General features: G+C 67.1%; 38 protein-coding genes and 1 pseudogene (2 of these 39 running past the window's edge). 8 read left to right on the top strand and 31 right to left on the bottom strand.

Features of this window, described 5'->3' with window-relative positions:
• From leuS to ACIBTX_RS01510, 19 genes are all read right to left on the bottom strand, one after another.
• A protein-coding gene (gene leuS / locus ACIBTX_RS01600; RefSeq protein WP_396832126.1) for a leucine--tRNA ligase crosses the window boundary here: on the bottom strand, positions 1-841 show its start. The gene continues 2036 nt to the left of window position 1, outside the view; the window shows 841 of its 2877 coding nt (coding positions 1-841); the start codon lies at positions 839-841; its stop codon lies off the left edge, out of view.
• Positions 842-1172: 331 nt separating this feature from the next.
• The gene (locus tag ACIBTX_RS01595; RefSeq protein ID WP_357124263.1) at positions 1173-2330 is read right to left on the bottom strand and encodes a hypothetical protein; all 1158 of its coding nucleotides are present in this window, start codon (positions 2328-2330) and stop codon (positions 1173-1175) included.
• On the bottom strand, positions 2327-2776 hold the full coding sequence (locus tag ACIBTX_RS01590) for a hypothetical protein (protein WP_396831897.1): 450 nt from the start codon (positions 2774-2776) through the stop codon (positions 2327-2329). Before ACIBTX_RS01590 ends, ACIBTX_RS01595 begins: the two co-directional genes overlap by 4 nt.
• Positions 2777-2856: 80 nt before the next feature.
• On the bottom strand, positions 2857-3771 hold the full coding sequence (locus tag ACIBTX_RS01585; protein WP_357124269.1) for a phosphotransferase: 915 nt from the start codon (positions 3769-3771) through the stop codon (positions 2857-2859).
• A gap of 24 nt (positions 3772-3795) precedes the next feature.
• On the bottom strand, positions 3796-4833 hold the full coding sequence (locus ACIBTX_RS01580) for a phytanoyl-CoA dioxygenase family protein (protein ID WP_396831895.1): 1038 nt from the start codon (positions 4831-4833) through the stop codon (positions 3796-3798).
• Positions 4834-4921: 88 nt separating this feature from the next.
• Entirely contained in the window at positions 4922-5599 is a 678-nt protein-coding gene (locus ACIBTX_RS01575; protein WP_357394183.1) for an SDR family oxidoreductase, read from the bottom strand.
• Complete coding sequence (locus ACIBTX_RS01570; protein ID WP_396831893.1) at positions 5596-6600, bottom strand: LD-carboxypeptidase; 1005 nt, start codon at positions 6598-6600, stop codon at positions 5596-5598. Before ACIBTX_RS01570 ends, ACIBTX_RS01575 begins: the two co-directional genes overlap by 4 nt.
• Positions 6597-7325 carry a class I SAM-dependent DNA methyltransferase gene (locus ACIBTX_RS01565; RefSeq protein ID WP_396831892.1) on the bottom strand — a complete coding sequence of 243 codons (729 nt, stop codon included), beginning with the start codon at positions 7323-7325 and terminating at the stop codon, positions 6597-6599. Before ACIBTX_RS01565 ends, ACIBTX_RS01570 begins: the two co-directional genes overlap by 4 nt.
• A gap of 19 nt (positions 7326-7344) precedes the next feature.
• Positions 7345-8187, bottom strand: a complete 843-nt coding sequence (locus ACIBTX_RS01560; RefSeq protein WP_396831890.1) for a class I SAM-dependent methyltransferase — start codon at positions 8185-8187, stop codon at positions 7345-7347.
• Between the two features lie 473 nt (positions 8188-8660).
• On the bottom strand, positions 8661-9929 hold the full coding sequence (locus ACIBTX_RS01555) for an ATP-grasp domain-containing protein (protein ID WP_357124287.1): 1269 nt from the start codon (positions 9927-9929) through the stop codon (positions 8661-8663).
• An 8-nt stretch (positions 9930-9937) separates the two neighbouring features.
• On the bottom strand, positions 9938-11851 hold the full coding sequence (locus ACIBTX_RS01550; RefSeq protein WP_396831889.1) for a hypothetical protein: 1914 nt from the start codon (positions 11849-11851) through the stop codon (positions 9938-9940).
• A complete protein-coding gene (locus ACIBTX_RS01545; RefSeq protein ID WP_357171920.1) occupies positions 11848-13143 on the bottom strand; it encodes an MFS transporter in 1296 nt (431 codons plus the stop codon). The genes ACIBTX_RS01550 and ACIBTX_RS01545 overlap by 4 nt, the downstream gene beginning before the upstream one ends.
• Positions 13140-14354: a cytochrome P450 gene (locus tag ACIBTX_RS01540; RefSeq protein WP_357124297.1), complete on the bottom strand. Its 1215-nt coding sequence runs from the start codon at positions 14352-14354 to the stop codon at positions 13140-13142. Before ACIBTX_RS01540 ends, ACIBTX_RS01545 begins: the two co-directional genes overlap by 4 nt.
• The gene (locus ACIBTX_RS01535; RefSeq protein WP_357124300.1) at positions 14351-16078 is read right to left on the bottom strand and encodes a non-ribosomal peptide synthetase; all 1728 of its coding nucleotides are present in this window, start codon (positions 16076-16078) and stop codon (positions 14351-14353) included. The genes ACIBTX_RS01540 and ACIBTX_RS01535 overlap by 4 nt, the downstream gene beginning before the upstream one ends.
• 284 nt (positions 16079-16362) lie before the next feature.
• Positions 16363-17601, bottom strand: a complete 1239-nt coding sequence (locus ACIBTX_RS01530; protein ID WP_396831888.1) for an ATP-grasp domain-containing protein — start codon at positions 17599-17601, stop codon at positions 16363-16365.
• 119 nt (positions 17602-17720) lie between these two features.
• Complete coding sequence (locus ACIBTX_RS01525; protein WP_357124306.1) at positions 17721-18740, bottom strand: asparagine synthetase A; 1020 nt, start codon at positions 18738-18740, stop codon at positions 17721-17723.
• 494 nt (positions 18741-19234) lie between these two features.
• Positions 19235-20215, bottom strand: a complete 981-nt coding sequence (locus ACIBTX_RS01520) for a TauD/TfdA family dioxygenase (RefSeq protein ID WP_396831887.1) — start codon at positions 20213-20215, stop codon at positions 19235-19237.
• A 1139-nt stretch (positions 20216-21354) separates the two neighbouring features.
• Positions 21355-23571: a S8 family peptidase gene (locus tag ACIBTX_RS01515; protein WP_396831886.1), complete on the bottom strand. Its 2217-nt coding sequence runs from the start codon at positions 23569-23571 to the stop codon at positions 21355-21357.
• Positions 23572-23915: 344 nt separating this feature from the next.
• Positions 23916-24593: an AAA family ATPase gene (locus tag ACIBTX_RS01510; RefSeq protein ID WP_281579131.1), complete on the bottom strand. Its 678-nt coding sequence runs from the start codon at positions 24591-24593 to the stop codon at positions 23916-23918.
• Between the two features lie 557 nt (positions 24594-25150).
• Between ACIBTX_RS01510 and ACIBTX_RS01505 the strand changes: the two genes are divergently transcribed.
• Positions 25151-25540, top strand: coding sequence for a hypothetical protein (locus tag ACIBTX_RS01505; RefSeq protein ID WP_396831884.1), 390 nt, complete (start codon positions 25151-25153; stop codon positions 25538-25540).
• A 363-nt stretch (positions 25541-25903) separates the two neighbouring features.
• Here ACIBTX_RS01505 and ACIBTX_RS01500 read toward each other — a convergent pair whose 3' ends face one another.
• The 3 genes from ACIBTX_RS01500 to ACIBTX_RS01490 form a co-directional block, all read right to left on the bottom strand.
• On the bottom strand, positions 25904-26632 hold the full coding sequence (locus ACIBTX_RS01500; protein WP_396831883.1) for a hypothetical protein: 729 nt from the start codon (positions 26630-26632) through the stop codon (positions 25904-25906).
• A 296-nt stretch (positions 26633-26928) separates the two neighbouring features.
• On the bottom strand, positions 26929-32265 hold the full coding sequence (locus ACIBTX_RS01495) for a sacsin N-terminal ATP-binding-like domain-containing protein (protein ID WP_396831882.1): 5337 nt from the start codon (positions 32263-32265) through the stop codon (positions 26929-26931).
• A 23-nt stretch (positions 32266-32288) separates the two neighbouring features.
• Entirely contained in the window at positions 32289-32951 is a 663-nt protein-coding gene (locus tag ACIBTX_RS01490; protein ID WP_396831881.1) for a hypothetical protein, read from the bottom strand.
• 152 nt (positions 32952-33103) lie between these two features.
• On the opposite strand from ACIBTX_RS01490, the gene ACIBTX_RS01485 reads away from it, so the two are divergent.
• Both ACIBTX_RS01485 and ACIBTX_RS01480 read left to right on the top strand, forming a co-directional pair.
• Complete coding sequence (locus tag ACIBTX_RS01485; RefSeq protein WP_396831880.1) at positions 33104-34798, top strand: hypothetical protein; 1695 nt, start codon at positions 33104-33106, stop codon at positions 34796-34798.
• A gap of 140 nt (positions 34799-34938) precedes the next feature.
• Positions 34939-35871, top strand: coding sequence for a hypothetical protein (locus tag ACIBTX_RS01480; RefSeq protein WP_396831879.1), 933 nt, complete (start codon positions 34939-34941; stop codon positions 35869-35871).
• 169 nt (positions 35872-36040) lie between these two features.
• Here the strand turns inward: ACIBTX_RS01480 and ACIBTX_RS01475 are convergent, their stop codons facing one another.
• Positions 36041-36529, bottom strand: coding sequence for a GNAT family N-acetyltransferase (locus ACIBTX_RS01475; protein ID WP_396831878.1), 489 nt, complete (start codon positions 36527-36529; stop codon positions 36041-36043).
• Between the two features lie 441 nt (positions 36530-36970).
• Between ACIBTX_RS01475 and ACIBTX_RS01470 the strand changes: the two genes are divergently transcribed.
• The 3 genes from ACIBTX_RS01470 to ACIBTX_RS01460 are packed head-to-tail and all read left to right on the top strand — an operon-like array spanning position 36971 to position 44027.
• Positions 36971-38011, top strand: coding sequence for a hypothetical protein (locus ACIBTX_RS01470; protein WP_396831877.1), 1041 nt, complete (start codon positions 36971-36973; stop codon positions 38009-38011).
• Complete coding sequence (locus ACIBTX_RS01465; RefSeq protein WP_396831876.1) at positions 38008-41343, top strand: hypothetical protein; 3336 nt, start codon at positions 38008-38010, stop codon at positions 41341-41343. The genes ACIBTX_RS01470 and ACIBTX_RS01465 overlap by 4 nt, the downstream gene beginning before the upstream one ends.
• Complete coding sequence (locus ACIBTX_RS01460) at positions 41340-44027, top strand: RNaseH domain-containing protein (protein WP_396831874.1); 2688 nt, start codon at positions 41340-41342, stop codon at positions 44025-44027. The genes ACIBTX_RS01465 and ACIBTX_RS01460 overlap by 4 nt, the downstream gene beginning before the upstream one ends.
• A 241-nt stretch (positions 44028-44268) precedes the next feature.
• On the opposite strand, the gene ACIBTX_RS01455 is transcribed toward ACIBTX_RS01460, so the two are convergent.
• Positions 44269-45675, bottom strand: coding sequence for a hypothetical protein (locus ACIBTX_RS01455; protein ID WP_396831873.1), 1407 nt, complete (start codon positions 45673-45675; stop codon positions 44269-44271).
• A gap of 400 nt (positions 45676-46075) precedes the next feature.
• Between ACIBTX_RS01455 and ACIBTX_RS01450 the strand changes: the two genes are divergently transcribed.
• A complete protein-coding gene (locus ACIBTX_RS01450) occupies positions 46076-46888 on the top strand; it encodes a ThiF family adenylyltransferase (RefSeq protein ID WP_396831872.1) in 813 nt (270 codons plus the stop codon).
• Positions 46821-47012, top strand: a pseudogene (locus ACIBTX_RS01445) (ThiF family adenylyltransferase); the annotation flags it as partial. The gene ACIBTX_RS01450 and the pseudogene ACIBTX_RS01445, both read left to right, overlap by 68 nt.
• 168 nt (positions 47013-47180) lie before the next feature.
• Here ACIBTX_RS01445 and ACIBTX_RS01440 read toward each other — a convergent pair.
• From ACIBTX_RS01440 to ACIBTX_RS01410, 7 genes are all read right to left on the bottom strand, one after another.
• On the bottom strand, positions 47181-47381 hold the full coding sequence (locus ACIBTX_RS01440; RefSeq protein WP_396831871.1) for a helix-turn-helix transcriptional regulator: 201 nt from the start codon (positions 47379-47381) through the stop codon (positions 47181-47183).
• A gap of 5 nt (positions 47382-47386) precedes the next feature.
• The gene (locus tag ACIBTX_RS01435) at positions 47387-50500 is read right to left on the bottom strand and encodes a type I restriction endonuclease subunit R (RefSeq protein ID WP_396831870.1); all 3114 of its coding nucleotides are present in this window, start codon (positions 50498-50500) and stop codon (positions 47387-47389) included.
• Positions 50497-51693: a restriction endonuclease subunit S gene (locus tag ACIBTX_RS01430; RefSeq protein WP_396831869.1), complete on the bottom strand. Its 1197-nt coding sequence runs from the start codon at positions 51691-51693 to the stop codon at positions 50497-50499. Before ACIBTX_RS01430 ends, ACIBTX_RS01435 begins: the two co-directional genes overlap by 4 nt.
• Positions 51690-53633, bottom strand: coding sequence for an N-6 DNA methylase (locus ACIBTX_RS01425; protein ID WP_396831867.1), 1944 nt, complete (start codon positions 53631-53633; stop codon positions 51690-51692). The genes ACIBTX_RS01430 and ACIBTX_RS01425 overlap by 4 nt, the downstream gene beginning before the upstream one ends.
• Before the next feature lie 375 nt (positions 53634-54008).
• The gene (locus tag ACIBTX_RS01420) at positions 54009-54944 is read right to left on the bottom strand and encodes a replication-relaxation family protein (RefSeq protein ID WP_396831865.1); all 936 of its coding nucleotides are present in this window, start codon (positions 54942-54944) and stop codon (positions 54009-54011) included.
• A gap of 626 nt (positions 54945-55570) precedes the next feature.
• On the bottom strand, positions 55571-56425 hold the full coding sequence (locus ACIBTX_RS01415) for a replication-relaxation family protein (RefSeq protein WP_396831863.1): 855 nt from the start codon (positions 56423-56425) through the stop codon (positions 55571-55573).
• A gap of 513 nt (positions 56426-56938) precedes the next feature.
• Positions 56939-57671, bottom strand: partial view of a hypothetical protein gene (locus ACIBTX_RS01410; RefSeq protein ID WP_396831862.1) — the 3' portion only. 134 nt of this gene lie beyond the right edge of the window; 733 of the gene's 867 nt are visible here — the last part of the coding sequence; its start codon lies off the right edge, out of view; its stop codon occupies positions 56939-56941.

Raw genomic sequence — 57671 nt, 5'->3', positions numbered from 1 at the left:
CCTCCAGGTCGTCCAGGAGGCGATTACCGTACGCGGTGATGCGCATCATCCACTGACGCAGCCGGGTGCGGAAGACCGGGAAGTTGCCACGCTCGGAACGCCCGTCGGCGGTGACCTCCTCGTTCGACAGCACGGTGCCCAGCCCCGGACACCAGTTGACGGGCGCTTCCTTGGAGTAGGCGAGCCGGTACTCGCTGAGCACCTCATCCTTGTCGAGCGGGGACAGCTCCGCCCACGCCTGACCGCCCGGAACCGCGCGCTCACCGCGCTCGAACTGCTCCACCAGGGTGTCGATGGGCCTCGCCCGATCGAGCTCAGGGTCGTACCACGAATTGAAGATCTGCAGGAAGAGCCACTGCGTCCAGCGGTAGTAATCCGGTTCGATCGTCGTGATCGAGCGTCGGTAGTCGTAGGACATGCCCAGCGATCGAAGCTGGTCGCGGTAGCGCTCGATATTGGCTTCGGTCGTCACCCGCGGATGGGTGCCCGTCTGAATGGCATGCTGTTCGGCGGGCAGCCCGAAGGCGTCGTACCCCATGGTGTACAGGACGTTGTGGCCGTTCATCCGCATGAAGCGCGCGTAGATGTCGGTCGCGATGAACCCGAGAGGGTGCCCGACATGCAGCCCCGAACCGGACGGGTACGGGAACATGTCCATGACGAAGCTGCGCTTGGGACCGGCAAGACCTGCCAGGTTCCCGGTGGGGTTGGCGGCGTAAAAGGTGCCTTCCTTCTCCCAGCGCTGCTGCCATTCCAGCTCGATACGGCCGGCCAATGCGGCCGAATAGCGGAACGGCGGCGTACCGTCGTTCTCCGGGTGCTCATGACTGTTCGAAGTCATGTCGCTCATCGTCCTGTATCTCCATCTGGTCCGGTCGGGCCTGGCCCCGACTCGCGTGGACGCGGAAACGCGTGCGGGCTGCGCTCGGAAAAGGAGAAGAGCAAGCCCCGGTGCCCGGAGGCCTAGCCGCACCTGCTCCGGGGGCTGTCATTCAATTGCTCCGGGACTGCTCGGCGCTGCTCGGGAAGACGCAGTCGCGACGTATCCATCTGGAGAGACTAGCCTAGTACCTCAGCCCGAGTCGTCGACGTTGGCTGATCTGCCGGCCCGATGCGTTGCGCGGACCAGGACGCCGACTGTCGAGCATGGATGGTCCCGAGGCCACGGCGAGTCACGCAGGTTGGTAGGACCGTCGTACGAGGTGCTGGCCGACGAGATCCGGGGCGGGGGCGCGCAGGACCCGCAGCGACCCGCGAGTCGGGCGACCATGTACGGCGTGCGCGCCGTGGATGATGTCGGTCAGCCGTCGCGTCGCGCCGTCGGCGAGCAACCTGTCGGCTCGGCCGAGCAGCTCAGGCAGGTCCTGGTGAGGGTCGTCGACCGGGTACCAGCGGGAGTAGTCCTCCACGAGAAGCGCCGCCCTGGCCTGCCCCGGCACCCAGAGCACCGGTGCCAACGCGCCGGCGGGGACCGGCCTGCGTTCCACCCGGCAGCGCAGCCCGGTGTCCATGCTCTCCGCGCGGGGGTCTTCGCCACGAACATGGACGTGAAGGGGCGCGACCGTACTTCCGAAGGCCGCGGCGAGACCGGTCTGAAGCTGGGCCAGGAAGGCCAGCAGACGTCCCGAAATCCCAATCTCGAGGACTGCGGTGTCCGGGGCGTCGAGGTGAGCGAGGAACTCCGGCCCGAGCTCGTAGGCCAGCGACCACGGCTCGAGCGAGTCCCGCGGATCGGGCATGAGGGCCGCGAGGCACCGGTCGGCGTAGTGAGGCGGCGGAGGCTGCTCGACGAGCAGCAGGGGAGCGCCGACCGCGGCAGCGATGCCCGCCAGGATGTCCTCGACGGCCGCCCAGCCCTCGGCCAACTGGCCGCGAGGCACGACGACGTGCATTGCCATGAACGGCGCGATGTACTCGTCGCGGATCAGGGGCTCGGTGCGCGCGACCGGTCGGTAGATCCCACTCGCGGACACGACGGCACGGGCGGTCCGATCCAGCGCTGCCGCCCGAAGCCAGCGCAGGTGCGCGAGGTTGAGATCGAAGAGTACGGGTCGGCCGTCCTCCAGCAGGTAACAGTCGAAGTTCTCGGACATTGCACGGGCGGTGTCGAGTCTCGTCCGGTCGCTCATCACCGCGTCGTGCGCCACCCAGTCCACGGACCAGTGCGCGGCGACGAGGTCATGGAAGGTCGCCATCAGGCGCTCGGCCAGGTCGAGACCGTCGCCGGTGAGATTGGTGTAGCCGGCGCCGATGTGATGGCGGCTGAGATAACCGGCCGCGATCAGTCGTCGCCGGTAGGCGGGGATCTTCCGGCTCACGTCGGGGATCATCGGGCAATCCTCACTGCGCATGTCCGGACCCGCCGCAACACCGACGTCAGGTCGGTGGTCTCGTGCGCGACCTGCCATCCGGAGGAGGCGAGAACGGTCATAAGGTCATCGCTCGCCGAGTGCTCGGGCCGCGACCATTCCTCGGCGAGCAGCACGTCGTGCTCGATGCTCCCGTCGGTCCCGAGAGCATCGCCCACGGAGTACACCGCCAGGGGGAGCCGCTGTCGGCGCAGGCGCTCCCCGGGCACGAGCTGGAAGTCGAGACCCACGGTGCGCACCGAGAAGGCACCGGTGGCGCCGGCCGCGGTCGTGAAGTGTTGACGGGGCCCCAGGCGTGAGCCCGCCGAGACCGGGATGCCGACGAAGATGCACCGGTTGTCGGACCATGGCGCGATCAGCGGAGCCGACAGGCGGTCCCAGTTCGCCGACCTGAGCGTCTCGTGCAAACCCCGCAGGCTCGCCCACTCCCGCGGATCGACCCGTCGCAGGCCCATCGCACGGGCTTCGGCGTACGGAGCGGGCCGGTTCACGGCTGCCTCGGGTCGGCCGTGCCGTCCGGTGCGTCGAGCCCGAGTTCCCGCGCGGCCCAGTCGAGTGAGATCTTCCCGAGATCGCGCTGGAGCAGCCGACGACCCGAGGGCGGGCCCGTGTCGGGAAGGCCCATCTGGGAGCACCAGTAGCCGGCGAGCACGGCCGCGAACTCGCCCTGCCCGGCCAGCACCTGGTCCGGCAACGGGCCGCCTTCCCTTCGCAGGCTCGGCAGCCAGGCGCAGATGTCGAAGACCGGATTGCCGATCGCGGCCCAGTTCCAGTCGACGATCCGGACACCCGCCGACGTGAAGCACAGGTTGTCGCTGCGGATGTCGAGGTGCAGCAGAGAGGTTCCGTCGACCGACGCCGCGGCCGACGCCTTGCTCAGTGCAGGTAGGGCCCGGTCCAGCCAGCCGGCCGACACCAGCCCGGTCGCGAGGAACGGGTTCCTGTCCTCAGCCACCACGTCCCAACCACCAAGCAGCTCGACGTCGTCCCGCAGGAGCGGAAGCGGGAAGTCAGGTTCGATGGCATGGACCGCGTCGAGCGTTTCCAGTACCAGGCTGATCATGGTGGCGTCCCAGGGTGGGGGCCACTGCGCGTCGTGCAGTCCTTCGAGAACGAGGACCGGGTGACGGCTTCCGCCCGCGTCCCAGGCGATCGCCTCCGGCAACCACGGCGCATCGACGCGTTCGTAGATCACCGCCTCGTCCCGGAGCCATCGGGCCGTGAGCTCGTCCGTGGCCGCCTTGACGAACCGGGGGCCGCCGTCGTCGCCGACCACCAGCCATCGTTCGGCCCCGGTGAAGCCGCGCACCACCTTCTGCCAGTCCCGGACGGGACCGAGGAGCAGCTCCACCCGGCGTACCAGATCAGCCGGTGGGCGGTCCTGGGCCAGTTCACTTCTCATGTCGATCCTTGTCGGTCTCCGGCACTACACGACCGCGTTCAACGACGCGAGCAGCTCACCGGCGAGCTGGCGACGAGCGGGGTCCGGGTCGTGCACAGCCATCCGTTGGAGGGAAGAGATCGCTCGCGTGTCGCCGCGCCTCGCGTACTCGATCGCCTGTCGGTTGCGCTCTTCCTCGTAGCGGAAGTCGAACGAAACGGTCCGTAGCTCCGGCCGATCCCAGTGGTACTTCAACGACTCGTTCTTCCAGGCGGAGTAGAGCGCGTCCCAGGCGAGCGCGGAGGTCGACGGTGCGAGGCTACGGTCGCAGATGGGCTCCGTGAGCGGCTGGAACCTGAAGTCGGTCGATATCCGGAACCGGTCGGAGCGATTCGGCAAGCCGCGGTGGACCGTCAGCGAATTGAAGATGACGACGTCGCCGCGGGTGAACTCGCCGCTGCGCCAGTCCTCGTCCGGGACATCCTCGATCACTGTGCCGCCGGTGCCGCGGGCAGGGACACTCGGTCGTACGCCGCAAAGGTGCGAGCCCTCGGCGACGGCCAACGGCCCGTCCTCCCAGGAGACGTCGTGCAGGGGCACCCAACAGGTGTACGCGTTGGTCGTGCCCTGCACGGACACGAAGTCCTGATGCGCCGGCGTGGTGAAGTCCATGTTGCGAGGAGCGCTGGAGGCCGGAAAGACGATGCGGCCGATGGGGCGAGGATGAATGAGCGCGGCCTCGCCCAGGAGCGGCTCCAGGAGACTGTCCCGTATCGAGTGGCCCACGCTGTGGAACGCCTCCGACCGGTACGCCTGGTGGTAGACGCGTCGGTAGTTCTCCTGCGGCTCGACGGTGAACTTGGCCGGATCGGCTCGCCGGTCGGCCGGATCACCGAGGAACCAGCCGTTCTCGCCGATCGGTCGGGTGAAGTCGGCGAGTACGCGTTCGAGCAGCTCGGGATCCACGACCTGACGGAGGAAGAGGTAGCCGTCCCTGCGCAGTCTGCCGAGCAGCGCCCCAGGATCGTCGAGATCCGGGGTGGAGTCATGGAAAGCGGTGATCTGGTGCCTGTCTTCTGTCACCGGCCCTACCCCCTCGGGAGGATGTGATTTCCGGACTGGAATTCGTGCGGCTCAAGGATCAGCCCGCGGGCGACGTCGACCCATCTCGTCATCGAGGTCTGGGGAGCTCGATGACCGCGCCCGACAGATGGTGAAACTCCGGCGTTGTCAGCGCGACGATCGTCCGGGCGACATCCCCCACGTCCAGGGCGGTCGCGGGATCTCGGCCAGGGAATGCGGTGCGGAACATGTCGGTGTCCATCGCCCCAGGACTGACGTAGTTCAATCGGATCCCGTCTGGTTCCAGCTCCATGGCCAGGCATTGCGTGAGGAACCCCGTTGCGGCCTTCGCCGTTCCGTACCCGTAGCCGTGCGGCCGTGGGCGGCTGCCCATCCGTGACAGGACCACAATCACGTGGCCGCGAGCGGCGGCCAGCTGCGGACGGAACTGCCGGACCAGTCGATAGGTCCCGACCACGTGCTCGTCGAGCATCGTGAGAAACGTGGTTGGCTCCAGCTCGGTCATGCCACCCAGCGACGCGCTCCCGGCACTGATCACGAGGAGATCCAACGTCCTGCCACGCGACGCCTGGGCGTGGGCGAGACGCGCCACCGAGCTGTCGTCACGGAGATCGAGCGGCTCGTAGTCGCGAGCACGACCGTCCGCGGATTCGAGGTCCGCCCGTGAACGGCCGGTGCGCAGAACGGACCAACCTGCCTGCTCCAGCTGCTCGGCCACCTCCCGGCCGAGTCCGCGCCGGCCGCCCACGACGAGCGCGGAACTCATCGCAGCTCCTCGCCGGGTCGGGGTGCCAGCACGAGTTCCCGCGCGTCCGCGTCCAGCGATGCCTGATGGCCGATCGGCAGGGTCAGCATCGGATCGGTGTGCCCGATGTCGACGTTGAGGACGACCGGCATCCCGCTGCCGCCGTGTCGGCGGACCATCGCCTTCTCGATCTCGGCGGAGAGCTCGGGCGGTGCACGGAAGGTGCGGCCGACGACCACGCCGGCGAGGTCGTCGAGCGCGCCGGCCTGTTCCAGATGATCCAGCGAGCGCTCGATGGGGCCGAGCGACGTGTTACAGGTCTCCCAGAACAGGATCGCACCGTTCAGACTCGGGAAATAGGCGGTGCCGAGCAGTGCCTCGAGGGTCTCGAGGTTGCCGCCGATCAGCGGCCCGGAGACGCTCCCGGCGCCAAGCCAACGCTGCTCCGGCCCGGACGTCTTCGTGCGGGGCCGGACATCGTCCTGATCCCACTGGAGGAATTCATCCGTCCACGCGGGCACGTGCGGAAGAGGGCCCGCCCAGGCCCCGGAGAAGAACCGCAGCAGTTCCTGTTCCGAAACGGGTTGCGGCGCCGGGAATTCCGCCAACTCCGGCAGCAGGGTCGGCCCATGCAACGAGACAACTCCGGCCCGGCTGAGGATCCCCAGGTGAAGAGCCGTTATGTCGCTGTAGCCGACGAGGAACTTCGGGTCTCGACGCAGCGCGTCGAAATCCAGCATCGGTAGGAGGGCGTTGCTGTTGTAGCCACCGATGCTGGCGATGATCGCGCGCACGGAGGAATCAATGAGCAGAGCGTTGAGCTCTTCCGCGCGTTGCGCCGGGGATCGAGGCTCTGACCTGGCTGCTCCTTCAGGCACACGAACCTCGAACCCCGACGCACGGAGAAAGGCGACACCACGACGAAACCGCGCAGGGGTTGGTGGCGGTTGGCTCGACGGAGAAGCGATGGCAACCGTGTCACCGGGCCGCAGTGGCGAAGGGTAGAGCAGCTTCTGGGTCATTCCTTGACCAGAACGAGGCAGCGTCGCATGGTGTCCGGCGTCACGGCGTTGTCGGTGTAGTCGTCGAGATCCTCCAGAACCCGAAATCCCGACTCCGCACAGGCTGTCTCGAGTTCGTCCTCGGTGAACCACCGTTGCCGGTGATACTCGGTCGCCCGGCTGAAGCTCGCGCCATCGCCGCGCGTGAACAAGGTGATCAGGAACTCGATGCTCCGGGTCGCCGCGTCGTAACGATTGCGCCAGACATAGGCGAAATCATCGAGATCGTCGCCGAAGTGCGAGGAGCCGAAAACCTGTTCGATCTTCCGCTGGGTGTTCACGTCGAAGATGAAGACACCCCCGGGCCGCAGGGCGGTAGCCACGCCGCGAAGCAGCTCGGCGAGCGCGCCGTCCGCAGCCATGTAGTTGACGCTGTCGAACGTGCACAACCCGGCGTCGTACGTGCCGCCGAGATCGGCGGACGGGAGGGTCCGCAGTAGGTAGTCCGCCCCCTCGCCGTCGATCGCACGGGCCTGCGCGAGCATCTCCTCGGACCCGTCGATCCCCGTGACGTCGAAGCCTCGCCCGCGAAGCAGCCGCGTCAGGCGTCCGGTGCCGCAGCACAGGTCCACGACGCGCCGGGCGTCGTGCTGCTTCAGCCGTCGCTCCACGAAGTCGGCCCACCGGTCGTACGGGTTCTCGGCCGTCCACCGGTCGTAGATGGGAGCCAGTTGCGCGTACGGCATCTCGACGCCGGCCCCTACGTCAGGCATCGGCGGGCTTCCGGACGTGGACCATCAGGTTGACCCCGCGGTCGGCCCACTCCGGGCGTTCCGACGCCTTCAGCTCCGCCGCCAGCGCCGCGTTGAAGAACTCCTGGTCCTGAAGCGCGTTCGACACGAAGCCGAGCTTCTCGTACGGGTAGCCGAAGTCCTCGGGGCCCGGGTAGGTGAGCAGCGGGACACCGTACACGCGGGGAACCTCGAAGCCGGCCCTTTCGCCGAGCTCCCGCAGGTCGGACGCGGAGTACACGCGCAGCGGCGGAACGTGCTCGGCCCAGCGCACGATCTGGTCGTTCAGGAGGGTGTCGAGTTCCTCCGGGGTGACGCCGTCCCGGCTCAGCTTGGAGTGCAGCGCGTTGGAGAGCGAGTGGGACATGAACATGCCCTGGGCGCCCGGCTTGAGCACGCGTGCCAGGGTGTCGAAGGCCGCCGCCGGCTGGTCCAGGAAGCTGAGTACCCCGTAGGTCGAGATGGCGGCGTCGAACGACTCGTCCGCCAGCATGGGAGCGTCCTCGAGGTCGCACAGCACCACGGTGACGCGTTCGCCGAAGGGCGACTTGGCGACGTTCTGGAGCGCTTCCTCGACCATCTTCTCCGACTTGTCGGCGACGGTGACGTCCACGTCGAAGTGCTCGGCGGCCCAGAGCGCCCAACGGGCGGTGCCACCTCCGGCGTCGAGGATGTGCTGACCGGCCTGGATGCCCAGATGTTTGTCCATGAGCGCACGCACCAGCGCGTCGGAGAAGGCCCAGAAAGGTGCCTCGTAGAATCCTTGCACATTGGGGGCGTAGGGCTCGAAGAACTTTTCGAACTGCTCAGTACTCATGAGTGACATAGCTACGCGGCCTCACTGGTCGAGAGTAAAAGGGCATTGATCAACGAAGAATGCGCATAGTCGCGGATGCTTGAGACAAATGTTTGGTTCGGTCATTACCGGGCATCTCGGCGCGTAGGAACTCGTTGCGTCACCTCGGTGGGGTTGGAGCGGCTGTTCTCGATATCTAGGAAACCTACCGGACGACAGTGACGTGCGACAAGGGGCTTCTGATCAATTGATCGACGGTTTCTTCAGGGTCTTGGGCAGCCAAGTGCACGCCCGCTGAACTCGGTGTTTCGCACCCGGTTCGGTGGCTGATCATTGGCTGGTATGCCTTTTGTGCGTGGGGTAGGAGTGCGGTCGTGGCATGAAGTGCGGAGTGCGTCAGAAAGCGGATTCAACCCCGTCTGACAGCCCGTGCCGACACGTTGTTCGGGATCACCGTCACCTTGCTGGGCATTGGCGGAAAAATCGGCAGACGGTCATCCGGCGGCGGTGTGCTCCGGAAGCGGACTGACCGTGTAGACCAGGGCGTCGCGCACTGCGGCAGCGCGAGCCCGCAGGGTCGCCACGTCCGGTGCGGCCAGGAGAAAGTGAGCGAAGAAGTTCTCCTGGTCGATCGACTCGGCCCGGTAGGGGGAGAGGACGAGACCGTCGACGACGCCCGGCAGGCCCAGCAGGTCGGCCACCGCACTGTGGCACGTGACGATTCCTGCCTCGTCCGCCTGGATCGGAAGCGCGCCCCACAGCTGGGCCTCGACCGGATGAGGTTGTCGAGCGGGCTCCCTCGGCTTGCGCTCGTCGGGGTGGAAGAGCGCCATGTCGATCAGGGTGTCGATCGGGTTCAGCCCGGTGAGTTGCGTGACGGCGTGCAGGTTCACGCCGCCGCCCACGCGCGGGTTGATCTCGATCAGCTCCGCGACGCCGCCGGCGGCCCGGCCCTCGACGTGGAACCAGGCCTCGTCGACACCGATGGCCGCGCAGAGCTGCGACACCCGGTCGGCCAGGCGCCGGGCGGCCTCGTCGACCCCGTCGGACGTGGGCGGGGAGACGAGTAGCCCGGTGTCGTGAAAGCGCTGCCCGACGTGCGCGTCCTTCTCGAAGATGACCACCGGGGTGAACCGGGAACCGGTCACCGGACCGTCCATCGAGAACTCGGTGCCGGGGACGAACTCCTCAAGGATCATCTCGCAGTCCGCGCCGAAATCGTGGGCCGCTTCGAGCAGGAAGGCAGTCGCCTCCGCACGGTCGTGCAGCAGCCGTACGCTCCGGGACGCGCCGCTGCGTTGCGACGGCTTGCCGATTACCGGGAAGCCCGGCACGTCGTCCAGTGGGAACGACGCGGCCGGCCCGGCCGTGAACCGCAGGTCGGAGAGGCCGTGCTCGCGCATCGCCGACCTGACCTTCGCCTTGCTGAGAAGTGTGGCCAGACCGGGCGAAGCCCCATGCACGCCGAAGTGCTCCACGAGGTGGATCTGCCACGGGATCAGGGCTTCGACGAGATTGATGAGGGCAACCGGCGCCGGCGCCAGGGCAGCCACCTTGGCGGCAAGCTGAGACTCCGAGTCGTGCGCCCAATCGACCAGGACGTGGCCGTCGCACAGTCCTCGATTGAGGTCGTCGGGCTCGTTGGACACGAGTACGGGCGAGTACGCCCGCTCCCGGAGGGCGTGCACGATGTAGCGCACTCCGCCGGCGTTCAGCTCGGAAAGGATCAGGACCTGCGGTTGGACTTGGCGGGGGACACTCATCTTCGGTCTCACCGTTCCTCGGGAACGATCGCGAACGCTCGCCCGCCGAGGTGGACGGCGCCGGACGCGATCACGATTACGCGACAGAAATGCTGGTGATAGGGGAAGGCGTCGTTGTTGACGTGCATCTGCGCCGACAGCAGGACATCGTCGGTGCTCCCGGGCGTCACCCGTACCTCACCGGGGTCCGGAACGTCGACGCCCTGGAAGTACTGCCCGTGCAGGAACCAGCCGACGGTGAGTCGGTCGGTCCTCCAGCCGTCGGCGCCCGGACGCAGTCGAACCGTCCCGCGAACGTCCTCCCCGCGATGCCAGACCTCGGGTATGTCGATCAGCGGCACCTGTAGCTGAGGATCGGCGGGGGCGTCCCACACGTGGCTGCATCGATGGCAGAACGCGGCCGTGCGGGAGGTCCAGGGTCGGTCCGGGCTGGTGCCGACCAACTCCTCGACGGTGGCGTCGCAGTAGGGGCACGGCGTCCGCGACGCGTGGGTCCGGGTGGCCAACACGGGCTCCCAGATGCTGTCGAACCCGGAGTAGGTGGCCGATGTGTAGTCGATGAGTTCGGCGGCCGCCGCCATCTGTGCCCGGGCCAGAAGGTCCGGGTCGGGTACGGACCGGGCTTCCAACTCGGCCACGCAGGTTTCGAGGGCCGTCGAGTTCAGGCCGAGATCGAGCAGGCTCCGCAGCAGCTGTTGCGGGGTCGCTGCCGTGCCGTAACCGGATGTCGGGGCTGTCGCAGCGGGCGCGACGTCGGGATCGGCCGAGCGTGCGGCGTCGGCCGCCCAACGCCTCAAGGTGGCCTCGTCGGCCGGTGCGACTCCACCGGCCACCAACCACGGGAACCCGAGCAGGGCGAAGTAGGGCAGTTCCGTCCCGGTCTCCCTCGCCCTGCCGTTGAGGGCTGCGACCACCTCACCCAGCGGGACTCCCGCGTCGCACAGACGGTGGAACGTCTCGGTGGCCCAGTCCGTCGTGTGGGAGGGGAACATGGGGCCGATGGCCGCCGCGGCGTAGCCGGAGCTGAGCGCGTTGGTCAGGAGGAACTGACGGGGCGCCCGGCCGCTGTGCGGGCGCCAGCTGAGGCAGGAGTTGGTGAAGACGACCTCGGCTCGGACCGATCTCGCCTCGATCACGTCGTCCAGGCTCACTCCGGGCAGGAAGCACGTGCCCTCGAACGCGCAGTGCGGAGCCCCACCACCCGTACCGAGCTCGAGCCACTGTCGGCGGGACTCGTGATCGCTGCCGCACAGGACGGTGTCGTTGAGCAGTACCGCGTGCTCCCGCCCGGACGACGTGATCGACAGGAAGGTCGCGCTGCCGGCGACGACTGCCTGGTGGACCGATTCGCGGGTGACCTGCGCCCCGCTGAGGACCAAGGCGCCGGCGCTCAGCAGCGGACCATTGGGGAAGGGGCTCAGGAACACGTGTTTGCGAGAGGCCGGTTCACGATGCCCCGACGCCAGGTTCTTCAGGATCAGCCAGGAAAGCTGGTCCAGGTCGCCCGCCGTCAGGAACCCGAGCCGGGGTACCCGCCCGCCCGGCCGGTCCCGATACGCGTTGACCCGATCGACGACGGCGAGGGCGTCATCGACGGACACCTCGTCGGCGAGGGCGATGACGAGTACGTGGGCGGCCTGATCGTCGAGGACGAGATGCTCGCCGAGGCCGCCGGCCGGCAGCGTGATGACCGTTCCACCGAAGCGGGCCGCCAGCGCCTCGGCGACGCGGGCGACAGGCGAAGCTGAGACGCACACGACGCGAAGGTCGGCGACCGGTCGGGACCTGTCCGGCGTTCCCAGCGACGTGACGTCGACCGGTGCACTCCGGCTCCGCAGCACCGGGAACGAGTCGGGGTCCGCGAGCTCGCGCACGTACGTGTCAAGGTCGTGGTGTTGCGAGAGCATGCTGGTCTGTGTCATCGGGCGACCGGCCTTTCATGCTGCGGGGCGGCCGGGTCACTCACGTCGGGCCGTTCGCGGAGACGTCGCGAGGCTTCCTCTCCTCGGAACACCGGCACGGCACAGACGGTCGCGGCGAGCAGCGCCACCGCGACGGCGGATATGACCACGACGAGGAGCGGGCTCGTGGCGGCAGCCACCGGAACGGCCAGCAGCAGGCCGAGAGGCCGGCACCCGTACGAGACGAACCCGTCGAGCGCCGACACCCGCCCCAGCATCTTGCCGGGCACGCGCTGCTGAACGGTGGTGCCCCAGAGGGTGTTGAAGATCGCGAGAGCTACGCCGTAGACGAACATGCCGGCCAGGGTGATCGGCAGGGGGGCACCCGTCGCGAGCAGGATCAGGCCGGGCGCGACCCCGAGCGCGGTCGCCGTGTACGCGGCCAGCAGCGGGCGCTTCGGAACAAAGCGGGTGGAGGCGAATCCGCCGGCCAACATCCCGAGCGAGCTCGCGAGTAGCAGCGCGGACCAGCCGGCGACGCCGTCGTAGTGCTTGATCGCCAGGAGCGGGCCCAGCACCGGCAGCATGCCGAGCACGAGCATCTGGAACATTCCGGCGTTGGCGAGCCCGGCGGTCAGCCATGGCGTCCGTGCCACCTCTCTGACCCCGGTCACAAAGTCGGCGGCCCAGGAGCTGTCCGACTGGGCGACAGTTGCCGGGATCCCACGGATGCGCGTCAGGAGCAGGGCACTGGTGAGGAACGTCAGGGCATCGGCCAGCAACGCGACACCGGGCGAGGTCACGGACACCAGGAGGCCCGCCAGTGGGAACCCGAGGATGCCGACCGACGTGAAGGTCATGGACAGACCGGCGTTGGCGGTCTGCAGGTCGCGGCCGGTGGCGAGTCCGGCCAGGATCTTGCTCGTCGCCGGTATGTAGAGCGCCGCGGCTGCCCCGTTGACCGCGAACAACGCCACGAGCTGCCACGCCGAGGGGTTGCCGAAGACGATCAACATGCCGATCGAGGCCTGGGTTCCGAAGGCCACGAGATCCGCGGCGATCATGAGCGGCCGAGGCGGGAAGCGGTCGACCGCGACGCTGCCGAGCAGCAGCACCGCCACCTGGGCGATCGTGCGCGCGGCGAGGACGAGCCCGGTGAGGAATCCACTCTTGTCCAGCGCGAGCATCGCGAACGGAATTGCCACGAGGGCGAGGACATCGCCGAAGCCGCTGACGCCCTGGGAGGTCAGCAGGAGGCGGAACTCGCGCTTCAGCCCCGGACGGCTCGGGGTCTGCTCCATCTCGTCGGTCACTTGACCCGCACCGGGAGGGAGGTGAAGCCGCGGATGAAGTTGGACTGCAGTCGCACGGGCTCACCGTCCGGGATCAGTCGCACGTCCTTCAGCGCTGCGACCGCGTGAAGGAGCGTTTCGAGCTCGACCAGCGCCGGCGTCGCCCCTACGCAGCGGTGAATGCCGACGCCGAAGGCCAGGTGGTTCGTTGCCTTTCGGTCGAGGCGTAGTTCCAAGGGATTCTCGAATTCTGAAGGATCACGGTTGGCGGAGTAGATCCAGAGCAGCACGGTCTGCCCGGCCTTGATCGTCGTGCCGTGCATCGTCCTGTCACTGGTGGCCACCCGCTTGACGTAGGCGGCGACGGAGGTGAGCCGCAGCATCTCCGTGAGTGCGTTGGGCACCAGATCGGGGTTCTCGACCAGCGCGGTGTACGACCACGGCTCCTGCATCATGAGCAGCAACGACCCGGACGCCGTGTGGGCGGACGTCTCATTGCCACCGAAGACGAGATTGACGAGGTTGTAGATCACCTCGTCGCGGGTGAGCGTGCCGGTGCGTTCGGCGGCGAGGAAGTGGCTGAGGGCGTCGTCACGGGGCTGCGTGGCGTGTCGTTCCTCGAGAATTTCGTCGAGGAACCCGAGCAGCTCTATCTGTGCCACGGCCCGTCGGGTCTCCTCGGGCACGGAGAGGTCGGACAGCGTCTCGTCCCGGTAGCCGACCACGGCGTCGGTGAGGTCGACGACGTGATTGGCGGCGGACTCGTCGATGCCGAGCAGCGTCATCAGCGCGGCGACCGGAAGTTGACGCGAGATGGAACGCGCGAAGTCGCCACCGCCGTCGGCCAGGAGGATGCCGAGTTCGCGATCGAGCAGGGCCTGGAGCTGCTGGCGGATTCGCTGCGCCATCGCGGGGCCGAGAGCTCCGAGGAACACCCGGCGGAAGTTCCGATGCTCAGGCAGGTCGCTCGCGACGAGCATCTTGCTCCTGGCGGAGTCCTGGTCCGAGTGGAAGGAGCTGCCCATGATGGCCCCGCTCAGCGAGCTCAGCCAGTCATGGTCGCGGTAGCAGGCGGAGACGTCCGCGTAGCGGGAGAGGTTCCAGAAACCCTCTTCCGACCCACCGTCATTCCAGTAGACAGGCTGCTCTTTCCGCAGCTGCGCGAACATCGCTTCGGGGGCGTTGGTGCGAAAGAGATTTGCGTCGCGCAGGTCGGGAAAGGACTGCGTCATCGCGTGGCCCGCTCATCGATCAGTTCGGACAGCGCGGTGAGCGTCTTCTCCTGGAGTAGATCCTTGAAGCCGAGGTCGACCGAGAGCTCCGCTTTGATCATCTTGTTCAGGCGGAACAGCAGGATCGAGTTGCCGCCGAGCCGGAAGAAGTCGTCATCGAGACCCACGGGGGAGACCCGCAGGAGCGTGCTCCACATGGCCCCGACCCGCTTCTGCGTCTCGGTCACAGGGGGAGTGAAGGCCGACAGGCGTGCGCTCTCGGCGAGAGCGAGCATGCGCATCTCACTCACGTCGCGCTTGCCGTGGTCGGTGGAAGGGAGTCGATCCACGGTGACCAACGAGTGCGGAACCAGGTGCGCGGGGAGCCGCGACTCGGCGAACTCCCGCAGTTCGGCGACGCTCGCCCCCGAGCGCAGTACGACGATGGCGACCAGGGACGGCTCCACCGACTGCCGTTCCACGATCAGCACAGCGTCGTCGACGGACTCGTGATCGAGCAGAACACGCTCGATCTCGATCGGGTCCACCCGGTGCCCGCTGACCTTGACCATCCGATCGCGCCGGCCCACGAACTCGAGCCAGTCATCGTGCTGCACGAGGATGTCTCCGGAGCGGTACGTCGCCACCTCGGCGTCCCCGATCACGGCCGTCCCGAAGACGGCAGCGTTCTCAACCGGGCTGTCCTGGTAGCCCAGGCTCACGCCGGGCCCGGCGATGACTGCCTCGCCGGGCGTGCCGGGAGGCACGGGGCGACCCGCCTCGTCCACCAGTTCGATGGAGCAGCCGTCCAGGGTGCGACCCAGGGGGATGCTCGGCTCGTCCGCATCAGCCGGGCGGACGGCGTGGATCGTGCACGCGGTGGTGATCTCGGCGGGGCCGTACAGGTTGTACAACGCCCCAGCGAAGCCTCCGTCGTACAGCTTGCGCACCGCGGAGACGGCGAGCACGTCCCCACCGACACCCAGCACCCGCACTCCGCTGAACGCCCGGGGATCCGCCTCGATGATGTGGTTGAACGCCATCGTCGGCACCAGAAGAGCGGTGATCCTTCGCGAGGTCAGCTGCCGCTCGATGCCGGTGGCGAGCATCTGGGGAATGTGCGGCAGCGTAACCAGCGTCGCGCCCGTCGCCAGGGCACGCCAGATCTCGTAGTGAAAGGCGTCGAAGGACAGGCTGGAGATCTGGCCCATGCAGTCGTCGGTGCCCAGGTCGGGCAGCGCGTCGTTCAGGGCGAACCAGGTCAGGCCCGAATGCCCGAGCACGATGGCCTTGGGCTGACCTGTCGATCCGGAGGTGAAGACCAGGCCGGCCGCATCCGACGGCGACGGCGGGGTGAGGTCGTCGACCGCCCCGGACGCCGCCGGAAGGTCGCCGGCATCGAGTACGAGAAGTTTCGCGTCGCCGTCGACGCGGTGGACGAACGAACTCGACACCATGACAAGGGCCACCCCGGCCCGGGAGAACATCTCCTTGCGACGTTGGTCGGGGTCCCGTGGGTCTGCGCACACGTAGACGCCTCGGGCCTTGAGGACGGCGAGGAGTGCGACCGGAACGATGGCCGAACGCTCGAGAAGCAGACCGATACGATCGCCCGGCTCGGCGCCGGCCTCCACGAGGGCCAGCGCGAGGTCGGTCGAGAGCCGGTCGAGCTCGCGGTAGGTGAAATCCATCTGGTCGTCGCGGCACGCGCTGTGGTCGGGATAGGCAGCGGCGGTCGCGGACACGAGCTCGACAAGGGTCTGCGGTGACGGCGGTGGCACTGTGTCAACGGCCGGGCGTGTCGATCTGTGGTCTACCACGGGCGCTCCCTCGTTTCGATCTCAGAAATGTCTGGTTGAAAGGCGATGTGATCGGTGCTGTTGGGCTGCCAGTCCGGGGGAATCCAGCCGGAGTCCCGCGGCGCCTCGGTCGCCTCGCCGAAATCCGTCAAGGTCGGATTGGCGTCGGCCTGCAGCCTCCGAGATCTCCTTGGCGACGTCGGCCTCTTTTGGTCTTCGCTCCGGGCCGGTCATGCCGTCGCGATCCGGATCGTCGTGCGCGACGCCTGAAGGATCCGCAGTACGTCGTCGTGGGTTGCCGCAGCGCCGAGCAGGAGGACGGTCTCGCCAAAGGTCCCCATACCGATCGACACGACATCTCCCGGATGTTTGAGCACCCGGATCGATTCGACTCCGGGGTGCCGCGCCATCTCCTCGATCCCCCGGATGCCGGCGATGGTCCCCTCCAACTCGGGATAGAGGGAGATGTGATAGCTGACGGAGTCGGAGCCGATCGATGCCAGTTCGTTCCGCGCCTCGTCGGAGCGGCCCAGCGCGATGGCATACCCGGCCCGGACGAGCGCTCCGGGACTGCGCTGACAGAGCAGGCTGTCGACGAGCCCGCCCAGCCGGCCGTTGACCTCGATGATGACGGGGCCATCGGGCGTGAGCTTGAGTTCGGTGTGGCAGAGACCGTTCTCCACACCGAGGGCTTCGATCGCCTTCGTCGCCTCGGCGTACGCGTCGGCCCTGACGGTGTCGGGGAGATTGTCGGGGAAGACCATGCCCGTCTCCCGGAACGGGGACGTGATGGGGAACCGCCCGGAGACGCCCACGTGCGTCGGCGAGCCGTCGATCACGGCCGACTCGACGGAGATGTAGTCGCCCCACTCCGCTCCGGCGGCCGTGGTGTCACCCTGGAGGATCGACTCCAGGATGAAGGCCTCACCGGGCAGCCCCTGGGCGGCCAGACTGTCGAGGAGCGGACGCAGTGAGCCCGGGTCCGCGACCCGATAGGTGTGCCGGCTGCCGTAGCCGGCCCTCGGCTTGATGATGGCCGGGAACCCGATGCTGTCGAGTCCTGGCGACGAGACGCCGTCGACCGGGACAAGAAAATCGGGACCACGCGCGCCCTTTGCGCGCAGGCGTGAGCGCTGCAGGAACTTGTCCCGCAGGAGCCGCGCGGCCGACGTCCCGACCGAAGGGAGCGACAGCGCCTCGGCCAACTGGGCCGCCGGAGCGATGCCGGGGTCGGCGAACGACACGACGCCGTCCGGCTGGCCGATCACATCCAGCAGGGCGAGCGGGTCACCCGGGGTGAACTCGTGAACCAGAGCGATCTCGTGTAGCAGGTCGAGATGAGCCGCGACCTCGTCGGAGCCCTTCGGCACCGCGAACGACAGCTCCGCCGTACCCTCGGCGTTCGACAGGAGCTCGAGAGGCGATGCGGATCCGCCGTCGAAGACGACCACCAGATGAGGAAGCTTCACTGCGCCATCCACTCTGGAGTCCGTGCGCGTGCTCGATCGCCGGCCGACCCGGAAGTGTTCAGCGTGGCCACGGCGGCACCTCGATTCATCCTCGATGGTGGTTGGTCGGCTGGGGACAGTCAGGGGAGGATGGCAACGCCGTTCTCACGGACGAATACCTGGAAGTCGCGGATGTCCGTCTGCTGGGTGACCCACATGAGCAGTCGTTCGACCCCGAGGCCGAAGCCGCTGGTCAGCATCGGCGCGGTGTCCTTCATCGCGACATACCACCCGTACTCGGTCTCAGGTACCTCGTGCAGGCGCAGCGCCGCCCGTACCGATTCGCCGTCGACGTGGCGCTCACCGGCACCGACGACTTCGCCGGGGCCGAAGAGCAGATCGCCGTTGAGCGCGTGTCCCTCGCCGTCGTTCGCCTGGTAGAACGGCACGGAGCGCTCGTCGAAATGGGTGATCCAGACGAACTCGCCACACAGTTCCATGAGCTTGCGCTCGCCGGCGCGGGTGAGCCCCCGGAAGCCAAGGTCCGGATCGGTTTTGACCAGTTCCGGGTCGCCGTCGAGCATGTCGATCGCCTGATCGAGGGTGAGACTGCGGAAAGGCGTTGGATCATCGAGACGGGCGAAGTGGTCCAGAGATCCGCTGGCCCTAGCGATATCCGGGCCGCACTCGCTGCGAAGGCGCAGGAGGATGTGCCGAATGTATTCCTCGACGAGAACCTGAGTGTCGGCGAGGGTTCCGGGAATCTCCGCCTCGCTGTGGAAGAACTGGCACAGGTGGGTCGAGTCGGAGGCCTCCCCCCGGAAGGACGGCATCATGTAATAGGCACCCGCCTCGCTGAGGCGGCAGAGGTATTCGAGCCCGAACTGCATGGAATCGGCGAGGTACGTACGCACATCGAACATCGACACCGACACGGGGGTCGAATCACTACCCAGGCCCATCGGTGACGAGATCGACCCGGTCGTGACCGGGAGGTGCCCGAAACGGACTCCGCGCGCACTCCAGAATTCAACCGTGGCTGAGGTGACGCAGTCCTGGAGTTTGACGACGAGGCGGTACCATTCGCCTTGGAGCGCCTTTAGGTAATGGGTCTCCGAGTCCTCCCAGGTGCGGGGAGGGGTGATGTTTTCGTCGGTCATGTCAGATTCTCCCGGACTGCGGGCGCCGGAGCCCCTGCGGAAGCTGGGGCTTGCAGATTGCAAGCACCTTGGTCATATTCTCGAAGGTCACCAAAATCTCCATCCTTCGGTGGTTTCGGGAATTGCGGCGACGTCGTCGTCGCACTGGCCGGACTGTACGGTGGTACACCTCCTGCCAATCTTCGGCAGGAACGCTATGAAAACGTCTGGGCAGACCTGGGCGCCGGATCACCGGCCGCTGATAAGGCAGGCTCGGCCCCACCAGGTGGGTGGCACGTCCAATTCGCGCCGACCCGCCAAGGCGAGTTGGCCGATGCCACTTCCTGCGCGATCTTGTCGGCGACTTCGCGTGAGCGGCTCGACGGCCCTTGGATCAACCTGAGATGAGACCGGGCCCTTGCGTTGACGGGCCCGGCAGCCTCAGCCCGAGGGCGTCGGTGGGTGAAGCCATCCCCGGAGGGTGCGGCGACATTGGACAGCGCACCGACCGTGCGTCACTCCTGGTGCTTGATCCACAACCGCAGGAGATGGCGCCGCTCTTCGGGGTTGGGGCTGTCGACGAAGCCTGTCCGGCCGTGGAAGATCGACGTGTTGTCGAGGAGGAACAGGTCCCCCGCCTGAAGTCTCAGTTCCGTCGCGAGCCCGGCGTCCTCGATCACCTTGGGGAGGCCGCGGATCAGTTCCTGATCCTCGGCCGTCACGGACCCGGGGTGGAAGTCTCGCCCACGGTCGAGCGCCCCGATGCTGAAGCGAGCCACCAGTTTGCCGGAATAGCTTCTGAAGACGGAGTCTTCGACGAACGGGCCGTCTTTCAGGGCTGCCGTCGGCCGGCCGCCCCACCACCTCTTCTCGCACAGAATGCGGAGATAATCGGGGCGGTTAGCTGCCAGCCATTCGTAGACGGCGGGTGCGCTGGCAAGTACCGACCTGCCGCCGTCTGGCGCCTGCTTCATGCAGAGCAGCCCGAGGATGCCGATGTCCGGCCGACCGCCGGGCACCTCGCCTTCCTGGGCGCTGGCATTGTCCGTGTGCATGGGCTGCGCTTCGACAGAGAGGCTTGGCTCGGGTGCGGGCTCAGCGCCACTACGAACGGTGGCCAAGACTTTCGCGGTCATCGCTTGCGAGATCGTGCCAATGGCCCCGTCCCGGGCGGTCGGCTGTTCGAAAACCGGGCCCAACAATGGACTGACCGTTTTGATGACGCCCGCGTCGATGTCCTCGATTCCGGAAATCGGCCATCCTCGGAGAACGGCAAAACCACGTCCCGAGAGCACCCGTTCGTCTGCGACCCCGCGTAGGAAGCTTCCAACGCGCTGCAACTTGTCTTCCGGAACACGCGCCGCGTCGACGCCGTGAGCTTCGACCTCTTTCTGAATGTCGAGCAGATCATCGACAATTGCAGAGGGCACGGATACAAGCCAGTCGTCTTCTTCGATACTTTGCTGATCCCATACGCGCGAACGCGGATAGGTCACCCCGCTTAGCATTCAGGTCTCCTATGGCATCCTTGCCGCCGTGGCTGGCGGCGTCCATATCAACCGACCTGATCCCCCGTCGGCTGGCACCATCATAGACAGACGAGCCGCCGGATGAAAGAGGAACTTCGAAGTAAGGGGAGGCTTACCTTAGTAATTTCATGCCCGAAGCAGATTATATCCGGCGGTGACGCCAATATCAACGCCGGTCAACTTCGCCACATTTCCAGCCGAATGTTGACCCCCCTCGTGTCGTGGGTTCGAGTCGAAAATGAACGTCATTAAACCGGCTGATGATCGGGATGCCGTCGAACCGCGCTACTGCCGGCCGGCGGGTGCTGGACCCGGGGACGCGACATCGTGATCTTCGATGGTGTGCGCGGTGCGCTCTCCCGGTGGGTGCCAGCCCAGGCCAACCCATGCCAATGCGGGGTCGCGTGGCGGACCGCCGGTCGCAAACCGGGGTCCGTGTGCTCGCGCTGTGGTCTGGGCTGGGAGAACGGCCCTCCGGGAACGCGGGTGCACGTGGGCCGCTCCCAGCCACCCCGGGTGAACCCCAGATCGCTAGACTAGGCGCTCGCGGCCCCGTAGCTCAGGGGATAGAGCATCGGTTTCCTAAGACGACGCTCTATCTGCACCCATATGCTGATGACCTGCAGGTTCCTATTTTGTATTCACTTCAGTGGGTCGCACACGCGCGTTGCTGTGGTCGCTTGCTGAAGCTCAGCAGAGCTGACGTAAGTCCTGCTCAGGCCGTACTTTGGTCGGTCCGACGCGTTCATGCCGGAATCCGGCGAAGTTGCCGCGCCGCGTCAATCTACGGTGCCGCGAAGGCCGGCGCCAGCAGCGTGACGGGTGTGGCTGCGCGTGCCGGGTGGTGGTGACCGACCCAGAGGGCTCGTCCGGTGAGATATTGGGCGAAGTCGGGGTGGCCGGTCCAGTTTTGCAGGGCGAGGCTGCTCCGGGCGGTTGTTGTGCAGGGCGGCACGGAGCTGGTCGTACTCGTGGCGTGGTGTGGCCGGGCTCGCTCGCTGGAGGTCAGCAATCGAGGCGGTGCGTGCGATTGGCCGCGCTCCTGCTGCGGGCTTGGTCAAGCCCGCGGGCTCTTGCGGGGGACGCGCAGGCAGTAATGAGTCCGATCAGACTTGGATTGCGACGGGAACGCCGATCTGCTGGGCGACGGGTGTCCAAATGTCGACGTCTTGTTCCGGGGTCTCGATGGATACGGCGAGAGCGTAGCGTGCGCCGGAGTCGCTGCCGTCACGCTTGGGGTTCTCCTTCCACCATCCAGTCACGGGGAAGATGGCTATGGCGCCGCACCCGGCGAGATCCGCCGCTGATCCTTCCCAGATATCGGTATGGAGGGAGCCTGCGGTTCGTTGATTACTCCCGAAGATCCACTGCTTGGCGTCATTGGTGCTACTCGGTCGGCGCTCCTCTTCGGCTAGCGCGCGTTGATTAATGCGCTTGCGGAAAAGATCAGTGGACTCTGTAGGCCGCCGGATGTCGAAACGAAGGCCGTGGGATGCGTAGCTGTATCTCCGTTGCCAACCGCGGCGTCCGGGGTTGGGCTCGATAAAGTACGACAATGTCACGCGCAACCTGACCTGCGCGGCTCCGAGTCCTATCAGGACGTCAGTGGGCCATGGCAGGTCGTGAAGGTGCATCTCCCTCATGGTTCCATCGCGGTAAGGGTGGATTGTGTCCTGAGCGATAAGGGTGAGTGCGTCGCTTGCGCTGCGGGTCGCACGATCTAGGCTGGGTAGACCCATTCCGTATCGTCTGTGGAGCTGATGGACCGCGGCCTTGCCTACCCTGCGGGCTCGGTCGACGCGCTGCTGCATGGCAGTCGTCCACTCCGCAGAATGGACGATCAAGGCGCGAACCGTCTCAGGCCAAAGTGTCGGGTAGTCAGCAAGGATCGATGCGGCTAGGTGAGCAGCCTGGGCTGTGGCGGCGCTGGTTGCGCAGGTGGTTGTGAGGAGGCGTGCATCGACGCCCGGGTGTCGGGTGGTCAGTACCTGCAGGGCCTCTGGAGTGTCATAGCTCGTTCCCGCAGGCGAGCAGGCGACGTTGCCGCCTTCGAGCACGATGTCGGGCTTGATCGGCCATCTACGGCTGAACGGGACGGAAGTTCGGCTGTGTGGTGATAGCTCACCGCGGGGGGCAAGCGGTATCCAGCCGTCCCACATCTTCCCTGCGGATGCGAGATTATCCAGGCTTGTGTAGGCCCCCACGGTCAACGCGTTCCACGCTTGTCCGGGGTCCTCGACCGGCTCGACATCGTTTCGGTTCAGGTAGTCCTGCTGGAACTTGGTGCGCTCCACGTTCCCGGCGCTAATGAGGAAGAGGCGACGAGCTGCCTCCTCGGCCTGGTCAAGATAGACCAAGCCGTTGTCGGTGACGTCGATGCTTCTTCCGGCCGCGAGCGCATCGACAGCTGCAGACCACGACGTCGGTTCGCCCGTCACGCGACGGCGGCTGCCGTCCTCTTGGACCGGTCCTCCTTTTGCCGTAACAGCCATCGAGAATACCCGGCGACGCGCAGGGGCTTGAACCTCCACAAGGCTCGCCGCTGTGGCGGTAACTGCACCATGCAGCTCGGGTGGATGCGCCTGAGGAGGCGGCGGTACCAACTTGACAGACTCTAGGCGGTGCCGAAGCTTTACTGGTCCCGCTGATCGTAGGACCTTGCCAAGATCGCCATAGAGAGCGAGGCCGGCCATCTCTGTACCATGGCCACCGTGGTCGTCAAGCCGCCAATTCGGATCGCAAGAGTGGCAGTCGGTTAGGTCGAGTGAGTGTGTCAAGAGCGCATGGTTTTTGTGAACACCGGTATCGAGGATGCATACGGTGGGGGCTTCGGCTGAAGCGGCGCTTGTTCGGTCGACGAGTTGGTCTACCCACTCACGCTGTTCGCTGGCGGGCTCAGAGGCAATTTGTTGCGCGAGTTCATGAGGTTGACGTAGCTCAGCGAGGTCATCGAGCACGTCTAGGGCGGTTGCCAGATCCCGGGCGGTCGCTTCGACCAAGACGACCGTTCGGTCCGAGAAGCCCAGGGTGCGCGGGCCCATCCGGACTCTCGCCCGCTCGGCGAATTGCTGAAGACGGCCGATCTCGTTGCCGTCGCGGCGACGCAGCCACACTTCCCACCAGACGCGGGCATCCGGCTCTGGAAATTGCTCTGGCGGATCGGTCCATAGCGCCTCGACTGAAGCTAGCCTAACCGCTGCGATCCGGTCGACGAGGTTGGCGTTTTTCGGCTTGGCGTCATTAGTGGTCTCAGCGTAGCCCTCGAGCTTGGAGAAGAAGTGACCAAGTTTGCCGTCTGGGACGAAGACGGTCGCCTGCTCCACCGGTCCTGTTGGCGTTTCGACTTCATGGACCGAGACCAGTTCTGGTTGGGGACCCCTGCGCTGCGATTCCAGCGATTGGAGTGCTAGGCCGACGCCAGGAAAGCTCTCGAACACTAGATACAGGCCGTCGATTGCTCCTTCGACGGTCGCCTCTCGTTCCGCACGCCTAGTCTGTGCGGCTATGTCGACTTCTCTCAGTTGCTCGGAGAGCCGTTGCGCGTGAGCCTGACGATCCGAGGGTGCAGCCACGGTGCCGTTGTCGCCCCCGCTACCGGGGCGGCGGTATGGCTCGGCAGTGGCGGCTCGCGTGAGGAGGAGATGGGGGCGGTTTCGAGGGGCCATCTTTACTGCTTCTCGTGGGCCATGTTCTGCCGATCGCGCAGGGCTGCCGCCAGGGTGGCAGGAGTGACGTGTTGCTGACCAGACAGGATGGCCTCCTTGGCGGCTAGTTCGCAGGCGACTGTGATCTCGGCGTGACTCAGGCCTGCTGCGGCCTCGTCGATAGCACTCCACGCCCACTTTTTGGGCCCCATCGTAGCCAACCGATTGCGGATAACAGCCCTGCTGACCTCGGGCGTGGGTAGCGGATACCCGACAACGAGGTCGAACCTCCGGAACAGCGCGCGGTCGAGCAGTTGAGGGTGGTTCGACGCGGCCACCAAGAGGCTGTCCGAGTCCTGCTGGTCTAAGAACTGCAAAAAGGAGTTCAGCACGCGTCGGATCTCACCAACATCGTTGGTCCTGGAGCGCTCTCCCCCAAGAGCGTCGACCTCATCGAACAGGTAGATTCCCCGGGTCTCCGCTAGCGCGTCGAACACAAGCCTCAGCTTTGCAGCCGTCTCGCCCATCATCTTGGTGATCAGGGCGTCCAAGCGGATGGTGAAGAGTGGTAGTCGAAGCTCGCCGGCGAGGCTGCGAGCCGTCATCGTCTTTCCGGTCCCGGGCGGGCCGACTAGTAGGAGGCGACGCAGAGGGTCGAAGCCGTGTTCCCGGAGTCTGTCTTGCTGTCGCTGCTCAAGCAAGACACGCTCCAACCGTTGCCGAACTTCCGGCTCCAGCGCGAGGTCTGCCAAACGCGTGGTCGGGTAGGCGACGCTCAGGAGGTCAGCTAGCTCACCTCGTGGTCGAGCGACAGGAACCGGGCGACTAGCTGGCCTGTCTGCCCTCTCAGAAGTTGCTCGGAGTCCATCGACTAGATCTCGCAGCTCTTGGGCGAAGTGCGCTTGACCGCTTCGAGCGGCCTTCGCGGCTACCTGCAGGGCTACCGAGTAGAAGCGGGCATCGTCACCCTCGCCATGACTTCTGACCAGGGCCTTGACTTGATCAGCTGTCGCCACGTACGCCGCACCTCCCCCAGCTGCCGTGCATGAAACCGCCGCAGACGCTGACCTGACCCTAGCGTCAACGACTGACTTCCCTGTGCGACATGATCTAAAATGATCTTGAGTATCGCGACCTTTGCGATTCCCCCACTTGCCGACCAAGCTTAGAGCCAAGACAGGTGGCAGGGCCGCCGCGGTTCGGTCGCAGGGAGCCTGCGGGGCGGAGACTTCATCCGGCCAGCGCCACCATCATTGCGGTGATGCACCGGATCAGCAAGGCCGTCCCCGCCGAACACCGCATAGGCCCACCACTGGTCCGAGTGCTCCGTCTCATCACGAATCACCTGGCGACCCTGGAGCACCACTTCGGCCTCGCACGGGAGTCCGACCTGGCCGACGACAGCGTGGTCCGCTTTCACGACGACCTCAACATCGTCGTCCGCCTCGTGACGGCGCCGAGGTCGGGGCCAGTGTCCGGACCCGACCCGGACAAGAAGGAGACCGGCGACGCCACGCTCCAGTTGCACACCAACCATCTCGCAACGGATGTTCTCGGCAGGAGAGCGACTGTCTGGGCGCCATTGTCGGACTGTAGGACGCCGCCTTCTTCCAACCTGCCAGGCTCATCGACCCGCAGTCTGGCCTGAAGAGGGCCTTCGTCCGCACCAACCGGCGCCTGCAGTGCTGGAGGCAGCCCAGCTGTTCACCGAGCCCAAAGACCTGGCCGAGAACCCCAAACGAAAGAAGCCCGAGCCCTACCTCGGCACCAGGTTTTTGGGGCCGGCGCGATCCTGCGGGCTTCCGCCTCACCGCCCCGAGTGGGACCGTTGCGCAGCCGTCTCGTATAGCGCTGCGGCGGCTTATGGATACTCGGCCCGGATGAGGGTGGCGAGGTCATTGCCGGCTTCGGTGGTGTCGACAGGTCCGCCGGCCAACTCGGTGGTGAGTGCATCAATCGGATAGCGGGCAAGGACGTGGTAGCGGGCCAGGTACGCCGCAACCGCGGAGACCTAATAACCGCTCACAGCGGCGAGCAGCGTGTAGGTAAGGACCTGGTCGATGAGACCCTCGAACTGGTGGGTCTCGGTGAGGTGGCCGGTCTTGACTTCCACGATCGTGGCGCCGGCGAGTAGGTCGGCGACCCTCAGCCCATCGAGTAGGGCGGGACCGGCGGTTAGGGGGCCGTAGCTACGCAGCGCAGCACGGAATCCGCTGAGGTAGCTGGCCCAGAAGGCGGAAAATTCTGGTCGGGCGGCACGGGTCGCGGTCGCGCAGATGGCGATGGTCCGGCGATGCCGCAGCGGACCTTGCAGCTTGGGATGGGCCTCGTCCGGCGTGGTGATGGGAAGCTGTCGCAGGGCTTGTTCGAGGATGGTGAGCACGCTGCCCACCGTGAGCAGGCGGGCACCTGGCACTTCAGAGTCGGTCCTGCGCCACGCCGCGTCGCCTCTCCGGTGGTCGGGCCGGTATCCGGCGGTGGTGAGGAGGGTCTGGCGCTCGGTCTTGGGCAGGCTGGCTAACAGGTGTGGGTACGGCGGGGTGTCGCACAGATCGAGTGCGAAGGTCTTCTCGATAGCGTGGCCGAAGTGTCGCGGATTCGGCGGGCACGCGGTGATCGGCGCAGGAGCGCGGTGGATGCGGTGGCGTAGGTCGGCGATCAGCTCCTCGCGGTACGGGAGGCGGCGGGCCAGCCACCGTTTCGACGACAACGGCTCGAGGTCGGGGCGGAACACATCCATCGGACACTCCTCGGCAGGAGGGCACGCCAGTGCGGCTTCCAACACGGCCTGGTCAATGACCGGCAGGCAGCCTGTGGCGGGAAGGACAGCAAGAACGACCGGCTTATGCGTGAGCGCGTGGAAGAGGCGTGAGCGCTGCCGCTGGCGGGGTCTCAGCCCTTCGGCATCATCGGCCGATGTCGGGCTCGGCTACTGCAGGGCGGCGTGGTTAAGAAGCGTTCGGTCACACGAGCCGAAGCCGCTCAGTAACTCTACGCGACAACGAAGTTTAGGGATACCCGTGTAGATGCCGGCGGTCACGACCAGCGGTACTCCAGACGCAGACCCTGGCCGACGAAGCGATACCGGCCGCGGCTCGCCGGGTCGAACGGGTTCGGGAGCATACGGATTTGGCGGTTCTCATTCATGACGTTGGTGATCACTAGGAGCCGCCACCGCCGGTTCCGGGCGTTCTCCTGCGCCGCGATGACCTGAGTCTCGCCCAGCTCGATTCGACCGCCCTCGGCGAGGGTGGCCTTGACCTCGTAGTACCAGGTGCCGCTCCGGCCGGGGACTTCAAAGTCCCAGCCCCGGCTGTCGTCACCGGTGCCGGGAAAGACCCGCTCACGGTATCCCGACACCCAGCATTCCGGGGTGAAGTCGGCGCCGTACTGCCGCTCCAGCCATCGATAAGCGAACCACTCGCCAGCGAAACCCACCCCCAGTTTTTGCAGGTTTGACAGCTCGGACGCGAACCCACCGCCGCCGAAGCCGCCACCCGCGATCCGGCCGCCGGGGCCGGACCGGGCGTGGGTTTCCTTGAGGCCGGTGAACCTGCGTTGAGTGGCCAGGAACGCGGGTGTTCGGTCCAGCGAATTGTCGAGAGCCGCGCGCAGCGAGGTGAAGCCGTCGTCAAGGTCGAATGGTTTGTCGTCGATGTTCACGGTCCGCCGCTGCAGTTCCCGTTCGGCGCGTTGCTGCCGCTCCTCGGCTTTCTGGCGGTCGAGGTCGTCGGGGGTGAGACCAAGCGCGTCAACGTCATCGGTCGCGGGCATGTCCGTCGGCCAGACGCCGAGGGTTTGCAGCCAGCGGAGCACGTCCGGAAGCGTCAGCATGGCGAAGTCGAGCGCGCCGGCCGAGTCGAGCGTTGCGCGCAGCGCCGGGCCTGCCGACGCCTCGTCTGTCCACGGCGCGGGGACCGGGCGGCTGTGCCGTTCGAGCCAGGCGCGCACGAGCTTGGCCAGCCTGCCGGCGGCGGTATCGACCAACTCGGCGTTGGCCTTGGCGCAGTCGCTGCGGCGGGGCAGAGGGGGGCCGCTGTCTGGCGGCTGTTCGCCCAGTCGCGCCGTGAGTTCTTCCTCGACGCGCGCCACCATGAGATCGGTCGAAAGAACGTCGACGGTGGTGCCCCACTCCGGGTCCGGGGCGAGCAACTCAACCCGCCGTAGCTGGGGCCAGTCCGGCTGGGGGTCGCCGGCCGCGAAGCGGTCCCACCGGTACCAGCGCAGCCGGTCAAGCAGCGAGTCGCGATGGTGGCGTACGTAGTCGGCGAAGTCCTCGGAGTGCTGCGCGCCGTAGTCGATGAGCGTATAGCGCCCGTCCATGCCGGACAGGGTGGCGTTGAGTTCGCGTACCGGTATCTTCAGCTGCTGCTGCAGCGCCGCGAGCGTCGGAGCGTCGAGCGCCGCGGCAAACAGCTCGTCCGGCTCGTGGTCGAGTCGGTCGGCCAGCGCAGTAAGCCGGTCTCGGGCCTCCTGCTCGCTTTCCATCGACGGTGAGTCAGGGTCGAACGGCGCGGCCGACTCAGCGTCCAGGTAATGCGCGACGACGGGATAGAGCCTATGTAGTAGGGGTCGTAGGGAAGATTGGATTCGCCGCGCCATCGTCCGGACGTCCTCGGCCGTGACGTCGCATATCTCGGCCACGTCGTCATCGGCGAGTTGGGCGACGGGGACGCCGAGCCGCCGGGTCCGCTCTGCGGCCCACCGGAAGGTGCGGGCGTAGTCCCGCCGGCCGATGAGGTATGCCAGCGGCTCCGCCATCGCCTCCAGCATGTCCCAGTCCAGCTCCGTCTCCGCGCCCTCGACGATCAGGGACGGATGCGCGGCGTGCGGCATCGGCAGCACCCCGTGCAGCCGGTCCGGGAGCCGCCGGGTTTCCTCGCCGAGGCGCACCTCGACCGTGCCAGCGAAGGCGACCCGCACCCGCCGCAACGCGTCGAGCGTGTCGTCGAACGCCCGCTGACCGAGCCGGCTGAACTGGCTGCGCTGGTGGTCGAGCAGCGTCGCCACGAACAGCGGCAGCCACGGCAGGATGCCGACGATTGGTCGGGCGCCGGCGACGGCCGGTGGCCCGAACTCGTGTCCGTCCAGCAGCACGACCGGCGTGACGCCGCTGGCACGTGAAACCCGGTCGCCGAGGCGGCGGCGCAAGATGGCGGTCACCGTCTCGGGATGCGCGTCTACTTCGAGGACCCGCCACCCGAAGTCGGCCATCAGTCGGAGCAGGCTCTGCTCGTCGTCCCGCGACGCGACTACCACGTCGGGCGGCTCCTGGTCGCCACCGGCCGGCTCGAGCGGCAGAGCTGTCGACGAGCCGCCGACGTCGACAACGAGGTAGCCCCGGGTGTGCGGCGGGAACGGCTCCACCTCGGCGGCACGGGTGGCACAGGCCGCCCACGCCGCCCGGTACGTGTTGTGGAACTGTGCCGCGTGCATCTCGGTAACCGCGCCGGCGTGAAAGAGCGCGCCCAGGTGGCGCACCAAACGTGGGGCATCGGCGTCCCGGCCCCACACGCCCAGACCCAGCTCGGTCAGCCGCCGCAGCGCCACCGGGTCGTCGTCGATCAGATCCCGCATCGGCTTTGCGAGCAGCGTCGCGAACCGCGGCGGCACGTCGTCACTGCGAACCGGAAACGTCCAGCACTCGGCCGGCGTCGCGAAAGCCCCGCCGCTCTGGCCGGGTCGTTGCGTCGGCAACCAGGCCACCGTACGCAGGAACGCGCCGAGCGGCGTGCATCGCCATTGCGGGTTCTTGTCGCCGGGCCGGTCGCGTTCCCAGACGGTCGCCAAGGCGTCGGCCGGCCAGGCGCCCTTGAGTCCGCGCAGAATCTGCCGTGCCAGGTGCAAGCGCACCCGGTCGGTCAGCCGTTCCCAGTCGGGCTGTCCCGGCATCCACCAGAGCGGGCTTTTCACCACGTAGGGGGTGGACGGATACCACGCAGCGGACGTCGCCGGCAGGACCTTCGCCCACTGGTCGCGGACCGGATCGGGCAGCCCGGGCACGGCCGAAAGCCGATCGCGGGTCAGGTTGCTGCCGTAGATCCCGCGACCGTCGGATACAGACTTGAGCGGCACCACCTCGCCAACGCCGATGCGCCGCAGGAAGGCAACCCAGTCGGCAACGTGGTCGCCGGCTCGCATGACCTGCGCCGGAGGTGCCAGCAACCGCCCTGCGAGCGAGTACAGCTCGGCCGACCGGTCCTCTGGAGTGGCCGCGATCGCGGACAACTCCTTGCCGGTGGTACCCGGCCAGTCGGACGAGAACAGACAGTCGCCGGCGGCCATCCAAACGCCGTTCGCAGTCGGCAGTCGCAGGCCCAAGGCGGCTAGGTCGGTTTTGATGCGGGCACCGCTGCGGCTCAGGTTGAAGATGAACGTCAGCGCGTCCCGGGTGACCCGTTGCGCGCGGCTGTCGGCGAGCACGGCTCGGATGTGTTCGAGGATGCCCCGCGTCTCGAATCCGCGGACGAGCCGGTTCTCCTGCAGGAACTTGCGCGCCGGGGTCTGTTGCCGGTTGACGTGCCAGGTCAGATCGCCGTGCAGATAGAACAGCCGGCTGGACAGGCTCGCTGGCAGCGACAGGTCGGCGCCGGGGTCGACGTCGTCCTCGTCGGCGATCCGCTGGGTTGTCGGCGGGAAGAACGGTGCGGCCTCCCGGCTCGCGGGGGTCTCGCCGGTCCGCCGGCCGGCGCACGGCGCGAGCTCGTCCGAGTCGGTCAGCAGAATGCGCCGCGCCCGCAACGCCTCGGGCGCCTTCTCGAAGAGGCGCGCGATGTCCGCGTAGGCTTGGTCCCAGTCGCTGATCGGGCGGCGGTCGCGCTGCATCACCGCCATGATCTGTTCGACCCAGCCGGCCAGACGCTCCGGCTCTGGCGTCACGTCGAGTCCGAGCCGCGACAGCAGGCTCCTCAGCCGCGCCTGCCGGCGCGTCGGCAATTCCCGCAGGAACTCGGCGCCGCTGGCTGCTGTCGCGAAAGCTGCGGTCAGCATGCCTGTGTCGGGTACGGGCCAGCGCCATGCCGCGGCTGGTGTGAGCCAGCGGCCGGCCGCCTGCGCGGGCAACAGCGGGCGTTCGCCCAGCGGTCGGCCCTGCTCCTCGGCGCGAGAGGTGAGCAGCCCCAGACGGTCGTCGTCCCAGCACAAAAGATCGAGCACAGCCGCAGGGGCGGCGTCGTCCGGCCAGCCGGTGAGCGCCTCGGCCGCGTCGAGGCAGAGTCCCGCCGCCGAGGTGAGCAGCAGCCGGTTCAGCGGGTTCGTCTCGTCGATGTCCGTGCGGGACAGGTCGGTGAAGAACGGCGCGTTGAGGTGCCCCGCGAACGGCGACGGCGCCTTACGGCCCATCGGCAGGAAGGTGTAACACCGGCCGACATGCGCGTCCGCAGCCCCGTACGGCACCGTGACCGAGACTTCGACCGCCGCCGTCGACTCGGCATACCTGGGGTCGAGCTGACGCCGGTCGATCGCTTCCTGCACCGCACGCCGGTAGGCGGCCGGATCGACCCGCCGAGACAGCACCAGATAGGTGCCGTCCTCGTCCAACGTCACAAGGTCGCAGGTGAAGTCATCGGCCGCCACCGACGCGCTGCTGCGTACCCGGGTCAGCACCCGCTCTTCGCTGGCGGAACCGTCCTCTCTTCGGACAGTGACACTTTCCAGCCGCTTCAGGAACAGCATGAGCGGCACCTCTGACGCTTCGAGCTCGTCGAGGCGCTCGGCCACCGCATCGACGGCGCCCTCGTCGAGCGGCAGCCGCACCACGGTGGCATAGCCGTCGGCCCAGAGCGTGGCCACCCGAGCGGGCGTTCCCTCGGCTGGCAACGTGATGCTGTAGAGCGAAACCTCGTCGATGATCTGCCGAGTGAGCACCGGATCTGCGCCGACCAGCCCTGGCACGTCGTCCTCGGTAGCAAACCGGAAGCAAAACCCCGGATCTCCGCTGTCCAGCGTGCTGTAGACCTCCGGAGTCGCGCATATCTGGAGCACGCTCTTGAAGCCGACACCCTTGTTGCCGATGCCCTCGCCGATCGGCTTGTCGCTCAGCCCGAGTGAGCGGATCCGCCGGGCGTTGCTGGCGGTGAACCCGCGCCCGGTGTTGGCGACGTAGAGAGTGCCGTGTGTGCCCTCGCCGCGCGCCAGCACCACCGCGATGCGCCCGCTGCCGGCGTCCGGCGGCTGCGCGTCGTACCCGTTCTGAATTAGCTCGAACAGGAAGCGGCCGCCGTACTCCCGCATCGTCTGGCCGATCATGCTCTTCTGGCTGCGCGCGAAGTCCTGATCCTCCCGGGTCATCAGCTGGGCCCGGACGAGGCGGTCGGCCCGGTCACGCAGCTGCGCGTCGGCCTCGGCGCGTGAAGCCGGCTCGGTACCTTTCATCTGCTCTGTCTCCCGGGGTGGAACTACCGCCTCTTGCGTTCCAGGCTGCTGCGGAGGTTCTTCGCGCCCATCTCCGAGACCCCGGCGTGGGCCAGGGCATACCCCACAGCGGTGTCGACGTCGATCAGCCCGCCGCGCAGCACGGCGTCCAATACCTTGCGGGCGTGCTCACGCTCGTGACTTCCGGTCCAGTTGTTGTGCCCGCCGAAGAGCACGGCCCGGTCGAGAGCCTTCTGCGCCTCGGGGTCCAGCACCGGCACCTGCGGATACACCCCGGACAAATCCTCTGCCCGGGTTCCGGCAGCCCATCCGGCCAGGGGGGTCATCGCGCTCTCCAGGACCACCAGCGCCGATCCGCGCGCCAGGTCAGCCGCTCGTCGCAGGGACCGGGCGTCGGGGTGGTAGGCCACCAAAGCACCACGTGGCCGGTCTCGGTCGAGCGGGTAGCTGAACTGGTAGCGGCTCGCCAGCCGGTGGACCGGGCCAGGGCCCCCGTGCGCCTTCGCCGCGTTGTAGAACACCACCGGGGTAACCCCGTCGGCGGCAGCCTGCTCCTCGATCCACTGCACCGCAATCTGCTCGAGTTCCTCCCACCGCTCCAGGTTCTCGTCGACGTCAGGGATCCACGCGGCTACCCGCAGCAGGCTCGGGTGCTGCCGCGAGGGTTCGTCCGGCTGATCGGTCACTCCCCGCCTCTTTCGTCAGTCACTCACGGCCAAGTGAACCAGCAGGGTCCGACATGGAGCCAGCCGTCAAACGGCCTGAGGTTCCCCGGTGCGTCGAGGGCGGCCGAACGGGAAGCCGCGGGCGTGTGGGCCCCGAGAGTGTCAGGGGTGGGGTGTCTACTGGAGCCGCCCCTTGCTCGGGAGTACCGGTCGGACTTGACCACCACGGGTCAGTTTCAGGCGGAGCCGACAGTTCTGTTCGTTCTTCGGTCCGGGCTGCCATATACGGCCGTGTCCAGCTCCATCGAGTACGCCGTGCCCCTTACTGTCGGGTGGTGCAGCGATGGGATTCGCTCAATGAGCGGCAGCTCGACCTGCTTCGCCGGATCCACGACGGCGATGACCTCAGCGGCCCGGACGGCGTCGAGTTTCGCCGGTCGGCGCGTGCGCTCCAGGACCGGAACTTGGTGACGGTGACACGCAAGGCAGGGGTGTGGAGGGCGTCCTCGACCGATGCCGGTCGCTTCTACCTTGAGCATGGCCACCATCCCGATCACCCCGACCGCCGTGCTTCCCTCCCGCGGCCAGAGACGCCAGCACCCGGGAGCGTCGCCGGCGGCGCTTCGTCGGCGGACCTGCTGCGATCGGCTCGTGAACTGCTCGACCGCCTACAGCACGAGGGCGGCATGGTCCGTATCGAGAGTCCCGACAGTGAAACGCGAGCCCGGTACCGCCGGATCATTCACACGTTCAAGCAGCAGGGACTTGTGCCATCGGGTCACCATCTGCGCCACACTGGCCGCGACGCCGGCGACATCGTCATCCGCCTCTACACCGATGCCGGTCCGGACGAGACCGACTGGAACCGGATCCGGCTCAACACCCGACGTGTCACCACCGACCCGCATCTGGCGTTCAGCGCCCTCGAAGCCGATCCGACCAACCTCGCCGTCAGCCCGGACCTACTGCCCCGGGCGTTGCTGCTGATCCGGCAGCTCGCCGGTGAGGCAGCCCGGCGTGGGCACCGGCTCGGGGTCAACACCAAGGCGAAACACCCGCGGATGTTCCTCCAGGCAGGGCAGGTGCGACGCACGGTCACCCTGACCGAGGAACGCGACCACGTCCCGCACGAACCCACCGCCGAGGAACTGAAGGTGCTGCGCCTGCGGCCGTGGATGAAACCCCCGGAGTTCGACGTCGTCGACTCCGGCAGGCTCCGCTTGGAGATCGCCCGGGCCGGACACGACAACCGGGACACCTGGACCGACACCCCACGCGTACGTCTGGAACAGCGCGTCGCGCAGATCATCCAAGGGTTCGAGGCCGGCGTCACAGCCGACGAACAGCAACGGCGGGCAGCCGAAGCCGCGCGGGAGAAGGCCGAGGCCGAACACCGGCGGCGGCAGGAGGAAGCCGCGGCCGAACGCAGACGGCAGGAGGAGGCCACCCTCGCGCAATGGCACGCCGCAATGGCCGACGCCCACGACCGGGCCGCCGACAACATCCGCGCGGAAACCTTCCGCAACGCCTACCAGGCGTGGACCACCGCAGCGGACATCCGCGCGTTCTGCACCGCCCTCGAACAGGCGGCCGAGGGGCGGACCGGCGCCGGCGGGTACCTCGCCAGCTGGGTCGCGTGGGGCAGGGCCGCCGCCGACCGGATCGACCCCATCCGCAATCCCCGCGTGCTGGCTGATATCAACTACAACCCCGAACCCGGACCCGACGACCTGCGCCCGTTCCTCGGTGACTGGAGCCCCCACGGACCACGCAAGGAGCACCGCCCTGATCACGACCGGCAGGCCCACGCCGGCATCCGCCGACAGGCCGGATCCTGGCACCACGGGCTGCTCGACCGCGGCGACTGAAGTGCATTCACACCTCAACCGTCACCACACCCCGGCCGGATGCGCACGAGCCTGCGCCGGGACCTGCCGCCATCGCGGCGCGAACCGCCAGCACGACCCGGTACCACGCAACAAGCGACGCTTACCCGAAGGACGGCTGGATGAGAACCGACCCCTCCCGCTTCACCGTCGGCGACGAATGGGCGTACCGGCAGTCGGACCACGGACCGTCCGAACGCGTCCGCATCCTGGCCGTCGAGCCGAAGAAGACCAGCGCCCGCCTCGAGATCAGATTCCTCGACGACCCCGACGAACGCGTGGAGAAGGTCCCCGGATCGCGGCTGCGGGTGCCGTGGAGCGACGTCGGGACCTTCGACGCGCTGATGGCCAACTGGCAACGCGTCGACGACCTGACCCTCGACCGTACAGAGGAAGCTTGCGTCGAGGAGATCTCCGGCCTCTTGATCAACGATGACGTAGCCGAACTGCTCTGGTCCCCGGTGTCATGCGCCACCGACATCCGAGACAGAGCCCAGCTGAGCAAGATCATCGGCGGCCCGGTCGAGGACATCCTCGCCTCGGCTGAATGGTTCGACCACGACGGCCGGACCATCCTGTCACCGGCCGGCACCCTCCAACTGGTCGAGGCCGCGTGCCGTGCCCATCCGACCCCGGTCCTCGCTCTCGTCATGGAGCAGGAAGCCCAGTCCCGCCGCAAATGCAAGTTCGGCGATGAGCACCGCGTTGGCCGCGACAGCCGGTCGACGACACCGGCATGGGAGTACGACTGGTATCGCCGCCACGACCGGCCCCGTCACGAACTACTACGCCAGTGGTGCGGCCATCGGGCAGTCACCCACCACGAACGGTTCCTCGCCGCCGAAGCCGAAACCCACCGCCTCGACATCCTGGTAACCGACCTCCTCAAGGCCCTGGACAACCTCGGCGAACACGAACAGGCGGCCCGGTTCGCTGAGGAACACGAACGCGACCGCATCACACCCCACACGATCCGCCCCGTGGTCGAACGCCCCCTACACCCCTCCGAGATACCCGTACGCGAGATCAAGGTCAGGAGCCGTTGGTGGTCCTGAAGGCGTTGCCCCAACTGAATCTGCTCGGATCAAGGCCTTGAGGTCAGGTCCAGGGGTCCGGTCGGTCGCGATTGTCGCGACCGGTGACCGCTGGGGTGCCGAACATCTGAGCACCGACAGAGCGATACCTGATTCGCGCCCAGCTTCCGCTCAAATTTTGGCCGCTTAGCTATTTCAGGTGGCTTAGCAACTCGGCAAGCGGCGCGCCGTGAACGTCCTCAGGGTCACCATTCATTAACGGCGTGAGGCCACAGGACCGGAAGAAGGCCACTCGCTTCGCAACATCGTCATCGCTCTGGTCAGGCGACAGGGCGACGAAGGAACATCCTGCCATGGCTGCCTGCTCGGCGAAGCAGCGCAGCAAAGCTGTGCCTATGCCTTTCCGCTTCGCGTCGGGGCGGACGCCAATCAGGTAGATCCACGCGTGCGGCAAGGGGTGGTCCGGCTGCTCGATGCGCTCGTCGTACGTCGAGTCGAAGCGGCCCTCGACCAAGCCAAGAACCTCGTCCCCGTCTACCGCCACCCAGCTCGGCAGGGACGGTTCAGGGCCTCCCTCGGCGGCATACTGGTAGTCCCAGCCTTCCTGGTCGTGGCCCATGCCGTAAAGGATGTCCGCTATCTGTTGGTAGTCACCGGGCTGGGACGTGCGGAGCAGCATCAGACCAGGGTACGTACAGCGCCGCCCCTCGTCAGCGCCGACAGCGTGGCGTGGTCTGCTCGACTCAGTCACCCTATCCAGCCGATCCACGACGACTACGAAGACGAGCCATCCGGCGATCAGTAGATGATCATCTGCGATCAGGTCCCACCCTGCCCGCCGGAAAGCGTGCTCGCGGCCCAAGCGCGTGGGCCACGAAAGTGTCAGGGGCGGGGTGTCTACTGGAGCCGCCCGTCGCTCGGGGAGAACCGGGTCGGACTTTAGCGGTGAGGAACGGCTCCAATGGACGTTCATGCTCAGGCGCCAATCGTTGGCGGGCATCTCGGACGGGTTCGGACCCCGGATGACGACTACCTGACGGTGATGATGTTGTCCGCTGGACTGGCCGGCATCGTTCAGCGGAGGAGACAGGCGGCGGGCGGGTCGGCGAAGGAGGCGGGGTTGTTGCCGGCTCCGTGGCGGGTGGGCTTCTCGCGTCTGTGGTGGCGTTTCGCCGACCAGAGTCTGCAGCCGCTCGACAGCGACCTCGCCCTGTTGGAGCTCTGTGCGCAACCGCTGGCGACGTGGCCTGTGCAGCTCGACCTATCGATCACTGACCTTCAGAACAGTCTGTTGGCCGACGGCGACCTGACCGAGTTCGCGGTGCAGGGTTCTCGGCTCGCGCCGCACGACGTGGAGGCCGAGTGGACCGAGAACCAGGTGCACCTTGCGCTGCGGGAAGCCGCGGCCGCGAACGGTTCCTCGGACGAGGAGATCGGGGAGGCGTACGCGGTGCTGCGGCGCTACCTCATCGACCACGCGGTCGTCGCCGACCGGGAGGTCCGCGGCCTTGAGCGGCGTTTCCCAGCGACGGACAACAGCGGACAGACGCACGTCCACCGGCTGATCAGCCTCGCCTACCACTCGAGGCCCGCCCGGGAGCCGCAGGAGTACCTCCTGTGCCCTTCGTGCCGCAACGTGCTGGCCGATCCCTCGGCGCGCTGCGGGACCGCGGGTTGCCCCGAGGGGTCACCGGAGACGTGGACGGCCGTGCCGATGGCGGTGGTGTACGAGCAGCACCGGGCGACGCGCAAGTACATCCATGATCCGGGCCTGGTGGAGGCGCGGATCATCGATGCGCTGTCGGTCGACTCGCTGGCGCAGACGGTCAGGGTCACGCCGTACCCGGGAGTCGACGCGCTGGACGTGTTGATCGAGTTTTTGCGTCCAGGCCCGAGTGGCGTGCCGGAGGTTGTCGAGACCTGGGGCGTGGACGCGAAGGACCAGGTCAGCGCGCGGCTGTTGGGCCGGGGCTTCACCTGGCCGCAGGCACCGGTGTGCGACCGGCGGTACCTGGCGCTTCCCGCTCACCGGGCGGTGCAGCCGGGCTACATCAGTGACTTGGAGGTCGAACTCGACGGGCGGGTCGCGGGCGTGCGCGTCATCGACGAGAACCAGCTGGTGGCTCGGGTCAAGGAGCGGGTGAAGGAGTTGGCCGAGTGAGAGAGACCTCGTCGTGGCGCGACAGCTTGATGAAGCAGATGCGCCGGGAGCAGTTCCCGGAGGCGGTGATGGCTCGGGACGCGTTCTGCCGGGTCGAGCTGGGGCTGCACTTCCTGACGAAGCACTTCCCGGGCGAGCCGGTGGGGGCGCTGCAGCCGCTGCTATCCGGGTACGTCGACCTGCCGCCCGAGCTCGTGGCGGCGTGCCGGCGGGTGCGGCACCGTATGGGTGACGTGGCCCGGCGCGGCTACTGGCGCAGGCTGCTCAACCACTACCTGCGGGTGCCGCAGGAATGGCGGCGCTTCGCCCGCACGGATGCCGCGGACGGGCAGGTCAACGACAACACGGTGTTCACCGTCGCGGGCTCGGCGTTGTGCCAGGACCGCGTGGCGACGTACGACGCGGCGCTGGCTGACCCGCTGCAGTACAGGCTGACCCCGCCCCGCCCGCCGGCGCCGGCCGGGCGGCGGTACGAGTTCCGCGTCGGAGACAGCGTTGAGGTGGTGCACCTGCCGTCGATGCTGCCGCCGGCCCCGCCCGTCACGCGGCTTCCCCTCGTGCCTCGCCGCTCCCGGGAACCCTGGACGGTGTCGTTCGAGAAGGAATTGCTGGAGACGGCGAAGGAGATCGACCGCAGGCTCGTCGGCAAGCCCCACATCACGAACCGGAACTGGCACAAGCGCCTGACGGAGAACATGCGCTTCAGCTCCGTCGACCGCAACGGCCCCGGCCTGGTAGACAGACCCGAAACGTTCGTCCTCGACGGCGTCTCCCACATCGTCGGGCTCATGAACTCCGGCAAGACCACCCTCACCGACGTGTTGACGGTCAACCGCGTGCTGAAGCACGGCAACCGGGTCGGGATGGTCCTGGGCTCGGTCGGTGACGTCTACGCCAAGGTGTCGTTCCTCCGGTCGATCGGCATCGACGCCGTGCCCCTGATCGGACGCAGCAACCGAGCCGAGCACGCCGCACGGTACTGGCGCTCCGCGATCGAGGAATCTCCCGTCCTCGTGCCCGACGACGACAACCCCGCCGACCCGGCTGCCGCCTACGCCAACGCCTCCTGCCTGCTGGAACCCTTCCGGCGCTCGGCCAACCCCGACTGGAAGCCGCTGGAGCCGAACGAGTTCCCGTGCCACGGCAAGCTCCGCGACGCCGAGGCAGACGAGCCGGCCACCTACGACTGCCCGCTGCTGTCGATCTGCCCGGCGCAGAAGGCCCACCGCGAGATCGCCAACGCGCAGGTCTGGGTCACCACCGCGCAGTGCCTCATCGCCAGCCGCGCTGAACCGGCTGACGCGTCCATGCGCTGGTTCGAGGCCTTCCAGCCGCACACCGACCTACTCGTCATCGACGAGGCGGACGCGGTCCAACAGGTGCTGGACTCCCGGTTCGTGCAGACCGAGCCCTTGGTGGCCGCGGGCAAGGGCTGGACGCACCGGATGGTCCAGCACACCAACGCCGCCCTGGACAACCAGAGCATGGCGCCGGCCGCCGACGACGAGGTCGACCGCTGGCACACGCAGCTGCAGATCCACCAGAACGCGGTCTTCGTCCTGAACCGGCTGGCCCTGTCGCCGCCCGGACAGCGGCTGAAGGAGTTGCTCGGCGACGCGCCGTTCACGGCGCACTCGCTGTTGCGCCGCGTCGCCCGCACCCTGTTCGGGTTGCCCTCGCGCGGCGAGGGGGACAAGCGCGTCGAGGACCTCGCCGACGACTTCTACCGCCACGAGCTGCAGGAATTCGCGGAGAGCCCGCTGAGCGAGCAGCCGCACAGCCTCGACGAGGTCGTCGCCCAGGTGACCCGCCAGCCACGGACGGACGCTGCGGTGGCACTGGCCATCGACGACTGGCTCGACCGGTGGCTGGAACCGAACATCGACGCAGGGCACGTGCGCCGCGAATGGTTCAACCAGCGTCGCGGCCTGCTGCGCCTGGTCGTCGAGGCGGCGATCTGCGCCGGCCGCATCACCACGACCTTCTTCGCGATGACGACGATGTACCCATCGGTGCGGGAACACCTGCAACTGCCCGACGAAGAAACCTTCTGGGCCGACCAGCCGCCACGCGACTACCGGCCGATCGTCCCCGAGGCCCCGATGGGGAATATCCTCGCCCTGCGGTGGGCCGACAGCCGCAACGGCGGAGCGTCGCTGCAACTGCTGTGGGTCCACGGTGTCGGCCGGTGGCTGCTGCACCACGCGCACGACCTCCTCGCCTGCGAGGGCGTTCAGGGCCCCCACGTGGTGCTCACCTCTGCCACCAGCTGGGCGCCCGGCTCGTCGTTCTACCACATCCCCATCGAGCCCACGGCCGTGCTGCGCCCACCCCCCGAGGACGAGACCGCCCTGCGCCAATCCCACATGGCAGTCAAAGCCCAGCGGAACGCCGCCGACCCGATCTTTGTGTCGGGAAAGACCGGCAGCCAGCGCCACGATGCCCTGCGGCTGCTGGTCACCGCGCTGTGCCAGCCCGTCGACGGCCGGCCGCGCAGCGTCGTCGACGAGCTGAGGGCGAAGCTTCCCGAAGACCGGCGCAAGATTCTGTTCGTGGTCCTGTCCGGCGACGAGGCACGCACCGTCGGCGACCACATCAACGCCCGGGTGCCCCAGCTCAGCGCGCGGATCGTCGTACCCGATGCCGCCGACCCCGGCGTCGGCGGCATCCAACGCCGTCTCGTCGGGCGCTTCGGCACCGGCGAGGAAGACATCCTCGTCGCCGCCGAAATGTCGATCCAGCGCGGCTACAACATCCTCAACGCCAACGACACCGCCGCCCTCGGTGCCGTCATCTACCTGACCCGCTCCCACCCGCCGCCCTTCGACCTGGCCTTCCCCCTGTCACTGGTGAGCCAACTGGCCATGGACCACCTCCAACGGCCGCCGGCCGCAGAGCCTGGTGAAGTTGGCAGCCTCGTGAAGCAGCTCCGCTCCACCGCCCGCAAGGTCTGGTTCGACGCCATCGGCCGCCCCATCCAGTTCCGCGCCCTCGACCCGCAGGACCGGCGCGTCTTCGTCGCCAACAACCTCGTCCCCATGAGCCAGACCATCGGACGCAGCATCCGGGGCAACCAGCCGACCACCGTGCTGCTGTGCGACGCGGCCTTCGCTGAACGACTCGCCGACCCCGAGGAGAAAACCGCGGACACGGCGCGTACCAGCATCGTCGTGGCCACCGACCAGTACCTTGGACAACTGCTGGCCACGCCCGCCGACGGCGCAAGCCAGCACCGCCTGCGAGAGCACGCCGTCAACACCGCCGTGTGGGGCCTGATGGGCCACCTGGTCCGCACCAACGAGCCCCTGGGATCGAGGAGGACCCCCCGGTGACCGACACCGAGACCAGCGAGAACACGGCCAAGCCGCCCCGCAAAACCACCGGCGACCACCTGCGCCTGCTCGCGTTCGACATCGAGCCAGGCGCCCGCTGGGACGTGGAGTGCGACGTCGCGGCGATGCCCGCCACCTGGTTCACGGAACTCGACAAGCAATGGCGCGCGAGGCCGTTCGGCCGTCCTGGGCACTCGCTGCCCACCAACAGCCTCAAAGAGCTCCTCTGCGGCATCGACCCGGCGATCATGTACGTCAACTGGGACCTGAGGTCGGACGACTTCATCGTCGCGTTCCCCGGCATCGACACGTACGTGGTCACCGACGCGATCGCCAGCTGGGCCACCACCGAGATCACCGACCAGGTCGACTGGTACCAGATGCTCAAGCCGGCCGACCTCGTCTTCGACCGCCGCTGCTTCAATCTCCTCGAATACGCCGTCCGCGCCAACGGCACCGCCGCGGTGGCCCCGCACGTCTACCAGATGCTTCCCTCGTTCCTCGCCAAAGAGGTCTTCGACCAGAAACTCGACCTGCTCGGCAAGGCCCGGCGCGACTTCATCCTCGGGCCACCCAGAAGCGACGGCCGGCGCAGCGCCGTCCTCTGGCCGCCCCAGCGAACCGACGACGACCGCGCCGGCCCCGGACTCGTCACCGCCAAGATCGACTTTCACGTGGAGACGGCACCCAACTTCCCCGTACCGCGCATCCACGCCGACGTCAGCATCAGCCGCTTCCCCCTCATGCCCGTGGCCTATGTGCCGTCCCGAGGCAAAGGCCCCACCTCGGCCACCATCTGGCTGCACGGCCCCCAAGGCTTCCTCGGCCGCGACGACGAACCCCACACCCTGCTGTCCGCGCCGGCACGCCAGATGCGGCTCCCCGGCGGCGGCTGGCAGTGGCAGTGGAGCCCCGGCCTGGCCCGCGCTCTAGCGAAGCTCACCCAGCTCTCGTTCCCCGACCCGCACAAGACCCTCGCCGACCCGGCCGCAGCCGCCGACCTGCTCGACGAACGGGCCATCCGCGCCTACGTCCTGTACAGCGAAGGCACCAAGAGTCAAACGGCGGACGCCGACGCCGCACCCAGCGTGGACGCCGACGGCAAGGAAACCAGACGAGCCAAGACACTTGTTCACGCCGCCAACACCGGCCTGGTGCCAGGAGACCACGTCGACGTCCACGACAGGCTGCGCGACCTCCTCGCCACCCTCGGGATCCGGCCGCTGCCCGACCTCGAGCGTGTCGGCTCACGCGCCACCCGCAAGATCAAAGCCGCGTTCGACCCGAACACCATGTACACCATCGAACTGTGGACGCAGAGCGACATCACTCGCGAGGCCGTACTTGCGACCCTGGAGCACCACTTCGGCCTCGCACGCGAGTCTGACCCGGCCGACAACAGCGTGGTCCGCTTTCACGGCGACCTCAACATCACCGTCCGCCTGCGCAACGGTGCCGAGGTCGGCGTCGGCGTCCAACCCGACCCGGACAAGAAGAAGACCGACGACGCCATGCTCCAGCTGCACACCAACCGGCTTGCAAGGGAGGTCCTCGGCGGGAGCACCGACCGCCTGGGGGCCATCGTCGAACTGCAGGACGCTGCCTTCTTCCAACGAGCCAGGCTCATCGACCCGAAACCCGGCCTGAAGAAGGCCTTCGCCCGCACCAACCGGCGCCTGCAGTGCCTGCGACCAGCCCAGCTGTTCACCGAGCCGAAGACCTGGCCCGAGAACGCCAAACGGAAGAAGCCCGAGCCCTACCCCGGCACCCGGTTCGGGGCCGGCACCATCCTGCGGGTGGCGTCCGCCATCAACGACTGTCTTCGCCAGCTCGGCCGTTTCGGTTCCTACCAGATGCCCGTCGGACTGCCCGACATCGAGCAGGTCGGGATCTGGCTACACCACGACGGTCCCACCTGCATCCCGATCGTCATCCGCCAACAACCAGACGGCACCGCAACCGCCTACCTCACCGGCGCAGACGGCAGCCCCTCTCACACGGTCCCCTACGCCGACCTACCCGCCCTCCTCGCCGACGGCAAAGGACGGATCGGCCCCAGCCGACAACAGAAGCAGATCCTCGCCGGCTTCCTCGTCAACGTCTTGGGCATCGGCGGCGCCGCCGACTCAGCAACCCACGACCGCATCGTCATGGTCAGAGCTGCCGGATTCCGGAACTGGGGCTGGGACTGGATGCAGGACAAGCACCTTCGTCCCGACCAGGTCATCCTGCCCGGCGTCGGCATCGAAGACGACGCCGACCTCCCCGAAAGCATCGGACCGGACAAGACACCGGGCCTGCGCATCGTCCGCGTCCGAGACCGTTCCAGCACCATGGAAGTCCCCCGCGGCTTCGCCCACGACCTCGACAAGCACCACCCCAGGGTCAGCGGGCTGTTCCGCGCCAGCGATCGCGTCTACTACTCCGTCAACCCCAAGTCCGACCAGATGCAAACCCCGCACGGCCGCACCAAGCTCGACCCCGACATCCACACCAACTTCTCCGTGCAGGCGTCGAACCCAGTGCCCCTGGAGATCTGCGTCGCCCACCAACAGCCCGACGACGATCCGGCAGCCCTCGCCACTCTGGTGTCACTGCTGCGTAGAGCACATGCCCACACCGACCAGGCCACCAAATATCCGGGCGTTCTGCACCTCTGCTCGCTAGCGGACGAGTACCTGTGAGGCGCCCATCGATCGGTGGATTGCCGGAGCTGCGGCTTCTCTATTCGGCACCGGGGGCGGCTCCCGAGTTGGTGCACCGCCAGATTCCGGCTGAGGCTGAGCTACTCGGGCCGTCCGGACGGCTGCGTACTGGGCTATGCCTCGAGAGTGACTCGCGGGGCAGCCTGCGAGCCCGCGGCGACTACGACGAGCGGTCGGCCGACATGCCGGCCTGCTGCGCGAACCCGAGGCATGAGCATCGTCAGCGGCGACGTTCATCGTAGGCGATGACCAAGTGCGCGGGAGGCATCGCACGCAGGCCCGGTAGAAACCGGTGGAGGGCAGCGCTGGCCTTGCCCGAGGTGCCGATCCAGCAGTCGCGGACCAGCCGGGAGAACGTCTCAGGGTCGATGCTGCGCTCTGGTGGGAAGCGGAGCATCTTGCCACCGTCGCGCCCCAGATCCGGATCCGCATACATCAGCTGGACCAGCTCTGCGGGAAGATAATGCCCGTCAATCAGCTGGTGGTTGGTATGCAGCTTGGTCATCGGATGGGCGAACTTCACGAACGCGCTGGTACCGGCCAGCCGGAAGTCAGCGACCTTCGCGGGAGGGACGCCGTCCGGCCGGGTGCAGGCCAGCATCGCCTCGAGTTGGCCGAGCAGGCGATCGTTGCCATTGATCCGGTGGATCAGTCCTTTACTGTCACGGTCCAGCACCTTGTACTGCACGATAACGAAGGCGTCCGGCTCGCTGCGCCAGTAGACCAGGTCCGCGCCGGTCTGCGTTTCAGCCAGCTTGAAGTTGATGTTTTTCACCAGCAGCCGGCGCCCCTCGGACTGAAACTCCACCCAGCCGCCCTGCGACCGATGCTGCTCCCAGCCCTCGAAGGGAATAATGTCGTCCTGGATCAGGTCGTTCTCGTCCGGCCTCAGCTCTGCGACGAAAGCCGCCACCTCGGCTGACGGCTCGTCGGATAGCGGGACCGGCTCGAGGTCACGCCAGTCCGGGGAGAACAGGCGAGCCGCGGTCATGTTGGCGTCCCGGGCTTCCTGCAGGGCGGGCCGCCCTGCGACCGCGGCGCCACCGGCCGGTGCGGGTGGGAGCAGCACGGACCGGACTATCTCGTCGAAGCCGGTGATCCGTTGCCGCAGCTGGCGAAGAGTCGCCTCGTCGGTGCTGGGCGGGATGGGCCTCGCCGACGCGTGCAGATTCCGCCGCCACCAGTGGGCCTCGTTGACCGGCAGCCCGCTGATGATGGCGTCCACCGGGATTGGTGTGGCCAGCACGGTCCAATTCCGGATCTCCAGATTGCGTACGCCGGTCGTCCCGCTGCCGAGCCTGCCGAGCGCGTGCGCCCGGGCCAGCGCCACCACCGCCCATCCGGAGCCCTGCGAGCCGGGCAGGTCGACGTTGCCGATCAGCAGGGCCAGCTCGATCGTTTGGTGCTTCCAGTATTCGGCGGCGACCTCGCGGTCTAGGGAGTCAATGCGCCGGCGAGGCTCAGCCGCTTTCCGGACCGGTGCACGGCGAGCGCGCCGTGTTCCTTCTCGTGCCAACTCGAACGACTTGACCGCCGCCATCGGCATCGGCTGAAAAGTGGCATCGGACAGGACACCGTAGCGGACGAGCTCGACTTGCTCGGCCGTCAGCTGGATCAACGTCGACAACGGGTCAACCGCCCTTCGCGAGTGTGCGCCGTCTTGGTAGGCACCATACGGTTGCGACGATGCGGATCACGTTCGCCTTGCGGCTGCTGCGGTAGATGCGTCACTCGACGCGGGTATGGGCAGTTTCCGTCAAGATTGAGCCGATGCGCGAACTCGACGTCGTGGTAACCGCAGCCGCTGACACCGACCGAAGCCGCAAGGCTGAGCTGGGAGGGCGGTGGGCGCTGCGCGGCTCCCCGAGGGTTCATGGTGACCGATGTGCCCGTCAACTTGGTGGACACCGGTGTCGGGATGTCTACGAAGCCGTGGCACACGCGGTGCGCTCCCGGCCGGGGCTTCGGGTTCTGGCCGAGTTGTGGTTCAACAGAGACCGGTCAGCACGTACGCCAAGAACATCATCATGCGGGCCGCTCGAACAGCCGGATGGGACGCCGAACCGGAGGCGCGTGAAGACGGTTGGGTCGCCGACGTTTTGGCCAGCAGAGGGACCAGCAGGCTCGCCTTCGAAGTCCAGTGGAGCGCGCAGACCCGGGACCGGTTCGAACACGGTCAGCAACGGTATGCCGCAGACGGTGTCCACGGCGTGTGGTTCGCTCGGTACGAGCGCAGCGTCCCGCTTCCCAGACGTGACCTGCCCGTGTTCTGCACCGCCTTTGCTGCCGACAGTGTCACCACGGTCGTCAACGGCACCGCGATGCCGTTGGCCGACGCCGTCATCGGTCTGCTCACCGGCCGTGGACTGGTCCTTACTGCCCAGGCCGCCGCCGGTGACCTGTGGTTGTCCGACGGGTCCCGCGTCGACCTCGCGGAGGTCGTCATCCCGAGCGGCAACCTCATTCGCCTGCGGCCTCGCCCCGCCCGCGCCGGCACGGCCGAGCTCCTGCACGATCGGCAGGCGAGGCGCTTCGGTCAGCTCGGCCAAGAGTCCCTCAGCCGCCTGCGGGTTGCCGTGGTCGGCCTCGGCGCGGTCGGCAGTATCCTCGTCGAATTCCTGGCCCGCCTCGGCGTCGGCGGCCCTGTCCTGATCGACGACGACATCGTCGACGAGACGAACCTGCCCCGGCTGCTCGCCGCCGAACGGCGACTATGTCGGCCGGTCGAAGGCCCTTCCCGCGGTCCGGAACGCCCGTCGGGCGAACCCAGATATCGGCCTGACGGTGATGGCGGAACGGGTCGAGACCAGCACGGCGCGACAGTCGTTGAACTTCTGTGACTGGATCTTCCTCGCCGCGGACAGCCACTCCGCCAGGTACTGGGTCAACGCCGCCGCTAACCGGTACCTGATCCCCACGACTCAGATCGGCGTCAAGATCCCCGTGAACGACGACGACGGCGCCGCCGGCGAGATCCACGCTGTCAACCGGTTAATCGTTCCGAGGGGCGGCTGCATGTGGTGCAACGGCCGCCGTGAGCGCAGTAACCCATTCCTTCGCAGCCGTTGGAGCGGCCCTACCGCGAGCTCCGACGACGGCCGCGCTCAAACGTGCTCGCGACGACCTTCATGCTCAGCCTTCTTGCCTGAGCTCGAGCTTGAGGCCGAGGGCCCGCGCGATCTTGGCGATGGTCGCGGTCGTGACGTCGTTGTTCGCCTCGACGCGCGCGATTGTCGGGCGCGACACCCCGGACTTTTCGCCGAGCTCTCCCTGAGACCATCCCTGCCTCTTGCGGGCCTCCCGAATGATGTTGCCGAAGCTCGCCTCGTTCATACCCCTTACACCTCGGCCTTAGAGCCCGCGTCAGGGTCGGAGCGGTGCTGGGCGTGGAGCGCATCCGCGGCGATGTCCGTGATCTGCCCGATGAACGCTGGGTCCGTCATGTAGGACTGGATCTCATTGGCCTCGTTGACCGTCTTCAGCACGGCGAGTCCGACGGCACCGCTGAATCCGTCAGACGCCTTGAGCTGCGCGACGGTATTGTTCTTTGCCATCGCCACCGCCTCCTCGTTCGCGTCGAGGAAGCCCCAAAACGTCGTGATGAAGCCCGAGACGCTTTTGGGGCTCACGTCGACGCCCTTGGCCTTGAACATCTCGTTGACCTTGTCGATGGCCTCGCCCAGCGGGCCACGCTTCGGCGCGGCGCCTCCCCTGTGCTCGCCGTCGAAGTTCGGCAGCCGGATGCCTTCGCCGTCCCCCTCGCTCAGCGAGTGGTCCTCCTCGATCGCGGAGGGCACGAGCTTGACGCCGGAGAGCTGCACGCCGTCGAGGAAGCTGTCGTCGCGGTCATCACTATCTATATGAAGGTTGCGGACTAGCAGGGTCGCAAGGATCGCTCGACGGTGCAGCTCCGGGTCCTGGTAGTCGACGATCTGGCTGAGAAACTGCCAGGCGTTGCGGTAGGCGAGCACGTCGGCGCGGAAGGACTCCAGATGCTCCTTCTGCGCCTTGTCCTTGGCCAGAACCGCCTGTCGCCACTGGCCGCTCCAGCGGTTCTTGATCGGCGACAGGGACTTAGCGATCGCCTCGCCGCCGGCGTCATTGAGGAAAGCGTCGGCGACGGCGTTCATCTCCTCGTGGGTGTAGAGCCCGGCTGTGTCGAGGCGCTCCCCCACCGTGATCAGCGCATTGGGGTCGACGTCGCCGTCGACATGCGCGTCGGCGTAGTAGAGCTTGAAGTCCTGTTGGACGCTCGCCGGAGTGTTGCGGAAGTCGACGACCATCGGCGCAGTCTTGCCGGGGCAGATCCGGTTGAGCCTGGAGAGAGTCTGCACGGTGGCGACCCCGGAGAGCTTCTTGTCCACGTACATCGCCATGAGGCGCGGCTCGTCGAAACCGGTCTGGAACTTGTTCGCGACGATGAGGACGCGGTAGACGCCATGCTCGCGGAATGCCCGACCAACGTCGCCGACGCCGTTCAACGACACCTCGGTAACGACTTCTTCATTCTCGTCAATGAGAGATCCGGAGAACGCTGTGAGGGTGTGCAGACTATAGCCCTTCTCGGCGATGTAGGCGTCCATCTTCCGCGACCAGCTCAGCGCTTCCATGCGCGAGTTGGTGATAACCATTGCTCTCGCTTCGCCGCCGAGCATGTGCATGACGTTGCGTCGAAAGTGCTCGACGACGACCCGAACCTTCTGCGCGATCGCGGTCGGGTGAAGCCTCGCGTAACGGACGATGCTCGAGACTGCCTCGCCGGTGTTGACCTGGACCTCGCTCTCCAACTCCCCGCCCTCAAGAATGCTCTTCACCCGGAGGAACATGTCGTACGTTGAGTAGTTGGACAGCACGTCGAGGATGAAGCCTTCCTCGATCGCCTGGGCCATCGTGTACGTATCGAAGGCCTCCCAGCGGCCGTCACGCTCAGTGCCGAACAGGCGCAGCGTCTTCGCCTTCGGGGTCGCAGTAAGCGCGATGAAGGTGATGTTGCTGGAGGCCGCGATGGCCGAGTCCTTGGCCATCAGGAGATCGTCAGCGCCGATGTCGTCCTCCCCTGCGTCCAGCTCGACATCGGCGAGCAGCTCCTTGAGCTGGCGCGAGGTGGAGCCCGACTGTGAGGAGTGCGCCTCGTCCGCGATTACGGCCCAGTGCCTGCCGCGCAGTTCCTGGGTGTCTTCGATAAGCTTCATGACCTCAGGGAAGGTCTGCAGAGTGCAGGTGATGATGTGGTCGCCGTCGAGCAGTGCCTTCTTCAGTTGCGGCGACTTCGCGCCGGATTTCTCGCCAACGGCGACCACGAGGCCCTTGCTCGACTGCACAAGGTGCATGTCATCGCGGATGTTTTCGTCGAGAGCCGTCCGGTCGGTGACAACGATGACCGAGTCGAACGTCGACTTCGAGTCGGCGCTCATGTGGCGGATCAGGCGGTGGCTTAGCCACGCGATCGTCTTGGTCTTTCCCGAGCCCGCCGAGTGCCAGATCAGGTAGCGTTTGCCGGTGCCGTTCGCCTCAATATCGGCGACCACGCGCTCGACCGCACGCAGCTGGTGGAACCGGGGAAAAACGAGGCGACCTTCGTCCTTCTTGCCCGGCTTCCCCGGCTCGAAGAGCGCGAAGTCCTTGAGGATACGCATGAAGGTCGGGCGGGCGAGGATCTCGCGCCACAGGTAGTTAGTCGACGAGCCGGTGGCCGACGGTGGGTTGCCCTCGTGGCCATCATTACCCTGGTTGAAGGGCAAGAACACCGTGTCCCCGCCCTGCAGCTTCGTCGTCATGTAGACCATGTCGTTGGAGACCGCGAAGTGCACAAGCGCCCGGCCCGGCGCGAGCAGCGGACGGCCCCTCCCCGGCTTGCGGTCCTCCTTGTACTGGCGGATCGCGTGGTTGACGGTCTGCGTGTTGTCGGTCTTGACCTCGAGCGTGGCGACCGGCAGGCCGTTGGCGAGGAGCACGACGTCTATGCTCTCGTTGGTCTTCGTGTCGAACCGCACCTGACGCAGGATCCGCAGCCGGACCGAGTCGGCCGCCTCGACGACCTCGATCAGGTTTGGGTTGGCCGGCGGGAATGCCATGATCGGGCCGAACTTCGCGGCTGGACGGCCGATCTGGGCGTATGAGAAGCCCTTGCGCAGCACGCCGAGCAGACCGCCGACCGGGTGCCCGGTCGTCGGGTCCATCCTCGTGGTCTTGCTGAGCTCCTTGGTGATGTGCTCGAGGAGCCTCCGCTCCGCGTCGGTCTTCTGCTCACCGACCAGGTTGCCGGGGACTGCCTTCTCGTACTCGTCCGGGTACTGCGTATTGAGCCAGTGCAGCACGTCGGCTGGCACCATCGCGAGGCCGACGTCCCAGCCCGTCGGCTTCCCGTCGTCCTCGTACAGCCAGCCGCGCTCGGTCAGCTCGGAGCAAAGGTTCTCCTCGAACTCTCGCTCCATCAGCTGGGCATGGCTCATGCTTTTACCCCTCGGTCGATCAGGATGTTGGTGATCAGCGTTCCTCGCCGTTCGATCAGGAGCCGGCGAAGCGTAGAGACCTTGTCCAGCATGCGATCGATACTCGCCGTCACATCGTCGAGTTGGTCTGCGATCCGCTTTTGTTCCTCAAGCGGGGGAAGCGGAAGTGGAGTCATATCGAGAGCCGTCTTCGTGACCCGCTGAGCGTTCGGGCGAACCCCTGTGCCGATCGTTCCGAAGTAATCGACGTAGCGAGGGCTGCGGAGTAGGTGATGGACGTAGCGGGGATAGAAGCGCGGCGAGATCCAGAAGGCCTTGTAGTCAGGGCTGATGTAGCCCATCAGCGACGAGACCCCCAGCCCACCATGGTTGAGCCACATCATGTTGGCAGCCAGTTGGTCCGGTCGAACCACTCGGTAGTTCGACACGTCTAATGAAGCCTGCTGCCCGTCGGTGCGGGTGTTCAGCTCGACGCCGCGGTACTCCGAGATCGAGAGCAACGGGCCGATCGGGTCGTCGCCGTTCCTCTCAGTGCTTTCGAAAAAGTCATAGCCGAACTTCGTGCGCCCCCAGTGCTCCGGAACTCCCTGCAGCGGAGAGCGCGCGCCCTCCACGCTGGAGTAGTCGTCGGTCAACCCGAATACTGCAGCGGTGTCCGCAGTTCGCTGACGAAGAGCATCGGAGAGTTTGTCGAGCGTCGCGATCATACTGTCGACCTTCGCAAGGCTGGCTGCGATCTCGCGCTGCGTGTCGATGTCAGGCAAGAAAACACGCATGGAATCGAGCATCTCGGGTTGCAGATCCCACTGATTGGGGCGAATTCCCTTCGAGATGCTGGCGTAGAAGCCGATGCAGTGAATTGAGCGCAACGCGTAATGGAGGAAACGCGGATCATCATCCGTCTGTGGCTTGTAGACGAAGTACGCCGGGGAGACGATTCCTCGGAGCGAAGAAACACCCAGCGAGCCCTGCCATGTCTTCATCTTGTTCAGCACTAGATCGCCAGGTTCGACGAGCTGATACGCCGACATGTCCTCGCCGGCGCGGTTCCAGTTGTCATTGCGCTCTGACTTCTTGATCACTCCGTAATCGCGATATACCGACAGAAGCTCCTCAGTCGGGAAGCCCGTCTTCTTGTCGCGTTGATAGAGGGTCCAGAAGGGAACTGACTTCCAACCCACCGCCTGCGTCATGATTCGTGCACCATTGCAAACATGGCGGCGAGTTCGCCCATGAGCTGGGAAATATCCGCATCGATCTCCGCGAGAGCACGTGGCTCCTTCGGCGAGTAGAAGGCTCGCTTAAACGCGATCTCGTTGCCATGCTTGGCCTTGGTCGTGTCCCAGCGGGCGTCTGGGACAAACGGCAGCACTTCGCGCTCCATGTGCTCTGTGACATCTTCGGTCATCGGGATGCGTTCAGTGATCTTCCACCCATCGGCGACGACCGGTCTCCCCTTGCGGTCGACTGCAGGGAGTGCTGACTCGTCGGGTACGGCCATCGCGTCCATGACGGCGTCGACCAGGCCCAGCGGAGCCTTCAGACCTGCCGCCTTCGCGGCCTGCGGGAAGTTCTTAGGCAGCTCGTTCCAAGCCGTCCCGTCAAGCGATCGAAGTACCTCAACGTGAGCATCGGTGAACTCACGACGGGCCCGGAGCGCCTCGACCGCCTCGTCGCTGAACCGTGCTGCCAACCGCGCTTGCTTGAAGACCGGGATGTCCTGAAACATGAAATCTTCGGGCGTCAGGATGCGCGAGATGGCGGGATCGGCGTTCTCGAATGCTTCGTACGCCTTGACCAAGATCTCCCGGTGCTGCTGGAGCATCTCCCGACGCTTCTCGCCCATGGGCCTGCGCAGCAGAGTCCAGTGTTCCGATCCATCGATCAGCTGGATCTTGCCACGGCGATCAGGATCCTTATTCGTATCCAAGAACCAGACGTAGGTCGCGATGCCGGTTCCATAGAACATGTCGGCGGGCAGGGAGACGATTGCGTCGATGAGGTCCTCTTCGAGTAACCACTGCCGGATCGCGCTGGGACCCTTGTCGGCTGCGAATAAAGGAGACGCATTGGAGACGACGGCTGCGCGACCGCCTTGGCCATCCCTTGACGCAGGGGTGAGTTTGGAGGCGCAGTGAGCCAGGAAGAGCATCTGGCCGTCAGCGGTGCTTGGGAGGCCGCGGCTGAATCGGGAGCCGGGTGTCTTCGCCTGATCACGCACCGACTTCTCGTCCGCAGACCAGTCAGTGCCGAACGGAGGGTTTGAGAGCACGTAGTCGAAGGTCTGCTCCGCGTAGAGGTCCTCAACGAGGGTGTTGCCCTGCTTGATCGCGTCCGGGCGGCCGCCCTGGATGAGCAGGTCCGCCTTGCCGAGGGCGTACGCGGATGGCATGAGCTCCTGCCCGTAGAGCGTGACGTCGATCGTTTCGTTCATGCGCCGCAGCGCTTCCTGAGCGATGAGCAGCATGCCTCCAGAGCCAGCCGTCGGGTCATAGATCGACCGTGCCGTGCTCTCCCCGGCAAGGGTGTCGTCGTCGTTCGCGATCAGGATGTCGACCATCAGCTTGATGGCGTCGCGGGGGGTGTAAAAGTTGCCGGCAGCCTTGCCCTTCTTGTTGAAGGCCCGGTACATGACATCCTCGAAGACGTCGCCCATGCCCGTGTTGCTGAGACTGCCGGGGCTGAGGTCGAGCGTGGAAAAGTGCTTGACGACGGCGTGGAGGCGGTTGGCGTCGGCGAGTACCTTCGCGCGCCGGTTGAAGTCGAACGAGACCCAGATGTCAGCGATGTTGTTTGAGAAGCCGTCGATGTAGCTCTTGAGGGACTTGTCCACGTTATCGTCCACCGACGCGATCGTCGCCAGGTCCAAAGGCGAGACGTTGTAGAAGCCGAGACCGAACCGGTCCTTGACCGCTATGTCGATGAGGTGCTGGGGCAGGCCGGAGAACGCGTCGACATACTTGATGACGTCGTCTTTGCTGTCGGTAAGCATGCATTCCAGACGCCGGAGCACCGTGAACGGCAGGATGTAGTCGCCGTAGTCCTCCTCATCGACGATGTTGCGCAGGTACTTGTCGGCCGTGTCCCAGACGATCCGCGCCGTCGTCTTCCTAGATGCTGTCGACTCGGCCATGCACACTCGTTCCTCATCGTCGCGGTAGTGTTTTGCATCAAGGACTTTACACGGAGCGCTGTATCAGAGATGTGACACCCTGCCTCATGTCCGAGGCGACCCCGGATGCTCACGGCACACCGACCGGCGACGACCGAGCAAGGATTCCCCAACTTGGACGGCCTGAGGAAACGGACCAGGAGCAATCCTGACACCGCCTCTCAGGCTGACTCAACGCTTCCGGTCGAGACGTAGTCCGCTCTGGTCGCCTCGGTGCGCGCCCAATCCGGTTCGGGGTGATGGTTACCAGCCCGGCGAGCTGGCCGATGGGGGTGGGTTCGGCGGCTTGTGCGGCCTGCAGGCCGCCGCACGCGCCGTGTGTTCCGCTTCCCCTCATTAGGCGGTCCGCTCGTCGGGGGTGGGCTGGTGGCGGGTTGGGTATTGGTCGTCGTGGTGGGTGTCGGTGTAGGGCAGGTCGATGAGGCGGTGACGGCCGGTACGGCCGGGTAGTTGCCAGATCTGGTGGGCGGGGCTGGCGGCGCGGGCGGTGCGTAGTTCGGCGGTGGTGGTGGCGATGACCGCCTTCGGGTCGGTGCCGGCGAGGCGGTGGTGCAGGTTCGCCTCGCGGCGGGCTGAGGGGAGGTGGAACAGCACCGGCCATGCCCAGGTGCTCAGGAGGTAGAGCCGCTCGTATCTGATGATTTTGTCGATGAGGACCTGCAGGTTCTCGCCGCTGGTGTCGTACTCGAGGAAGAACGGCACGGACCGTCCGCGCTCGGTCCATATCCCGGCGCCGTCTGGGCGGGGGAAGCCGGTCGCTCCGGCGATGATGATCTGCGGATCGCCGCCTTTCCGGTAGAGGGTGCCGGGTTCGTGGTAGGCGGATGCGGGCTGCCAGCGGACCAGGTCGCTGTCGGGGTGGGTGCGGGCGTGGGCGGCGAGGTCGATGAAGACCTGGTTGCCGCCGAGCAGGTGCGGCAGGTCCGGCCGGCGGGTGAGGGAGTGTTTGCGGCGGCGGGCCTGGTCGCGGCGGCCTCGGGGGAGTCCGCGTTGGACGTGGACGTGGTCGTAGCCGAGTTGGTCCAGGACATAGTGGTAGGGGTGCGAGCCTCCGTCTGCTTTGTTGGGTCGGAACCGGTCGACCGCTCGCAGCAGGGTGAGGCGGCGGAGGCGGCGTTGGGTGAAGTCCAGGGATGGGAACAGGGCGGCGGCGATCTGGTCGGTGGTGAGCACGCCGTGGTCGTAGAGCCAGCCCAGGAGCCGGTCGTCGCGGGCGGTGATGCTGGCCTGCAGGCGCAGCAGCGGGTCCGCGGCGGGTAGGTGTTTACCCATGGGCACAAGCCTTTGGGGAAAGACCCGAGACTGGAGGGTCTGTCTGGAGCGCTCCCACACTCCTGACGGCGGGGCTGACCTGGGCTGTGAGCGGCCGTGAGGGGTCAGGTTGGGGGTCAGGATCAAGACGGACGGTAGAACGGAGATCGGCACTGACCGCTGAAGCGCCGGGCACAACGGGTTCGGCCAGACGGCGCGGTAAGGGTGGGTGTGAGTCGGGCCGGTGACGCTGGTGAGGTCCGCGGTGCGGGGAGATCATCGTTGTTGCTCCAAGGTCACAGGTGCGAGTGGGTGTGAGGTTGGTGCGCCCCGGGGCTGCAGCGGGCGAAAGCAACCGGAGGTCCGTAGTCGCTGTCCGCAAGCCTGGTTGGACATGCCAACCTGCCTGGTCTCGCGCGTGTGACGAACGTCCGGTGATACGGGCAGTCAGCCAGCCGTCGATCGAAGTTGGTCACAGCGCCTGCGACCTGCGGTGTGAGAGCCGCACGCGTTGCCGTTCGGGTTCGAAGCGAACAGCAACCTCCGGTAGTCCTCCTGACAGTGACCGGGTAAGCGCTTCGGTGGGCCGCCCCGGTCTGCTCCTCGACCGGCCCGGGTGGGCCGGTCGAGGAGCAGCGGTCGGTTGGTCAGGGGCGCGGCGGGTAGTGGTACTCGCCGTCGGCGACGGATTCCTCGTAGGGGCGCTCGGGGTCGTAGATGGGGTGCGGGGCTCGGGGCCGTACCTCCTTGAAAGTCACGGTGTCGGGCGGCCACTGCTCGGGGGTGTGGGGAAGGTCGGTCAGGGCGAGGCGGTGTGTCTCGCCGATCGGCTGCCAGACCGGGTCGGCCGGATGGCCGTGCTCGGGGTTGCTGGTGACGACGGTGAGGTGCCGCGTGTTGCGGCGCTCGAGGTAGCGGCGCAGTTCCTGCTCTCGCTGCGGGTCGGCGGTATGAAGCAGCAGGGTCGCCAGGCCGGTTTGTTCGGCCAGGTGCCGGTAGGCGTGGACGCGGTAGGCGAGGTCGGCGGGACGGATCTCGGCGGGGTCGGGCTGGTACCAGAACGCGTGGCGGTTGCGGTCGTGGATGTACTCGCCGTGCCAGGCGGCATGTCGCGCTGCGGTGACGTGTCGGCAGGTGCGCGGTGACCCCCAGGTGCGGAGGTCACTCCTGGGTTCGGTGAGCGCGCGGGTCGCGAGGTCGACGAAGAAGGCGTTGGCCTGCAGCATGCCGGGCAGCTCCGCGTGTTCGCGGAGCCGGTCGCGGGCCCGGTAGGCCTGCGCCGGTGTGACGTCGTGGTCTTCGTCGAGTGGGGTGAGTTGGGCGCCGATCGGGCCGAGGCACCACGAGGTGTCGGTGGTGGCCGCGGTGCTGGTGTTCCAGAGGCGGTCGATCCCGCCGCGGCGGGCGAGGATCGTCAGACGTCGGGTGGCTGACGCCGTGGTGGTGGCGAAGCCGAGTGCGGTGAGCTGCGCGGTGGTCAGGACGCGGTGCTCGGCGAGCATCTCGACGGCCCATCAGTCGGGCAGTCGCATGCGGCCCGCTTCGGCGAGGAGCAGCTCCGCCGGGATCGGTCGGGTGGACGGGACAGTGAACTGGGGATGGTAGGTGGTCGCCATGACCGGTACCTCCAAGATGGCACCACCCCGGATAGAGGGTGGCAGGGATGGATGAATGCCTGGGCGACCGCGTCGATGCGGCACACCTCGGGCGGATCACGCCACCGCGGTCGTGCGTCGCAGCGCGTGACGGGGCAACGGCTCGCCGGTTCCGTGCCCGGGCACGCAGCTGGCTGGTCCGCGCGGCCGGATCACCGGCCGGTCGTGCGGTACGGCGAGAATCCGAGCGCGGCTTGTGGCGCCGTCATTAAGGAACCGCCGTTTGTGTGCTCTGGCGAACGCCTGCCCCACTCACAGCCACTCACAGCCACTCACAACGAGGGGTTTTCTCAGTTGAGGTGATCCGTCCCAGGAGCCTCACCGGGGAGGGTGACGGCGCCGCGAGAAGAGGGAGCCGGCCTAGGCGACTGCTGTCGAGGTGGCGGTAGTGGTGGCGAGGCGGCGGCGGCTGGCGGCGCGCAGACTGGCCCGGCGTTCGGCTCGCGCGGCCAACGCCTCGGCGGCCTGCGGGGACGCCGCGTCGGTCAGCATGCCGTTGGCGAGGGCTTCGGCGAGGCGGGTGTCGATGCGACCCAGCCGCATGCGCAGGGCGTCGGTGCTGATGCCCATCTGGGCCGCGATGGGTTCCATGGCTCGCCGTCCCAGCCGTACGTCGATGTAGGGCTGCTCGTCGTCGGCGTCGAGGATCCCCAGGCGTGCCGCGCGGCGTACCAGCACGTCCGGATGCCCGTAGGGCACCCGCGGGGTCCGGGGCCCCGTGACATGCTCTACGTCCTCGACCGGAACGAACTCGTTGGCCTGCTGGCGCAGCGCGTGCCCGGCGCGCCACCCGGCCCGGCACAACGACGCGTACGGTGCCCGGCGGGTCACATCCACGTGGTCCCGCAGCGCCGCCAGGAATCCCGCGAGGATCTCCGCGCTGATGTCGTCGGGGTCACCGCGGTAGCCGTCGGACAACCGTCTCGCGTAGCGGCGTAGCGCCGGCATTGCCATGCCGACTGCGGCGATGACCCACTGCGGCCCGTCCAGGCGGGCGCGACGGATCAGCTCCCGCCACACCGCGTCGCGAGCGGTGTAGGCGCGCGGGTTGGCCAGTAGCCAGTCCCGTAGCGTCGGCAGCGCCACGACGCCT

Origin of the sequence: Micromonospora sp. NPDC049359, from assembly GCF_044466585.1 — a bacterium.
Lineage (GTDB): Bacteria > Actinomycetota > Actinomycetes > Mycobacteriales > Micromonosporaceae > Micromonospora.
Note: the sequence above shows the minus strand (reverse complement) of the source record. Positions and strands in the feature narration are given on the sequence as shown.

Bases quoted from the DNA above. Each gene is read 5' to 3' on its own strand.
- ACIBTX_RS01475 (WP_396831878.1), bottom strand. From the start codon at position 36,529: ATGCTGCTCCGCACGTCCCAGCCCGGTGACTACCAACAGATAGCGGAC.
- ACIBTX_RS01500 (WP_396831883.1), bottom strand. From the start codon at position 26,632: ATGGATGTGTTCCGCCCCGACCTCGAGCCGTTGTCGTCGAAACGGTGG.
- ACIBTX_RS01525 (WP_357124306.1), bottom strand. From the start codon at position 18,740: ATGACCGACGAAAACATCACCCCTCCCCGCACCTGGGAGGACTCGGAG.
- ACIBTX_RS01450 (WP_396831872.1), top strand. From the start codon at position 46,076: ATGCGGGCCGCTCGAACAGCCGGATGGGACGCCGAACCGGAGGCGCGT.
- ACIBTX_RS01555 (WP_357124287.1), bottom strand. From the start codon at position 9,929: ATGAGTGTCCCCCGCCAAGTCCAACCGCAGGTCCTGATCCTTTCCGAG.
- ACIBTX_RS01435 (WP_396831870.1), bottom strand. From the start codon at position 50,500: ATGAGCCATGCCCAGCTGATGGAGCGAGAGTTCGAGGAGAACCTTTGC.
- ACIBTX_RS01430 (WP_396831869.1), bottom strand. From the start codon at position 51,693: ATGACGCAGGCGGTGGGTTGGAAGTCAGTTCCCTTCTGGACCCTCTAT.
- ACIBTX_RS01420 (WP_396831865.1), bottom strand. From the start codon at position 54,944: ATGGGTAAACACCTACCCGCCGCGGACCCGCTGCTGCGCCTGCAGGCC.
- ACIBTX_RS01480 (WP_396831879.1), top strand. From the start codon at position 34,939: ATGAGAACCGACCCCTCCCGCTTCACCGTCGGCGACGAATGGGCGTAC.
- ACIBTX_RS01585 (WP_357124269.1), bottom strand. From the start codon at position 3,771: ATGAGAAGTGAACTGGCCCAGGACCGCCCACCGGCTGATCTGGTACGC.
- ACIBTX_RS01595 (WP_357124263.1), bottom strand. From the start codon at position 2,330: ATGATCCCCGACGTGAGCCGGAAGATCCCCGCCTACCGGCGACGACTG.
- ACIBTX_RS01560 (WP_396831890.1), bottom strand. From the start codon at position 8,187: ATGAGTACTGAGCAGTTCGAAAAGTTCTTCGAGCCCTACGCCCCCAAT.
- ACIBTX_RS01550 (WP_396831889.1), bottom strand. From the start codon at position 11,851: ATGACACAGACCAGCATGCTCTCGCAACACCACGACCTTGACACGTAC.
- ACIBTX_RS01540 (WP_357124297.1), bottom strand. From the start codon at position 14,354: ATGACGCAGTCCTTTCCCGACCTGCGCGACGCAAATCTCTTTCGCACC.
- ACIBTX_RS01575 (WP_357394183.1), bottom strand. From the start codon at position 5,599: ATGAGTTCCGCGCTCGTCGTGGGCGGCCGGCGCGGACTCGGCCGGGAG.
- ACIBTX_RS01570 (WP_396831893.1), bottom strand. From the start codon at position 6,600: ATGACCCAGAAGCTGCTCTACCCTTCGCCACTGCGGCCCGGTGACACG.
- ACIBTX_RS01495 (WP_396831882.1), bottom strand. From the start codon at position 32,265: ATGAAAGGTACCGAGCCGGCTTCACGCGCCGAGGCCGACGCGCAGCTG.
- ACIBTX_RS01415 (WP_396831863.1), bottom strand. From the start codon at position 56,425: ATGCTCGCCGAGCACCGCGTCCTGACCACCGCGCAGCTCACCGCACTC.
- ACIBTX_RS01565 (WP_396831892.1), bottom strand. From the start codon at position 7,325: ATGCCGTACGCGCAACTGGCTCCCATCTACGACCGGTGGACGGCCGAG.
- ACIBTX_RS01440 (WP_396831871.1), bottom strand. From the start codon at position 47,381: ATGAACGAGGCGAGCTTCGGCAACATCATTCGGGAGGCCCGCAAGAGG.
- ACIBTX_RS01425 (WP_396831867.1), bottom strand. From the start codon at position 53,633: ATGGCCGAGTCGACAGCATCTAGGAAGACGACGGCGCGGATCGTCTGG.